Source organism: Crossiella sp. NPDC003009, assembly GCF_053591555.1.
This window is the reverse complement of sequence record NZ_JBSFUA010000023.1, coordinates 54,868-110,344: the sequence shown is the minus strand read 5'-3', so window position 1 is coordinate 110,344 and position 55,477 is coordinate 54,868. Positions and strand designations below refer to the sequence as shown.

Annotated in this window: 54 protein-coding genes (2 of these 54 running past the window's edge); 25 read left to right on the top strand and 29 right to left on the bottom strand. The window is 71.9% G+C overall.

The window, feature by feature from the left end; all coding sequences use genetic code 11:
- The 4 genes from ACWDY5_RS23695 to ACWDY5_RS23680 all read right to left on the bottom strand — a co-directional run.
- On the bottom strand, window positions 1–969 hold the 5' portion of the coding sequence (locus ACWDY5_RS23695) for an aromatic ring-hydroxylating oxygenase subunit alpha (RefSeq protein ID WP_449724350.1). Its footprint begins 189 nt before the window's first position; only the first 969 of its 1,158 coding nucleotides appear in the window; it begins with the start codon at window positions 967–969; its stop codon lies off the left edge, out of view.
- Entirely contained in the window at window positions 966–2,108 is a 1,143-nt protein-coding gene (solA, locus tag ACWDY5_RS23690; protein WP_449724349.1) for an N-methyl-L-tryptophan oxidase, read from the bottom strand. Before solA ends, ACWDY5_RS23695 begins: the two co-directional genes overlap by 4 nt.
- Window positions 2,109–2,122: 14 nt before the next feature.
- Window positions 2,123–4,558, bottom strand: a complete 2,436-nt coding sequence (locus ACWDY5_RS23685) for a GcvT family protein (protein WP_449724348.1) — start codon at window positions 4,556–4,558, stop codon at window positions 2,123–2,125.
- A gap of 176 nt (window positions 4,559–4,734) precedes the next feature.
- Window positions 4,735–5,523: an IclR family transcriptional regulator gene (locus tag ACWDY5_RS23680; RefSeq protein WP_449724347.1), complete on the bottom strand. Its 789-nt coding sequence runs from the start codon at window positions 5,521–5,523 to the stop codon at window positions 4,735–4,737.
- 183 nt (window positions 5,524–5,706) lie between these two features.
- On the opposite strand from ACWDY5_RS23680, the gene ACWDY5_RS23675 reads away from it, so the two are divergent.
- Complete coding sequence (locus ACWDY5_RS23675) at window positions 5,707–6,024, top strand: bifunctional 3-phenylpropionate/cinnamic acid dioxygenase ferredoxin subunit (protein WP_449724346.1); 318 nt, start codon at window positions 5,707–5,709, stop codon at window positions 6,022–6,024.
- A complete protein-coding gene (locus ACWDY5_RS23670; RefSeq protein WP_449724345.1) occupies window positions 6,021–7,166 on the top strand; it encodes an NAD(P)/FAD-dependent oxidoreductase in 1,146 nt (381 codons plus the stop codon). The genes ACWDY5_RS23675 and ACWDY5_RS23670 overlap by 4 nt, the downstream gene beginning before the upstream one ends.
- Window position 7,167: 1 nt before the next feature.
- On the opposite strand, the gene ACWDY5_RS23665 is transcribed toward ACWDY5_RS23670, so the two are convergent.
- From ACWDY5_RS23665 to ACWDY5_RS23655, 3 genes are read right to left on the bottom strand one after another with little or no spacing between them, the layout of a single operon-like run.
- Complete coding sequence (locus ACWDY5_RS23665; protein ID WP_449724344.1) at window positions 7,168–7,926, bottom strand: hypothetical protein; 759 nt, start codon at window positions 7,924–7,926, stop codon at window positions 7,168–7,170.
- Window positions 7,919–9,442: a substrate-binding domain-containing protein gene (locus ACWDY5_RS23660; protein ID WP_449724343.1), complete on the bottom strand. Its 1,524-nt coding sequence runs from the start codon at window positions 9,440–9,442 to the stop codon at window positions 7,919–7,921. The genes ACWDY5_RS23665 and ACWDY5_RS23660 overlap by 8 nt, the downstream gene beginning before the upstream one ends.
- Window positions 9,439–10,644, bottom strand: coding sequence for a hypothetical protein (locus ACWDY5_RS23655; protein WP_449724342.1), 1,206 nt, complete (start codon window positions 10,642–10,644; stop codon window positions 9,439–9,441). Before ACWDY5_RS23655 ends, ACWDY5_RS23660 begins: the two co-directional genes overlap by 4 nt.
- Window positions 10,645–10,764: 120 nt before the next feature.
- Between ACWDY5_RS23655 and ACWDY5_RS23650 the strand changes: the two genes are divergently transcribed.
- The 4 genes from ACWDY5_RS23650 to ACWDY5_RS23635 are packed head-to-tail and all read left to right on the top strand — an operon-like array spanning window position 10,765 to window position 13,521.
- A complete protein-coding gene (locus tag ACWDY5_RS23650) occupies window positions 10,765–11,229 on the top strand; it encodes a GbsR/MarR family transcriptional regulator (RefSeq protein WP_449724341.1) in 465 nt (154 codons plus the stop codon).
- Window positions 11,226–12,083 (top strand): ABC transporter ATP-binding protein, encoded by an 858-nt coding sequence (locus tag ACWDY5_RS23645; RefSeq protein ID WP_449724340.1) that lies wholly within the window; start codon window positions 11,226–11,228, stop codon window positions 12,081–12,083. Before ACWDY5_RS23650 ends, ACWDY5_RS23645 begins: the two co-directional genes overlap by 4 nt.
- On the top strand, window positions 12,080–12,790 hold the full coding sequence (locus ACWDY5_RS23640; RefSeq protein ID WP_449724339.1) for a fluoroquinolone export ABC transporter permease subunit: 711 nt from the start codon (window positions 12,080–12,082) through the stop codon (window positions 12,788–12,790). The genes ACWDY5_RS23645 and ACWDY5_RS23640 overlap by 4 nt, the downstream gene beginning before the upstream one ends.
- Window positions 12,787–13,521 carry an ABC transporter permease gene (locus ACWDY5_RS23635; protein WP_449724338.1) on the top strand — a complete coding sequence of 245 codons (735 nt, stop codon included), beginning with the start codon at window positions 12,787–12,789 and terminating at the stop codon, window positions 13,519–13,521. Before ACWDY5_RS23640 ends, ACWDY5_RS23635 begins: the two co-directional genes overlap by 4 nt.
- Window positions 13,522–13,531: 10 nt before the next feature.
- Here ACWDY5_RS23635 and ACWDY5_RS23630 read toward each other — a convergent pair whose 3' ends face one another.
- The 6 genes from ACWDY5_RS23630 to ACWDY5_RS23605 all read right to left on the bottom strand — a co-directional run bounded on the left by ACWDY5_RS23630 (window position 13,532) and on the right by ACWDY5_RS23605 (window position 18,751).
- The gene (locus ACWDY5_RS23630) at window positions 13,532–13,960 is read right to left on the bottom strand and encodes a nucleoside deaminase (protein WP_449724368.1); all 429 of its coding nucleotides are present in this window, start codon (window positions 13,958–13,960) and stop codon (window positions 13,532–13,534) included.
- Window positions 13,961–13,971: 11 nt separating this feature from the next.
- Complete coding sequence (locus tag ACWDY5_RS23625; protein WP_449724337.1) at window positions 13,972–15,168, bottom strand: oxygenase MpaB family protein; 1,197 nt, start codon at window positions 15,166–15,168, stop codon at window positions 13,972–13,974.
- 223 nt (window positions 15,169–15,391) lie between these two features.
- Window positions 15,392–15,997, bottom strand: coding sequence for a response regulator (locus ACWDY5_RS23620; protein ID WP_449724336.1), 606 nt, complete (start codon window positions 15,995–15,997; stop codon window positions 15,392–15,394).
- Window positions 15,994–17,115 (bottom strand): sensor histidine kinase, encoded by a 1,122-nt coding sequence (locus tag ACWDY5_RS23615; RefSeq protein ID WP_449724335.1) that lies wholly within the window; start codon window positions 17,113–17,115, stop codon window positions 15,994–15,996. The genes ACWDY5_RS23620 and ACWDY5_RS23615 overlap by 4 nt, the downstream gene beginning before the upstream one ends.
- A 14-nt stretch (window positions 17,116–17,129) precedes the next feature.
- A complete protein-coding gene (locus ACWDY5_RS23610; protein WP_449724334.1) occupies window positions 17,130–17,858 on the bottom strand; it encodes an ABC transporter permease in 729 nt (242 codons plus the stop codon).
- Window positions 17,858–18,751: an ABC transporter ATP-binding protein gene (locus tag ACWDY5_RS23605; RefSeq protein WP_449724333.1), complete on the bottom strand. Its 894-nt coding sequence runs from the start codon at window positions 18,749–18,751 to the stop codon at window positions 17,858–17,860. Before ACWDY5_RS23605 ends, ACWDY5_RS23610 begins: the two co-directional genes overlap by 1 nt.
- A 170-nt stretch (window positions 18,752–18,921) precedes the next feature.
- Here ACWDY5_RS23605 and ACWDY5_RS23600 point away from each other — a divergent pair, with 170 nt between their 5' ends.
- The 3 genes from ACWDY5_RS23600 to ACWDY5_RS23590 are packed head-to-tail and all read left to right on the top strand — an operon-like array spanning window position 18,922 to window position 22,974.
- Complete coding sequence (locus tag ACWDY5_RS23600) at window positions 18,922–21,900, top strand: endo-alpha-N-acetylgalactosaminidase family protein (RefSeq protein ID WP_449724332.1); 2,979 nt, start codon at window positions 18,922–18,924, stop codon at window positions 21,898–21,900.
- A 14-nt stretch (window positions 21,901–21,914) separates the two neighbouring features.
- A complete protein-coding gene (locus ACWDY5_RS23595) occupies window positions 21,915–22,559 on the top strand; it encodes a response regulator (RefSeq protein WP_449724331.1) in 645 nt (214 codons plus the stop codon).
- Complete coding sequence (locus tag ACWDY5_RS23590) at window positions 22,552–22,974, top strand: hypothetical protein (RefSeq protein ID WP_449724330.1); 423 nt, start codon at window positions 22,552–22,554, stop codon at window positions 22,972–22,974. Before ACWDY5_RS23595 ends, ACWDY5_RS23590 begins: the two co-directional genes overlap by 8 nt.
- On the opposite strand, the gene ACWDY5_RS23585 is transcribed toward ACWDY5_RS23590, so the two are convergent.
- Both ACWDY5_RS23585 and ACWDY5_RS23580 read right to left on the bottom strand, forming a co-directional pair.
- The gene (locus ACWDY5_RS23585) at window positions 22,964–24,409 is read right to left on the bottom strand and encodes a hypothetical protein (RefSeq protein ID WP_449724329.1); all 1,446 of its coding nucleotides are present in this window, start codon (window positions 24,407–24,409) and stop codon (window positions 22,964–22,966) included. The genes ACWDY5_RS23590 and ACWDY5_RS23585 overlap by 11 nt on opposite strands.
- A gap of 102 nt (window positions 24,410–24,511) precedes the next feature.
- Window positions 24,512–24,970 (bottom strand): NUDIX domain-containing protein, encoded by a 459-nt coding sequence (locus tag ACWDY5_RS23580; RefSeq protein ID WP_449724328.1) that lies wholly within the window; start codon window positions 24,968–24,970, stop codon window positions 24,512–24,514.
- Window positions 24,971–25,086: 116 nt separating this feature from the next.
- Between ACWDY5_RS23580 and ACWDY5_RS23575 the strand changes: the two genes are divergently transcribed.
- Genes ACWDY5_RS23575 through ACWDY5_RS23565 form a run of 3 tightly spaced genes read left to right on the top strand, consistent with a single transcriptional unit; the run spans window position 25,087 to window position 27,571 of the window.
- Window positions 25,087–25,467 (top strand): hypothetical protein, encoded by a 381-nt coding sequence (locus ACWDY5_RS23575; protein WP_449724327.1) that lies wholly within the window; start codon window positions 25,087–25,089, stop codon window positions 25,465–25,467.
- Window positions 25,464–26,324: a tetratricopeptide repeat protein gene (locus tag ACWDY5_RS23570; RefSeq protein WP_449724326.1), complete on the top strand. Its 861-nt coding sequence runs from the start codon at window positions 25,464–25,466 to the stop codon at window positions 26,322–26,324. Before ACWDY5_RS23575 ends, ACWDY5_RS23570 begins: the two co-directional genes overlap by 4 nt.
- Window positions 26,321–27,571 (top strand): AAA family ATPase, encoded by a 1,251-nt coding sequence (locus tag ACWDY5_RS23565; RefSeq protein ID WP_449724325.1) that lies wholly within the window; start codon window positions 26,321–26,323, stop codon window positions 27,569–27,571. Before ACWDY5_RS23570 ends, ACWDY5_RS23565 begins: the two co-directional genes overlap by 4 nt.
- On the opposite strand, the gene ACWDY5_RS23560 is transcribed toward ACWDY5_RS23565, so the two are convergent.
- Window positions 27,561–27,977, bottom strand: coding sequence for a DUF6314 family protein (locus tag ACWDY5_RS23560; protein WP_449724324.1), 417 nt, complete (start codon window positions 27,975–27,977; stop codon window positions 27,561–27,563). The genes ACWDY5_RS23565 and ACWDY5_RS23560 overlap by 11 nt on opposite strands.
- Window positions 27,974–29,413 carry a flavin-containing monooxygenase gene (locus tag ACWDY5_RS23555; protein WP_449724323.1) on the bottom strand — a complete coding sequence of 480 codons (1,440 nt, stop codon included), beginning with the start codon at window positions 29,411–29,413 and terminating at the stop codon, window positions 27,974–27,976. Before ACWDY5_RS23555 ends, ACWDY5_RS23560 begins: the two co-directional genes overlap by 4 nt.
- Before the next feature lie 120 nt (window positions 29,414–29,533).
- Here ACWDY5_RS23555 and ACWDY5_RS23550 point away from each other — a divergent pair, with 120 nt between their 5' ends.
- From ACWDY5_RS23550 to ACWDY5_RS23530, 5 genes are all read left to right on the top strand, one after another.
- Complete coding sequence (locus ACWDY5_RS23550) at window positions 29,534–30,463, top strand: ABC transporter ATP-binding protein (RefSeq protein ID WP_449724322.1); 930 nt, start codon at window positions 29,534–29,536, stop codon at window positions 30,461–30,463.
- Between the two features lie 512 nt (window positions 30,464–30,975).
- Window positions 30,976–31,710, top strand: a complete 735-nt coding sequence (locus tag ACWDY5_RS23545; RefSeq protein WP_449724321.1) for an ABC transporter permease — start codon at window positions 30,976–30,978, stop codon at window positions 31,708–31,710.
- The gene (locus tag ACWDY5_RS23540; RefSeq protein ID WP_449724320.1) at window positions 31,701–32,954 is read left to right on the top strand and encodes a sensor histidine kinase; all 1,254 of its coding nucleotides are present in this window, start codon (window positions 31,701–31,703) and stop codon (window positions 32,952–32,954) included. The genes ACWDY5_RS23545 and ACWDY5_RS23540 overlap by 10 nt, the downstream gene beginning before the upstream one ends.
- Window positions 32,947–33,600, top strand: a complete 654-nt coding sequence (locus ACWDY5_RS23535) for a response regulator (RefSeq protein ID WP_449724319.1) — start codon at window positions 32,947–32,949, stop codon at window positions 33,598–33,600. The genes ACWDY5_RS23540 and ACWDY5_RS23535 overlap by 8 nt, the downstream gene beginning before the upstream one ends.
- Before the next feature lie 264 nt (window positions 33,601–33,864).
- Window positions 33,865–35,337 (top strand): MFS transporter, encoded by a 1,473-nt coding sequence (locus tag ACWDY5_RS23530; protein WP_449724318.1) that lies wholly within the window; start codon window positions 33,865–33,867, stop codon window positions 35,335–35,337.
- Here ACWDY5_RS23530 and ACWDY5_RS23525 read toward each other — a convergent pair whose 3' ends face one another.
- The 7 genes from ACWDY5_RS23525 to ACWDY5_RS23495 all read right to left on the bottom strand — a co-directional run bounded on the left by ACWDY5_RS23525 (window position 35,338) and on the right by ACWDY5_RS23495 (window position 43,300).
- Window positions 35,338–39,321, bottom strand: a complete 3,984-nt coding sequence (locus tag ACWDY5_RS23525) for a hypothetical protein (RefSeq protein WP_449724317.1) — start codon at window positions 39,319–39,321, stop codon at window positions 35,338–35,340. It abuts the gene before it with no gap.
- 149 nt (window positions 39,322–39,470) lie between these two features.
- A complete protein-coding gene (locus ACWDY5_RS23520) occupies window positions 39,471–40,019 on the bottom strand; it encodes a hypothetical protein (RefSeq protein WP_449724316.1) in 549 nt (182 codons plus the stop codon).
- Window positions 40,020–40,029: 10 nt separating this feature from the next.
- Window positions 40,030–41,166, bottom strand: a complete 1,137-nt coding sequence (locus ACWDY5_RS23515; protein WP_252485974.1) for a hypothetical protein — start codon at window positions 41,164–41,166, stop codon at window positions 40,030–40,032.
- Complete coding sequence (locus tag ACWDY5_RS23510; RefSeq protein ID WP_252485975.1) at window positions 41,163–41,510, bottom strand: hypothetical protein; 348 nt, start codon at window positions 41,508–41,510, stop codon at window positions 41,163–41,165. The genes ACWDY5_RS23515 and ACWDY5_RS23510 overlap by 4 nt, the downstream gene beginning before the upstream one ends.
- An 11-nt stretch (window positions 41,511–41,521) precedes the next feature.
- The gene (locus ACWDY5_RS23505; RefSeq protein WP_283659168.1) at window positions 41,522–42,022 is read right to left on the bottom strand and encodes a YbaB/EbfC family nucleoid-associated protein; all 501 of its coding nucleotides are present in this window, start codon (window positions 42,020–42,022) and stop codon (window positions 41,522–41,524) included.
- Window positions 42,023–42,295: 273 nt separating this feature from the next.
- Window positions 42,296–43,003 carry an SDR family NAD(P)-dependent oxidoreductase gene (locus tag ACWDY5_RS23500; RefSeq protein WP_449724315.1) on the bottom strand — a complete coding sequence of 236 codons (708 nt, stop codon included), beginning with the start codon at window positions 43,001–43,003 and terminating at the stop codon, window positions 42,296–42,298.
- A gap of 9 nt (window positions 43,004–43,012) precedes the next feature.
- On the bottom strand, window positions 43,013–43,300 hold the full coding sequence (locus ACWDY5_RS23495; protein WP_449724314.1) for a hypothetical protein: 288 nt from the start codon (window positions 43,298–43,300) through the stop codon (window positions 43,013–43,015).
- On the opposite strand from ACWDY5_RS23495, the gene ACWDY5_RS23490 reads away from it, so the two are divergent.
- Window positions 43,289–43,462, top strand: coding sequence for a hypothetical protein (locus ACWDY5_RS23490; RefSeq protein WP_449724313.1), 174 nt, complete (start codon window positions 43,289–43,291; stop codon window positions 43,460–43,462). The genes ACWDY5_RS23495 and ACWDY5_RS23490 overlap by 12 nt on opposite strands.
- Here the strand turns inward: ACWDY5_RS23490 and ACWDY5_RS23485 are convergent.
- Window positions 43,459–43,941, bottom strand: coding sequence for a PaaI family thioesterase (locus ACWDY5_RS23485; RefSeq protein ID WP_449724312.1), 483 nt, complete (start codon window positions 43,939–43,941; stop codon window positions 43,459–43,461). The genes ACWDY5_RS23490 and ACWDY5_RS23485 overlap by 4 nt on opposite strands.
- A 158-nt stretch (window positions 43,942–44,099) precedes the next feature.
- On the opposite strand from ACWDY5_RS23485, the gene ACWDY5_RS23480 reads away from it, so the two are divergent.
- From ACWDY5_RS23480 to ACWDY5_RS23470, 3 genes are all read left to right on the top strand, one after another.
- Window positions 44,100–46,775 (top strand): hypothetical protein, encoded by a 2,676-nt coding sequence (locus ACWDY5_RS23480; RefSeq protein WP_449724311.1) that lies wholly within the window; start codon window positions 44,100–44,102, stop codon window positions 46,773–46,775.
- Window positions 46,776–46,867: 92 nt separating this feature from the next.
- Window positions 46,868–47,731: an NAD(P)H-binding protein gene (locus ACWDY5_RS23475; RefSeq protein ID WP_449724310.1), complete on the top strand. Its 864-nt coding sequence runs from the start codon at window positions 46,868–46,870 to the stop codon at window positions 47,729–47,731.
- Between the two features lie 65 nt (window positions 47,732–47,796).
- Entirely contained in the window at window positions 47,797–48,675 is an 879-nt protein-coding gene (locus tag ACWDY5_RS23470) for a S1 family peptidase (protein WP_449724309.1), read from the top strand.
- Window positions 48,676–49,041: 366 nt separating this feature from the next.
- Here ACWDY5_RS23470 and ACWDY5_RS23465 read toward each other — a convergent pair whose 3' ends face one another.
- Together ACWDY5_RS23465 and ACWDY5_RS23460 are read right to left on the bottom strand one after the other, a co-directional pair.
- Window positions 49,042–51,120, bottom strand: a complete 2,079-nt coding sequence (locus ACWDY5_RS23465; RefSeq protein ID WP_283659178.1) for a putative bifunctional diguanylate cyclase/phosphodiesterase — start codon at window positions 51,118–51,120, stop codon at window positions 49,042–49,044.
- A gap of 57 nt (window positions 51,121–51,177) precedes the next feature.
- Window positions 51,178–51,534 carry a hypothetical protein gene (locus tag ACWDY5_RS23460; protein ID WP_252485986.1) on the bottom strand — a complete coding sequence of 119 codons (357 nt, stop codon included), beginning with the start codon at window positions 51,532–51,534 and terminating at the stop codon, window positions 51,178–51,180.
- A 69-nt stretch (window positions 51,535–51,603) separates the two neighbouring features.
- Between ACWDY5_RS23460 and ACWDY5_RS23455 the strand changes: the two genes are divergently transcribed.
- The gene (locus ACWDY5_RS23455; RefSeq protein WP_449724308.1) at window positions 51,604–52,389 is read left to right on the top strand and encodes a glycerophosphodiester phosphodiesterase family protein; all 786 of its coding nucleotides are present in this window, start codon (window positions 51,604–51,606) and stop codon (window positions 52,387–52,389) included.
- A 1-nt stretch (window position 52,390) separates the two neighbouring features.
- Here ACWDY5_RS23455 and ACWDY5_RS23450 read toward each other — a convergent pair whose 3' ends face one another.
- The gene (locus ACWDY5_RS23450) at window positions 52,391–53,017 is read right to left on the bottom strand and encodes a transglycosylase family protein (protein ID WP_449724307.1); all 627 of its coding nucleotides are present in this window, start codon (window positions 53,015–53,017) and stop codon (window positions 52,391–52,393) included.
- A gap of 75 nt (window positions 53,018–53,092) precedes the next feature.
- Window positions 53,093–53,491, bottom strand: coding sequence for a hypothetical protein (locus tag ACWDY5_RS23445; RefSeq protein WP_449724306.1), 399 nt, complete (start codon window positions 53,489–53,491; stop codon window positions 53,093–53,095).
- Between the two features lie 143 nt (window positions 53,492–53,634).
- Here ACWDY5_RS23445 and ACWDY5_RS23440 point away from each other — a divergent pair, with 143 nt between their 5' ends.
- From ACWDY5_RS23440 to ACWDY5_RS23430, 3 genes are all read left to right on the top strand, one after another.
- Complete coding sequence (locus tag ACWDY5_RS23440; protein ID WP_449724305.1) at window positions 53,635–54,288, top strand: MBL fold metallo-hydrolase; 654 nt, start codon at window positions 53,635–53,637, stop codon at window positions 54,286–54,288.
- Window positions 54,222–54,395, top strand: a complete 174-nt coding sequence (locus ACWDY5_RS23435) for a hypothetical protein (protein ID WP_449724304.1) — start codon at window positions 54,222–54,224, stop codon at window positions 54,393–54,395. The genes ACWDY5_RS23440 and ACWDY5_RS23435 overlap by 67 nt, the downstream gene beginning before the upstream one ends.
- A gap of 136 nt (window positions 54,396–54,531) precedes the next feature.
- Window positions 54,532–55,477, top strand: the 5' portion of a protein-coding gene (locus ACWDY5_RS23430) for an MFS transporter (protein ID WP_449724303.1). It continues 467 nt past the right edge of the window; the window shows 946 of its 1,413 coding nt (coding positions 1–946); its start codon is at window positions 54,532–54,534; its stop codon lies beyond the right edge, outside the window.

Here is a 55,477-nt window from a genome sequence, read left to right as displayed (position 1 = left end):
CAGCTCGACCGAGCGGGAGACGTCCTTGCCCGCGGCCACCACCTCGTTGGTGTAGAGCCAGTCGCACTCCACCACGGTGCGGCCGGGGGCCAGTGGGAACATGCGGTGGAAGATGATGTGGTCGGGCACCAGGTTGATGAAGACCTGCGGTTTCACCGTGATCGCGTAGTAGCGCCGGTCCTGGTCCTCGCGCAGGCCGGGCAGGGGTTCGAAGCCGGGGCTGCCGTCGACGGTGAAGCCCTGGATGTCCTGTCCGAACTCGGCCCCGTGGCCGACGTAGTACTGGGCGGCGTAGCCGTCGGCGAACTCGGGCAGCACCTCGGTGAGCTCGGGGTGGATCGTGGCGCAGTGGTAGCACTCCATGAAGTTCTCCACGATCAGCTTCCAGTTGGCGCGCACGTCGTAGACGATGCGGCGGCCCACCGTCAACTGGTCGATGGTGTAGGAGTCGATGGCTGCCAGGGAACCGAGGCGTTCGGTGATCGCCTGCTGCACGGTGCCGGCGAAGGACGGCGGTTCCGGCGCGAGACACACCCAGAGGTAGCCCAGCCATTCCTTGACGTGCGCGGTGACCAGGCCGTACTCGACGCGGTCGAGGTCGGGCATCTTGGTCAGGTTGGGCGCGGCGATGAGCTTGCCGTCCAGGTCGTAGGTCCAGGCGTGATAGGAACATTGGAAGTTGCGTTTGACCGTACCGCTGTCCTGGGTACAGATCCGCGCGCCGCGGTGGCGGCAGATGTTGAGGAAGGCGCGTGGCTGTCCGGCCCGGTTGCGGGTGAGGATGACGCTCTCCCGTCCGATCTGGACGGTGCGGTAGGCTCCCGGACCGTCCAGATCGGACAGCCGCGCGGCGCAGAACCACATGGCCTCGAACAGGTGCTGCTGCTCGGCGGTGAAGACCTCGGGGTCGGTGTAGGCGCTGCCGGGCAGGGTGGCCAGCAGGCTCGGGGGCAGACCGGTTGCGGTCACGGGGTCACCTCGGAGAGCCGTTCGGGGCGGAACAGGTCGATGGGGTGCGCGGTCGTGCCGGTGAGCGCGAGGTCGGCCAGGATCTCGCCCACCACGGGCACGAACTTGAAGCCGTGCCCGGAGAACCCGCAGGCCACGGTGACCCGCTCGTGCGCGGGGTGGGTGGCGATCACGAAGTGCTCGTCGGCGGTGTTGGTGTACATGCAGGTGGCCGCGCGCAGGAACGTGCCGGGCAGGCTGGGGATGCGCGGCAACAGCTGGGCGCGCATGGCCTCGACCTCGTGCGGGTGCACGGTGCGGTCGATGGTGTCGGGGGTGCAGGTCTGGCCGCCGCGGAAGAAGGCGACCTTGGCCCCGTCCTCGGGGCCGTCGCTGGCCGGGAAACCATAGGCCTGGACGCCGTCGGCGGCTTCCCAGATGTAGATCGGATGTACCTCGGGTTGGAAGGGGCCGGTGCCGCCGGTGGGGGCGAACCAGTACTGCACCTGGCGTTCGATCACGAACGGGATGCCGAGGTCGGCGAGCAGCTCCGGTGCCCAGGCTCCTGGGCAGATCACCAGTTTCTCCGCGCGGTACTCCCCCGCCCCGGTGCGCACGCGGACGCCGTTGCCGTCGCTGGTCCAGTCCAGCACGGGTTCGTGGTAGCGCAGGTGCGCACCGGCCTTGCCGGCGAGTTCCAGGTGGGCGGTGACGGTGGCTTCCGGGCGGACGAAACCGGCTTTTTGTTCGTAGAGCGCGATCTCGTCCTCGCCCGGGGTCATGGTCGGGAAGCGGCGGCGGATCTCCAGCGCGTCCAGCATCTCGTGCGGCAGGTCCCAGGTTTCCGCGGAGCGCTGGCTGCCCTTGACGGTGAGGCTGTCCGGGCGGCCGATCATCACGCCGCCGGTGACGGTGAGCACCTCGCGGCCGGAGTCGGCGGTGAGCCGGTCGAAGAGCTCGTAGGAGCGCAGCAGCAGCGGCACGTAGGCCGGGTCCTCGAAGTAGGACTGGCGGATGATCCGGGAGCCGCCGTGGCTGGATCCGTTGTGGTGGGCGGGTCCGAAGCGGTCCAGGCCGAGCACCCGGCTGCCGCGGGCGGCCAGGTGGCCGGCGGCGGCGCTGCCCATGCCGCCGAGGCCGATCACGATCACGTCGTACATCGGGCTGGTCTCCTTCAGCGGCGGATGCGGGCCATCTCGGGGTCGAACAGCGGTTCGGCGGCCACGGTGGCGTTGAGCTTGCGGCCGAAGTACTCGATCTGCACTCCGGTGCCGGGAGTGGCGGCCTCAGCGGGTAGCCAGGCATAGGCGATGGGTCTGTCCACTGTGTACCCGTAGGCGGCCGAGGTGACGTAGCCGACCGGTTTTCCTTGGTGGAACACGGGTTCCTTGCCCAGGACGTTGCTGGTGCGGTCGTCCAGGGTGAGGCAGGACAGGCGGCGGGCCGGATTTTCCGGGTCGAGCTTGGCCAGGGCGTCGCGGCCGAGGAACTCGCCCTTGTCCATCCGGACGGCGAAGCCGAGGCCGGACTCGTAGGGATTGTGCTCGTCGGTCATGTCGGTGCCCCAGGCGCGGTAGCCCTTCTCCAGGCGCAGGCTGTTGAATGCGCTGCGCCCGGCGGCGATCACGCCGTGCTGTTGTCCTGCCTGCCAGAGTTCGTCCCACAGGCGGGGGCCGAGCTCGGCGCTGGTGTAGAGCTCCCAGCCCAGTTCGCCCACATAGGACAGTCGCATGGCGGTCACCGGGATCAGGCCGACGTGGATGCGCTTGGCCCGGAAATAGCCGAAAGCCTTGTGCGCCAGGTTCTCCGGGACGAGTGGCTGGAGCAGTTCGCGGGCCAGCGGGCCCCACAGGCCGATGCAGCAGGTGCCGCCGGTGATGTCCCGGATGTGGGTGGCCGGGTCGGTGTTCTGGCGGAGCAGCCAGTCCAGGTCGAGGTTGCCGTTGGCGCCGACCTGGAAGTCCTCCGGGCCGAGGCGGGCCACGGTGAGGTCGCTGCGCACGCCGCCGGTGTGGTCCAGCAGCAGGGTGTAGGTGACCGCGCCGGGTTTCTTGTCCAGCTGGTTGGTGGTCAGGCGCTGCAACAGCGCCAGCGCGCCGGGGCCGCTGACCTCCAGTCGTTTCAACGGGGTCATGTCGTACATGGCCACGCGTTCGCGGGTGTGCCTGGCCTCGGCGGCGGCGATCGGCGACCAGTAGCGGGCGGCCCAGTCATCGCGCTCGGGCAGCTCGATGCCCTCGGCGAGGTGCGCGTTGGACTCGTACCAGTGCGGGCGTTCCCAGGCCGCGGCCTCCAGGAAGAACGCGCCCAGCTCCTGTTGCCTGGGGTAGAACGGGCTGGTGCGCATCGGGCGCGGGTACTCCATGGGCTGCAACGGGTGCAGCACGTCGTAGACCTCGACGAAGTTCTGCGCGCCGCGGGCCTGGACGAACTCCGGGCTGAGCTGGACCTCCTCGAAGCGGTGCAGGTCGCACTCGTGCAGGTCCAGCTCGGACTTGCCCGCCACCAGCCACTGGGCCAGCGCGCGGGCGACTCCGGCGGAGTGGGTCACCCAGACCGCCTCGGCGGTCCAGAAACCCTTGACCTCGCGGTGTTCGCCGATCAGCGGGAAGCCATCCGGGGTGAAGGAGAAGATCCCGTTGAAACCTTCGTCCACTGTGGACTGATCGAGCGCGGGCAGCAGTTCTGTCGCGTCGGCCCAGGCGGGGCCGAAGTCCTCCTTGGTGAAGGCCAGCATGGACGGCATCGCCGACTCCTCGGCGCCTGGCAGCTCGTCCAGGCTCACCGGCATGGGGCGATGGGCGTAGGAGCCGATGCCCAGGTGGTCGGTGTGCTCGCGGAAGTACAGGTCGCGGTCCTGGTGGCGCAGGATCGGGCGGACGGCTTCCAGCGCGGGGTCGATGGCGCCCAGCTCGGGCAGCGTGCTGGTGCGGACGTACTGGTGCGCCAACGGAAGCAGCGGCACAGTGAGGCCCACGAGCGCGCCGATCTTCGGGCCCCAGAACCCGGCGGCGCAGACCACGACATCGGCGGGGAAGTCGCCCTGGTCGGTGCGCACGCCGCTGACCCGGTCGCCGGTGGTGAGGACGTCCAGCACCCGGTGGTGGGCCAGGAAACGGGCGCCGCGGACGATCGCCCGGTTGGCCTGGGCTTCTCCAGCGCGCAGGGCGCTGGCCAGGCCGTCCGCTGGCACGTGCAGGCCGCCGAGCACCAGGTCCGGGTTCAGCATCGGCCAGAGCTTCCGGCATTCGGCGGCGTCCAGCAGCCTGGCTTCCACGCCCCAGGAGGTGGCCCAGCCGTGCTTGCGGTGCAGATCGGTCCAGCGTTGCGGAGTGGTGGCGACCTCGAGGCCGCCGACCTTGCGGAAGCACCAGCCGTCGTTCAGGGTCAGCTGGTCGTACTTGCGCACGGTGTAGGCGGCGAAGGCGGTCATCGTCTTCGACGGGTTGGTCTGGAACACCAGGCCGGGGGCGTGCGAGCTGGAGCCGCCCGCGGCGAACAGCGGTCCCTGCTCCAGCACGGTCACCGAGGTCCAGCCCCGCTCGGTCAGCTCGTCGGCGAGGGCGCAGCCGACGATCCCGGCCCCGATGACGACCACGTTCGGCTGCACGGCTGACTCCTCTCCGCCCGGCGGCGGGGTGGTGGATGGAGTTGCGTATAGCGCACCGGGTTGTGCGATGCGAAACACGGTGCGGCCGTGCGGGCAGCCTTGTCAAGACCGGATCCCGCTGATGGCGCAGCGGTGCCCAGGCAGGTGAACTCGCTGTTACGACAAGGGATCCGGGCTCAGGCCCAGCCCATCCGCCTGGAGACCTCTGCCCCGGCGGCCACCACCTGTTCGGCGACTTCCGGCAGGCGCTCTTCGGTGAGTCGATAGGACGGGCCGGAGATGCTGATCGCGGCGATCACCGCGCCCTCGTAGGACCGGATCGGGGCGGCGAGGGCGTTGAGCCCGATCTCCAGCTCCTCGACACAGGAGGCGAAGCCGCGTTGCGCGACCACGACCAGCTCCTCGCGGAGCTTGCGGGTGGAGGTGATGGTGTGGTCGGTGAAGCCCTCGAGGCGGCGGCCCAGCACCCGGCGCACCTCGTCGGGGCGCATGTGCGCCAGCAGCACCTTGCCGCTGGAGGTGGCGTGCAGCGGGGTGCGCCTGCCGACCCAGTTCTGGCTGCTCACCGCGGCGGTGCCGCGGGCCTGGGTGACGTTGACCGCGGCCGCGGCCTCCAGGTCGGAGATGGCCACGTTGACCGTCTCGCCCACCTCGTGCGCCAGCTCCGCGCACACCTGGCGGCTCTGCTGGGTGATGTCCAGGCGGGCCGCGGTGGCCCCGGCCAGCCGGATGATGCCCAGGCCGAGGTGGTACTTGCCGCGGTCCTCGGTCTGCGCGACCAGCCCCCGGTCCTCCAGCACGCCGAGCAGCCGGAACGCGGTGGACTTGTGCACGCCCAGCTCGGCGGCGATCTCGGTGACCCCGACCTCGCCGTCCCTGGCCAGGATCTCCAGCACGCTCACCGCCCGGTCGACGGACTGCACCGAACCGGCGGCACGGGGTTCGCGGTCGCAATCGCTGGGCATGAACCCCACGGTAACCACTCTGCCGAACGGCCGCCGTCCAAACGCGCAACGCGTTGGCAACACATTTCGCCGGTTTCACCTCTTGACGGGACCGGGCAGCTGGACGGACGCTGTTGCGTATAGCACATCGTGTCGCGCACTACGCAACAACTCCCACTCCGTTACCCCGCCATGGAGGGCGTGATGATCGCCGTCTGCCGCCTCGACGAGCTGCCCCCAGGAGAGGCCGTGCGGCTGCTGGCCGACGTGCCGGTCGCCGTTTTCAACGTCGACGGCGAGCTGTACGCCATCGACGACACCTGCTCCCACCAGGACGCCAGCCTCGCCGAGGGCTACCTGGAGGGCTGCTTCGTGGAATGCCCGCTGCACGCGGCCAGCTTCGACCTGCGCACCGGCCGCCCGACCTGCCTGCCCGCGAAGAAGCCGGTGCGCACGCACCAGGTCAGCGTCGCGGACGGGGTGATCTACCTGCACAGACCGGCCGAGCAGGGCGTCGCATGAGATCCGTGGCGGTCATCGGCGCCGCACTGGCCGGCCTGTCGGCCGCGCGGGCGTTGCGGGACCAGGGTTTCCAGGGGCGGCTCACCGTCATCGGCGCGGAGTCGCACCGGCCCTACGACCGGCCGCCGCTGTCGAAGAACTTCCTGCTCGGCACGATCGGCCCGGCGGACCTCACGTTGGCCGAGGAGTCCGAGCTGGCCGAGCTGGACGCCGAATGGCTGCTCGGCCAGACGGTCAGCCACCTCTCCCCCGGCCTGGGCGCGCTGGAGCTGGCCGATGGCAGGCGGCTGCGCTGCGACGGCGCGGTGATCGCCACCGGCGCGACCCCGCGCAGCCTGCCGGGCGCGGAGTTCCTGGCCGGGGTGCACGTGCTGCGCACCCTGGACGACGCCGTCGCTTTGCGCGCCGACCTGGTCCAGGGTTCGCCGAGGGTGGTGGTGGTCGGCGCGGGCTTCATCGGCGCGGAGGTCGCGGCCAGCTGCGCCGCGCTTGGCCTGCACGTGACCATCGTGGAGGCCGCTCCCTTGCCGCTGGCTCCGGTGCTCGGCCAGGAGATGGCCGCGCACTGCCTCGGCCTGCACGCCGACCACGGCGTCCGGCTGCTCTGCGGGGTCGGGGTGGGCGGGCTGCTCGGGCCGGGCCGGGTCACCGGGGTGGAGCTGGCCGACGGCCGACGTCTGCCCGCCGACGTGGTGGTGGTCGGCATCGGCGTGCGGCCCAGCACCGGCTGGCTGCACGGTTCCGGCCTGCCCCTGGACAACGGCGTCAGCTGCGACGCGGGCGGGGTGACCAGGCTGCCCAACGTGGTCGCGGTCGGCGACGTGGCCAACCTGGCCGGCCGCCGGGTCGAGCACTGGACCAACGCCGCCGAAGCGCCCACCGTCGCGGTGGCGAACCTGTTGGCGGGGCGGACCGTGCACACCGGGCGCAGCGCGCCGTACTTCTGGTCCGACCAGTACGGGGTGCGCATCCAGTTCGCCGGGCACACCCGGCCGGGCGATGAGGTCCGCATCGCCGAGGGCGAACCGGACTCGCGCAGCTTCCTGGCCGTCTACGAACGCGAAGGCCGGACCGTGGCCGCCCTCGCCCTCAACCGCGCCAAGCCGTTCACCCGCATCCGCCGCGCCCTGGCCGCGGTCTGAGCTACTGGAAGATCGCGATCGGGAGGACGACCAGTTCCTGGGTGTCGTGTTGCCAGGACTGGACCTTGCCGAGGCAGCGGGCTTGGAACCACCCGTCGGGGACCTGGCCGTAGCGCAGGTCGTCGGGGTGGCAGTCCAGGCGGATGGTGGCGGTGGTGGCCGGGGACTCCGGAGTGCCGTAGGCGGCCTGGAAGGTCGCGGGCGCGCCGGTGCGGTTGAGCAGGCGGAACTGGCCGCGGATGGAGACGTAGCGGTCCAGGTGGCGCAGGTGGGCGTGTTCGCCGGTGGTGTCGGGGTCGAGGGTGGCCAGGGCCTTGGTCAGGGCGGGGTTGCGGCGGATGGTGCGGCGGCGCAGGTCCACGTGCACCACGCCGTCGGCGGACTCCAGGGCGCGGAGCACGTCGCCGATGACCGCGATGGGCTGGTTCTGCGCGATGTAGCGGACGACCACCTCGCGGCCCGCGGTGTGGCCGGCGCCCGCGCCGCCACGGAAGACCTTGAGGCCGAACCAGCGGGACTTGGCGGTGTCCACCTTCTCCTGCACCTCCCGGCGCAGCGCGTCGCCGTAGCCGCCGGAGAGGTAGAGGTTCATCACCGACTTCTCGTGCAGGTAGAAGGCCAGGTCGGGGAAGACCGCGGGGCGGCGGTTCGCGCGCACCGCCAGCACCAGGGTGACCAGCATGGTGAGCACGGCCAGCGCGGTGACCAGCCAGACCACCGCCCAGAAACCCCAGACCGACCACCAGAGCTCGTTATCCACAGCCACGGATCTCCTTCACCGCCGCGAGCAGCGAGGTCTGGGCGGCCTCGACCAGGCGGCCGCCGGTGGCCCGCGCGGCCCTGGTCAGTTCCGCCGGGTCGGCCGAGCCGAAGCGGATCGCGTACGTGGGCACTGATTTCGTCTCGGCGGGCAGGGTTTCCCGCTCGCGCAGGAACTGGTCAAGACCGAGGCCGGTGTTGTTCTCGCCGTCGGTCATCAGCACGATCGAGGCCGGGCCCTTGACCGTGCGATAGGCCTGGGCCAGCGCGGACCAGATCGCGGTGCCCTTGCCCAGCCCGCCGGTGGCCAGCACGCGGTTGACCGGGTCCAGGTCGCCGGGACCGGACACGGTGACCGTCTTCTCCTCCAGCACCTCTCCGGCGAAGCGGAGCACGGTGATGGTCTCGCCGCGGTGGAAGCGGTCGAACCCGCCCGCGCCACTGAGCTCCCGGAACGCCGCCCGCAGCTCCTCGATCCGGCTGCCGGCCATGGAGGCGGAGAAGTCCAGCACGAACACCACCTGCCTGCCCGCGCCGGAGGTGGCCCGGTCGTAAGCGGCGAGCAGGGTGTCCACCACCTCCTGCCGGTCCGGGAAGTACAGCGAGTTGCCGATCTCCGGGCGCAGCGCCTCGGTGCGCGGCAGCGCGGGGTCGATCGGCCGCCGCGCGGTGCGCTCCATGATCATCCGCTGCGCGCGTGCGGACCGCAGCCATTCGGCCACCCGGTCGTAGGCGGCACGTTTGGCGTTGTCCAGCAACAGCAGCGGGTAGTCCGACAGGACGATGCCGTCTCGCGGGTAGAGGATCTCCAGTGGTTCCCTGAGCTGTCCGCTGGCTTGCAGGGACAGCAGCACCGACTCGTGGTTGACCAGCGCGTCGACCTGGTCCTGGCGTGTGACGTACTCCGCGGCCAGGCCGGTGGTGCTGTTCGCGGTGAAGGCCTGGCCGGTGAAGAAGCCGCGCAGCTTGTCGCAGGCCACGTCCTCCGGCCGCAGCGAGACCCCGGTGCCCGCGGCCGCGGTGGCCACCCCGATCAGCGCGGACAGACCGCTGCCGGTGACGTGCGGATCGGCCATGCCGAAGGTGAACTCACCGGCGGCGGCCTTGGCTGCGAGGTCGGCCCAGGTCGGCTGGCCGCCGGGCACACCGGCCCGCAACTGCTTGGCCTTGCTCGCTTTCACGCCGACCACCAGCGGGGAGAGCATGGTGCGGGTGCTGATCGGGGCCGGTCCGGGCTGACCGGCTTTGCGGGTGCGCAGCTGGAAGTAGCGGTCGGAGGACAGCCAGGCCAGGTCGTGCCGGTACTCGCCGGGGTTGAGCGCCTTGCTGGCCTCGACCGTGCCCCGGTGGTCCATGGCCAGCTCGATCCCGGTGTCCCGCTTCAGCTCCGCCAGCACCGGGGCCAGGTCGGCCAGCTCGGAGCTGGCCAGCACGGACAGCCGCACCGGCTCCGGCGGGCTCCCGGTGCACGCGGCGGCCAGAGCCAGCACAAGCGCGGCGGCGGCCAGGCGTCTCATCGGGGCACCTCGGGGCACTCGCCCACCCTGGTGATCATCTTCTCCAGCAGCGGGACCGAGGGCAGGAAGGTCTCGGTGTCGCCGATCCCGGTCTGCGGCACCGGCAACCCGTTGCGTTGCAACAGCTCCGAGAGCTGCCCGGTGGCCAGGGTGCCGTCGGGTTCGAGCACCCGCAGGCCCAGCGCCAGCGCGCGGGCGCGCAGCTCGGGGTGAGTGGTGATCAGGTCGCCGAGCCGGGCACCGCCCGCGGTGAGCGCGATCAGCTCGGGCACGGTCTGCAGCTGCGCCTCCGGGTAGAGCAGCACCCGCTGGTGGTCCGGCTGACCGGTCTGCTCCTTGACCCGCAGCTGGTGGGCCAGGAACTGGTGCTCGTAGATCACCGCCACCGGGGCCAGGCCCCGGCCCTCCGGGGCGAAGTACAGCCGGGCGACCTCCTCGTTGGCCAGGCCCTGGCTGGTCAGCCAAGGTTTGATCCGGTCGGCCAGCCGCAGCGCCTCGGCCTCGGTCACCGGCACCTGGTTGTTGTTGGCCACGAAGGCGATCAGGCCGAGGTAGACCCCGGCCGAGTTGGACCAGCACACGTCCGAGCTCTGCGCGAGCACCCGGTTGCCGTTGGCCGGTCCGAGCTCCCGCCAGCTCGTGCCGGAGTCCATCAGCCGGACGAACTCCGGCATGACCAGGTTGTAGTAGTAGTCCTGCTTGCCGTCCGCGCTGTCCTGTTTGCTCGCGGCGTTGCGGGAGGCCAGGCCCTCGGCGTAGTTGCGGAAGGTGGCCAGCACCAGCGGGCTGAAGAACGGCTTGTACACCTTGAAGTACTGCCGGTCTCGCTGCCGCTGGTCACGGATGATCTTGGCCGCGGGCTGGCCGGAGGGGAAGACGAAGTCGTAGGCGCTGACGTCGTTGTTGGCGATGTCCCGCGAACCGGCCTTGGTGAGGTGCACCTGGATGCCGTGCCGCATCAGGATCCGCCGGACCTGTTCGTCGGCGAAGAACTCCGACTTGGAGGCGAGCTTGCCCTCCAGCACCACCGTCCGGTTGAACGGCAGCGTGATCGTGCCGGAGACCACCAGCGCGACGGTGCCCGAAAGGGCGATCAGCGCGGCCGCCCAGAAGGGCAGCAGGAAGCGGCGCCGGCGGAAGGCCGAGCGGGGTGGATCGACAATGCGCAGGGCCGGGTCGTCGGTCGTTGTCTGGTTCGCCACCACGAACTCCCCCAGGGATTCGACAGTCCCGGCAGTGCGTCGCGGAACCGGGCCCAGACGTTACGCATTACCTTTCAGAAGTATTTGAAACTTCAGACGGACGGGCGTAGCGTGGGCCGGGTGAAGCGAACGGCGTTGCACGAGTACGCGGACGAGGTCGGCCTGTTCTTCCAGGAGCAGGGCGTGCCGCTGATGCCGGGGCGGGTGCTGGGCTGGCTGCTGGTGTGCGATCCGCCGGAGCAGTCGGCCGAGGACATCGCCGAGGCGCTGCAGGCCAGCCGGGGCGCGATCAGCATGGCCACCCAGATGCTGCAGACCGTGGGCGCGGTGGAGCGGGTCAAGGTGGCCGGGACCCGGCGGATCTTCTACCGGTTGCGGCCCGGGTTCTGGCTGCGCGAGGCCGAGGAGAAGGCCAGGGTGGCCCGCGACTGGCACGCGCTGATGGCGCGCGGGCTCGGTCTGCTGGACGGGCAGGACGAACCGCGGCGGGAGCGGGTGCGGGAGGCGCACGAGATGTATGAGTTCCTGGCCGAGGAGTACGAGCGGATCAAGGACCGGTGGGCGCGGCGGAAGGCGGGGTCGTGAGCGTCATCGAGGTGGCGGACCTGACCTTCCGGTATCCGAGGACGGCCGAGCCGACGGTGCGCGGGATGAGCTTTTCCGTTGCCCAGGGCGAGGTTTTCGGGTTCCTGGGGCCGAGCGGGGCGGGCAAGTCGACCACGCAGAAGATCCTGATCGGGCTGCTCACCGGGTTCGGCGGGCAGGTGTCGGTGTGGGGCCGCGAGCCGGTGGCCTGGGGCGCGGAGTACTACCGGCGGATCGGGGTGTCCTTCGAGCTGCCCAACCACTACCAGAAGCTGACCGCGCTGGAGAACCTGGAGTTCTTCTCCTCGCTCTATAATGGACAGACAATGGACCCGTTGGCGGCGCTGGAGATGGTGGACCTGGTCCCGGCGGCGCACACCAGGGTCGGCCGGTTCTCCAAGGGCATGCAGATGCGGCTGGTGTTCGCCCGCGCGCTGCTGCACCGGCCGGAGCTGCTGTTCCTGGACGAGCCGACCTCCGGGCTGGATCCGGTGAACGCGCGGCGGGTCAAGGACATCGTGCTGCGGCTGCGCGCGGAGGGCACCACGGTGTTCCTCACCACGCACGACATGGCCACCGCGGACGAGCTGTGCGACCGGGTGGCCTTCGTCGACCAGGGCGTGATCGCGGCCCTGGACTCCCCGGCCGAGCACAAGGTCCGGCGCGGCAGCCGCACGGTCAGGGTGACCTACCGGGAACCGGACGGCTCGTTGCGGGACAGGGACTTCCCGCTGCACGGCTTCGCCGACGACGCCGCCTTCCGGGCGCTGGCGGACCGGATCGAGGCGCTGCACAGCCAGGAGGCGAGCCTGGAGGACGTCTTCGCCGAGGTCACCGGCAGGTCGCTGGCATGAGCGCGACCCTCGCGGCGCTGCGCCTGGACCTGCGGTTGCAGCGGCGTTACGGCTTCCTGTACGCGGCGGTGTTCGCGGCCGTGCTGTGGATCGTGGTGCTCAGCCTGCTGCCCGCACGGCTGCTGGGCGTGGCGCTGCCCTACGTGCTCTTCGGCGACCTGGCCATCGTCGGGTTCTTCTTCATCGCCGCGGCGGTGTTCTTCGAGAAGGGCGAGCGCACGCTGTTCGCGCTGCTCAGCACGCCGCTGCGGTTCCGCGAGTACCTGCTGGCCAAGCTCGGCACACTGACCCTGCTCGCGGTCGGGGTGAGCCTGGCGGTGGTGATCACCGTGCGCGGCCTGGACTTCCGGCCTATCCCGTTCCTGGCCGGGGTGGTGCTGACCTCGCTGCTGATGATCCTGCTGGGCTTCGTCACCGCGGCGCCTTACCCGTCGGTGAGCGAGTGGCTGATGCCCGCGCTGGTGCCGCTGCTGCTCGTCAACGTGCCGCTGCTCAACTACGCCGGGGTGTGGCCAGAACCGTTGCTGTACCTCATTCCCACCCAGGGTTCGCTGCTGCTGCTCGGCGCGGCCTTCGACCAGGTCGAGCTGACCTGGCCACAGCTGGCCTACGCCCTCGGCTACCAGGCGCTGTGGATCGCAGCGCTTTTTCTGTTGTCCCGCAAGGTGTTCGAGCGTTTTGTCATCACCAGGGAGGGCGCGGCGTGAACACCCTGATCCGCACGTTCGGCCGCAACGACCTGCGCGCGATCCGCGGCGACACCATGCTGGTCACCGTGCTGCTCGCCCCGGTGATCTACGCCGCCGGCCTGTGGGCGGTCCCGGCGGTGACCCGGTTCGCGGCTGCCTCCTGGGCGCTCGACCTGACCCCCTACCACCCGCTGATCGTCAGCGCCTTGGGCGTGCTCGGTCCGGCCATGGTGCTGGGCAGCCTGTGCGGTCTGCTCCTGCTGGACGACAAGGACCAGCGCACCCTGCTCGCGCTCCGGGTGACGCCCGCGCCGCGCTCGGCGTATCCGGCCTACCGGGCGCTCACCACGGTGCTGCTGGCCACGGTCGCGGTGGAGCTCACGCTGGTGCTGTCGGGCCTGCTCACCGGGGCGGCGCTGGTCAAGGGGATCGGGGTGGCGGCGCTGACCGGGCTGCTGTCCGTCCTCATTGGACTGACCATGGGGGCGTTGGCGGGCAACAAGGTCGAGGGCATCGCGATCATCAAGGGCCTGGGCATGCTGGTGGCCGCGATCCCGCTGATCCCGTTCTTCCTGCTGGACTCGCCGTGGCAGCTGGCCTTCGGGGTGCTGCCCTCGTACTGGCCAGCTCGCGCGCTGTGGGCGGCGATGGACGGTGGGGTGTTCTGGCCGTACCTGCTCGGCGGGCTGGCCTACAACGCGCTGCTCATGGTGGTCCTGCTGCGGATCACCGCGCGCCGAGGGGCCTGAGCGGGTTCGGCTAGTCCACCCCGATGTCCTCGTGCCACAGCTCCGGGTTCGCCGCGATGAACTCCGTCATCAGCGCCACGCACTCCGGATCGTCCAGCAGCGTCACCCGCACCCCGTGCCCGGCCAGCCACTCGTGCTGTCCGGTGAAGGTGCGGGACTCGCCGACCACCAGGTTGCTGATGCCGAACTGGCGGATCAGGCCCGAGCAGTACCAGCACGGGGACAGCGTGGTGACCATGGTCGTGCCGCGGTAGCTGGACTGGCGGCCGGCGTTGCGGAAGGCGGCGGTCTCGCCGTGGGTGGAGGCGTCGCCGTCCTGGACGCGGCGGTTGTGGCCGCGGCCGAGCAGGGTGCCGTCCGCGCCGAAGAGGGCGGCCCCGATCGGGATGCCGCCCTCGGCCAGACCGGCGCGGGCTTCCTCGACCGCGACCGCCAGCATCTCCTGCGGGGTCACGGCTTGCCGCCGCCGGCGCCGTCACCGTGGGCGGCGCGGAGCACCTCGACGTAGGCCTTGCGGGCGGCGTGGCCGTGCACGGCCTGCGCGGTGCGGAAGGCCGGAATGCGCCGGTAGGTCAGCTCGGCCAGAGTGTTCAGCGCGCCGGCCACCCGGACCAGTGCGCGAGCGGTCGGGTCATCGGGCATGCCGAGGGAGTCGGCGCTGGCCGGGCCGATCACGATCCGGCTGATCGCGGTGTGCACGCGTTCGGCCCAGCGGGCGCGCAGGGCGCTCTGGTCGGGGCGGGGGCGCTGGTAGGCGGCGCGCAGGTCGGCGGCCAGGGTGCGGGAGTCCTCGTCCGGGATCAGCTCGGTGGCGGCCTGTTCCCAGAGGTGTTGCCAGGCTTCGGCTTCATCCGCGGGGAGCATGTCCTCCTCGATGCCGACCAGCCAGCCGACGTAGCGCCACAGGTGCAGGATGTCGGCGCGTTCCTGGGCGGTGTAACGGATGCCGAGGACCTGGGTGGCCTCCATGACGCCGAGGGAGAACATCAGGGTGAGCTGGTTGGCCTGGGCGTCGTTGAGCGGCTGGTCCCAGGCGGCCAGGTCCCAGTCACCTCGGCGCAGCAGCACGTCGCGGATGTGCGCGTGCACCAGGCGGACCCGCAGCGCGGCCGCGTAGCCGACGCCGCCGCGGACCAGGCTGCCCGGGGTGCTCACGTCCAGCCACCAGCTGGCGGTGTTGAGCACCCGGCGGCTGGTGGCCTTGCCGGTCTGGCCGGTGGAGGTCAGCGTCTTGCACACCCGTAACGAGTGGAAGCCGACCACCAGGTAGACATCGCACAGGGTGAACGCGGCCAGCTTGCCGCCGCGGCTGATCGCCTCCGCGCCGCGGCGCAGCCGCTGCTGGTCCACCCAGGCGGGGGTGCGTTCCACCGCGCGGAAGAACGCGACCAGCTCCTCCGGCGGGTTCTCGATCGAGTCGATGCCGTCCTGGCAGGCCCGGGTGAACAGCTCGCGGCCCTCGCCTTTGAGCCGGTGCATCATCGCGACCAGGCCGTCGCCGAGGGCGTCGACGGTGGTGGCTCGGTGTCGCAGGTGCGCCAGCCGCTCCGCACCCGGGGTGCGCGCGGAGTGTCCGCGACGGGCGGCGGTGGTCCGGAACGCGCTGTTGGTCAACGCGGCGGTGTGGTCCAGACTGACCGTCGTCATGCCAGGCTCCTCGCAGGGGTCGGGGGCCGATCTTCTCCCCGGATTCTCACTCGCGCCGGGCAGGTTTCGCCAGGGTTTGCCCGGTCTCGGTTAGGAATCTCCCGGCTTTGTCCGGACCCGTTCGCGACGCGAACCGCGGTTCCCGTTGTGGGCCAAGCGAAACCCCTCGGGGACCGTCCAACCCGGACTTCTCGCGTGTCCGGCCAGGCACTCTGCGTATCCTTCACAGCCAGCCGCGGTCGGCCGCGGCGCGCACCGCCTCGATCCGGTTGCGGGTGCCGGTCTTCTGGATCGCCGAGGACAGGTAGTTGCGCACGGTGCTTTCCGACAGGAACAGCTGGGCGGCCAGGTCAGCCACGGTGGCCCCGTCCGCGGCGGCGGCCAGCAGCTCGCGTTCCCGCTCGGTGAGCGGGTTCGGGCCCGAGCGCAGCGCCGCGGCGGCCAGTCCGGGGTCGATGACCTGCTCACCGGCCAGGACCCGGCGGATCGCGACGGCCAGCTGCTCCACCGGGCCGTCCTTGACCAGGAACCCGCTGGCCCCCGCCTCCATGGCCCGGCGCAGGTAGCCGGGGCGGCCGAAGGTGGTGACGATCAAGATCCGGCAGGACGGTAGCTGTTCGCGCAGGTCAGCGGCTGCCTCCAGCCCGCTGCGGCCGGGCATCTCGATGTCCAGCACGGCGATGTCCGGCCGGGTCTCCAGCGCCTTGGGCAGCACCTCGTCACCGGTGGCGGCCTCGGCCACCACCTCGATGTCCTCCTCAAGGCCGAGCAGCAGGGCCAGCGCGCCGCGCATCATGCCCTGGTCCTCGGCCAGCAACACCCTGATCACGACGCCTCCCCGGCAGGCAGGCTCACCCGCAGCGTGAACCCGGCGGCATTGCCCTGGGCGACCAGCTCACCGCCGGCGGCGCGCACCCGTTCGGCCAGGCCGCGCAGCCCGTTGCCCTCGGCGACCGGGCCGTCCGGCTGGTACGGACCGCTGCCTGGGCCGCCTGCCCAGCCGTCCCCGTCGTCGGTGATGCTCAGCTCCACCCGTTCCTCCAGTTCCCGCAGCTCGATCACGCACCGCCGGGCCCGCGCGTGCCGGAGCACGTTGGTGACACCTTCCCGCACCACCCAGCCCAGCAGCGCGCCCACCTCCCCCGGCAGCTCCCCCGGCTCCGGCAGCTGCGCGGCCACCCCCGCCGCGGTGAGCGCCGCCCGCGCCCCGGCCAGCTCCTCGGCCAAGCTCGGCTCGCGGTAGCCGGTGACGGCCTGCCGCACCTCCGAGAGCGCCCGCCGCCCCACCGTCTCGATATCGGCCGCCTGCTCCCCCGCCGCGGCCGGATCGCGCGGGATCAGCCGCCGCACCGCCTCCGCCTTGACCACCACCAGCGAGAGCGTGTGTCCAAGCAGGTCGTGGAGGTCCCTGGCGAAGCGCAGCCGTTCCCTGGTGACCGCGATGTGCGCCAGCTCCTCCCTGGCCGCCTCCAGCTCGCGGAACGCGCCGCCCAGGCGCAGCACCACGAAGGTCAGCATGCCGGCCAGGAAGGTGAGGAAGGCGCCGATCACGATCTGCGCGGCCTCGCTGCCCACCCACACCCCGAGCAGGTGCACCACCACCACACCGGCCACGTTCACCAGCGGCGCGCCGTACTCGACGGTGATCAGCGACCAGACCGCGAAGACGAACGGCATCGGCAGGTACCAGAACTCGCCGAGCTTCACCGCGAACACCAGCGCGATCGCGGTGAGCAGCACGGCCAGCGCGATGGACGGCCAGCGCGGGCCGCGCCTGCCCAGCAGCAGCCACACCGCGGCCGCGTAGGCCAGCGCGAACACCCCGAGCGCGATGGCGCCCAGGGTGTCGGCGCGCAGCGCGGGCAGCAGCAGGGAGGCCAGCCAGGGCAGCATCACCACCGGCGGCAGCTGACCGTGGATCGGATCGGTCACCGGCCTCGTCCGCATCCCCGCACCGTAGATCATGCCCGCCGCCCCCCGCGCTGGTATGCGTAGACCGCGAAGCCCGCGGCCAGCGCCAACCACCCGATCAGGATGCCGATCCCGGCCGCCGACGGGCCCTGCTCGAAGACCACCCGCCAGGACAGGTCGGCGTAGCGGTAGGTCGGGGTGTAGCGGGCCAGCTCGGCCAGCCAGTCCGGGAATGCGGCCAGCGGCATCCACAGGCCGCCCAGCAGCGACAGTCCGATGTAGACGAAGATGCCGGCCAGCTGGGCCACCCGGACCGAGAGCAGGTAGCCGACGGCGATGCCGGCCGCGGCGAAGGGCGCGGTGCCCAGCCACAGCAGGCCCACCACGGCCAGCCAGCGGCCCGCGGACAGCTGCACGTCGTTGACCAGCACCCCGGCCAGGCAGACCGAGAGCACCGGCGGCAGCGCCAGCAGCATCGAGATCAGCACCCTGCCCAGCACGATCCGCAACGGGGACAACGGGGTCAGTCGCAGCTGCCGCAGCCAGCCCATGGCCCGGTCCTCGGCGACGCCGACGCTGCTGTTGAGCACGCCGCTGATCGCACCGAAGGCGGACATGCTGATCATGGTGTAGAGCGCGGCGTGCCTGGGTTCCTGGCCGATGGCCACGTTGAGGTTGTTGAACACCACGTACATGATCAGCGGGGTGAGCACGCTCATGAACAGGAACCCGGTGTCCCGGCCCAGCCGCTTGCACTCGATGAGGATGTAGCCCAGCATCAGACAGCCGTCCGATCTTGTGCGGTGAGGGCCATGAAGGCCTCCTCCAGTCCGGCTCCGGTCACTTCCAGCTCGTGGATCGCGCCCAGTTCGGCCAGCCCGCGCACGGTGGCGTCGGAGTCGGCGCAGCTGAGGTGGGCGCGGCCGCCACGCATGGCCACCGAGAGCACCCCGGGCAGCCGGTGCAGCTGGACCGGGTTGAGCCCGCGCGGGTCGAGGGAGACCGTGGTCCCGCCGACCTGGCGGCGCAGCTCGGCCGGGGTGGCATCGGCCAGCGTGCGGCCCGCCGAGATCACCACCACCCGGTCGGCGTTCTCCTGCACCTCCTCCAGGTAGTGGCTGGAGAACAGCACGGTCCGGCCGCGGGCGGCGAAGGCCCGCAGGTAGGACCAGAACTCGCGGCGGTGCTCGACGTCAAGCGCGGTGGTGGGTTCGTCGAGCACCACCAGCTCCGGGTCACCGGCCATGGCCAGCGCGAACTGCACCCGACGCGCCTGCCCCCCGGACAGGGCGTCGGCCTTGCGCGCGGCCAGGTCGGTGAGCCCGGCGAGTCCCAGCACTTCGGCCAGCGGCAGCGGAGAGGGATAGCTACGCCGGACGAAGTCGACAAGCTCGCCCACGGTGACCCGCGGGATGAGCTTGGCATCCTGAGGCAGCACGCCGACCCGGCCGGCTCTGATCGCCGACTCCGGGGTGCCGCCGAACAACCTGACCTGCCCGGAGTCCGGGACCAGCAGGCCGAGCATCAGGTTGATCGTGGTCGACTTCCCGGCGCCGTTGGGGCCGAGCAGCGCCACCGTCTGCCCCGTGGGCACCGTCAGGTCGACGCCGTTGACCGCGCGGACCGGCCCGTAGGCCTTGGTCACCGCGGTCAGCTGGACTGCCTCGTTCATGGCACCCACCGTATTTTCTGGCGTTTGCGCAGGTAAGAGTGCTTTGTCCAGCGTTGGCCAGTACACATGTCCCGACCCGGCTTTGTTCAGTCCTGATTGATTGAGTGTTGACTAATGATGTTTAGCGCCATAGAACAAGCACATTCGCGCAGTCGATCGTGGAGGTGCCCGTGTCGACCCGCCTGTCCCCCGTGGTGTTAGCCGCCGCCCTGACCCTGCTCGCCCCCGCGCTACCGGCTGCCGCCCAACCCGAGCTGACCCTGCGCTCGGCCGAGCTGAGCGTGGCCGTGGGCGCGGAGTTCCCCCGGGTGGTCAGCTACACCGACCGCCGCTCCGGCGCGGTGCTGCACGGCCGGTCCGCGCCGCTGACCTCGCTGCGGCTCAACGGAACCGAGTACCGGACCAGCGCCGCCGCCCGCCCGGCCGGTGGCGCGGTGCGCTACGCGCTGACCTTCCCCGACCTGCCCGGTGTGCGTCTGGCGGCCAGCCTGGCTCTCCATGGGCGTACCGTGACCTTCCGGATCGACCAGGTGCGCGACACCCAGGCCTTCCGGGTGGGCACCATCGACATCCCCGGCCACGACCTGCTCACCGTGCGCGCCGCCGACCCGGCCGCGCAGGTGGCCGCGGCCAGGGTGGAGCTGAACAAGAACGGCAATGGCGACCGGATCTACCCGGTCAACGCCGCCACCCCGCCGGACGCGCAGCCGCAGGGCTCGGCCTACGGCATGGTCAGCACCGGCAAGCTGGCCGCCGCCATCGAGACCAACTCCACCTACGACCAGGACGGCGGTCCGGGCGCGGATGAGAACGGCCGGATCTGGCGGCAGGCCAGGGCCACCGCGGACGGGCCCGCGGTGAGTGTCTGGAGTGGACGGTGGACGCACCGGGCCAAGGGCGCGCCGGACACCGAGCCCGCGCCCTGGGCCAAGGTCACGCTGACCGGGGAGCGCAACGGCGACGGCGTGCTGGACTGGCAGGACGCGGCGATCGCCTTCCGGGACATCATGTGGCAGCCCCAAGGCTGGCAGCGGACCAAGGACCGGGTGGTGCAGCGGATCCCGTTCAACATCGCCTCCTCGGCCACGCACCCGTTCACCCGCACCCTGGACGACACCAAGCGGGTCAACCTGGCCACCGACGGCCTCGGCCAGTTCGTGCTGCTCAAGGGCTACCAGTCCGAGGGCCACGACGCCGCGCACCCGGACTACGGCGGCCACTACAACGAGCGAGCAGGCGGCCTGCGCGGGCTGAACACCCTGTTGGAAAAGGGAAAGCGCTGGAACGCCGACTTCGGCGTGCACGTCAACGCGACCGAGTCCTACCCGGAGGCGAAGGCCTTCTCCGAGACGCTGGTGGACAAGAACAACAAGCAGTGGGCCTGGATGGACCAGTCCTACCGGATCAACCAGCGCCGCGACCTGACCTCCGGCGACCTCCAGCGCAGGCTGGCCCAGCTCCAGCGGGAGACCAAGGGCGGCTTGGACTTCCTGTACTTCGACGTGTTCCGGGAGACCGGCTGGACCGCGGACCGGTTGCAGCGCGAGGTGCGGCAGCTGGGCTGGGAGATGGCCACCGAGTGGTCGCACCGGCTGGAGCGGGAGACGCTGTGGACGCACTGGGCCACCGACATCGACTACAGCAGTGAGACCCACCGCGGCATCAACTCCACCATCATCCGACTGGCCCGCAACCACCAGAAGGACGTCTTCGTGCACCACCCGCTGCTGATGGGCGCGCGGATCGTGGAGTTCGAGGGCTGGACCGGCGAGACCGACTACCGGGCGTTCCTGGCCAACACCTTCGAGCAGAACCTGCCCACCAAGTACCTCCAGCACTTCCCGGTGCAGCGACTGTCCACTGTGGAGGCTGTGCTGGACGGCGGGCTCAAGGTGACCGCGCCCGGCGGCAAACGCCAGTTCCACCAGGACGGAAGGCTGATCTATGACGACGGCGCCTATCTGCTGCCCTGGTCGCCTGCCGCGCCGGACAAGGCCTACCACTGGAATCCCACTGGTGGCACCAGCACCTGGGCCCTGCCGCCCGCACTCGCCAAGTGGCCCAGCCTCCAGCTGTACCGGCTCACCGACGATGGCCGTGCGCACGTCGGCGCGCTGCCGGTGCGCGACGGGAAGGTGACCATCACCGCCGACGCGCGCACCCCGTACCTGGTCACCGCGCAGACCCCCGCGCCCGCGCCCAAGATGGGCTACGGCGAGGGCACGCCGACCGCGAACCCCGGCTTCGACTCCGGCGACCTCACCGGCTGGCGGCACAGCGGCGCGGTCACGGTCGAGACCAACGACCGCGGGCAGCGGGAAGCCGTGGTGCGCGGCGGATCGGCCGGCCTGAGCCAGCGGGTGCAGCTGCCGCCGGGTCAGTACGCGGCCTCGCTGATGGTGGAGGTCGAGCCCGGCAAGTCCAGGCCGGTCACCGTGTTCGCCGGCGGCAAGGAGACCCGGCTGGACCGCTCCACCGTGACCAACATCGTGGCCTCCGAGGAGAAGAAGGGCACAAAATCACAGCGGGTCCGAGTGTTCTTCACCAGCACCGGCGGCACCGAGGTCGGTGTCCGGGTCGGCGACGGTGACGCGGCGGTCCGGATCGACGACCTGCGCGTCACCCCCGCTCCCGACCCCGGCAGCCGCTGGGACTTCGAGCGGGTCGACCAGGGCTGGGGCCCGTTCGTGCCCGGCGGCGAGATCGCGCCCACCGACGCCCGCACCCACCTGGCCGAGAAGCACGCCCCGTTCACCCAGCGCGGCTGGCACGGCAAGGCGGTCGACGACGTGATCGAGGGCGACTGGAGCCTGAAGTCCTTCGAGTACGCCGCGCACCTGGTCTACCGGACCACCCCGGCCACGGTCCGCTTCGAGCCGGGCCACCGCTACCGGGTGAGCTTCAAGTACGCGGCCGCGGGCGGCGCCTACAGCTGGGTGGTCGGCGAGGACCCAGCCGACGGCAAGCCGAAGGACGTCACGGTGACCCCGCTGCCGGCCCGCGCCGAGCCCGGCACGCACACCGTGGAGTTCACCGCGTCCAGCTCCGGGGACAGCTGGGTCGGGCTGCGCAGGGCGGTCGGCGGCGACGCGGAAGAGCTGTCTTTGGACGAGTTTGCGGTGTTCCATCTCGGCCCGGCGGGGCGGTGATCCAGAATGGCCCCGTGCGTGTCGTCATCGCTGAAGACCTCGTCCTGCTCCGCGACGGCCTGATCAGGCTGCTCCAGGCGCACGACTTCGAGGTGGTCGCCGCCGTGGACAACGGCCGTGACCTGCTGGAAGCCCTCGTCAGGCATCGACCGGACGTGGCGGTCTGCGATGTGCGACTGCCACCGACGTTCACTGACGAGGGCCTCCGCGCCGCCATCGAGGCCCGGCGCAGGCTGCCGGGCCTGCCGGTGCTGATCCTGTCCCAGTACGTCGAGCAGCTCTACGCCCGTGAGCTGCTGTCGGACTCCGCCGGCGGCGTCGGCTACCTGCTCAAGGACCGGGTGGCCGACGTCGGGCAGTTCGTGGACGCGGTCAAGCGGGTCGCCGCCGGCGGCACCGCGATGGACCCGGACGTGATCGCCCAGCTGCTGGCCAGGCACGCCAGGGACAAGCCGGTCACCGCGCTCACCCCGCGCGAGCGCGAGGTGCTCAGCCTGATGGCCGAAGGCCGGTCCAACGCCGCCGTGGCCGCCCGGTTGTTCATCACCGAGAAGGCGGTCTCCAAGCACACCAACAACATCTTCAGCAAACTCGGCCTGCTGCCGGCCGAGGACGACAACCGCAGGGTGCTCGCGGTGCTGGCCTACCTCAATGGCTGACCCCGCGCGGCACATCCCGCTCTACGCCCGCCTCGCCCTGGCCGTGCTGCTCGGCGGCTTCGCGGCCGCACCCCTGGTCACCACGGTGCTGGTGGGGCTGTTCGCGGACACCGTCTGGCTGTGGGTGACCGTGCTCGGCGCGCTGGCCCTGGCCGTGCTGTGGCTGCTGTGCTGGGCGCTGGCCGCCGCCACGCCCACGGTCACCCCGCGCACCGCGACCCCGGCGGGCCGCCGCGGCTGGGCGCTGGTGATCGCCCCGGCCGCGGCGGCGCTGTCGGTGCTGCTGTGGCTGCCGGTCGACCTGCTCGGGCTGGCCCGCGGCCTGGAGACCATCCCGCTCGGCCTGGTCGGCGGCCTCGGGCTCGGGCTGACGGTGCTGGTGGACTGGCTGCTGGCCCGGCGGGTCACTGGTTGATGAACCAGCCGAAGGCGGCGTGCACTTCCTTGTCGGACTCGGTGACGTAGACCTGCGAGGGCGGCGGGCCGTCGGCGAGGAAGGTCCGGTAGTGCAGCACCCTGGGGCAGACCGAGCCGCCGACCTCCACCTTGGCGTCCACCACCCGCTTGCCGGTGCGCAGCTCGTAGGCCCGCACCGGGATGGCGATCTTGTGGAAGGCCACGCTGTGCGGGACTCGGGGCAGCAGCTTGTTCTGGTACAGGCAGCTGCGCACCATCGCGCCGTACTCCTTCTTGCCCGCGCAGACCACCAGCACCGCCTGGGTGGGGTCCTCGGTCTTCCACTCGCCGGGCAGCCTGCCGGTGTACTCGCCCTCACCGGCCATGATCGCCCGGTTGGTGCCCTTGCCGTAGGGCGGGGCCGCGCTGTACTGCGCGGGGCTGGCGCAGTAGGCGGACTTGGAGCCGCGCAGCAGGCGGCGCACGTTGTCCAGCTCGATGGCCAGGGTCGCCTTGCGCACGCCCTCCTCGGCCCGGCCGGTGAGCTCGTGGCCGGGGTACTGGTCGATCAGCTGCTGGTACTGCGCCTTGGCCTGCTCCCACTGCTTGCCGTCCATGATCAGGTCCCCGCACTCGGCCAGCGCGAGCGGCGCGTGCTTGCCGACCACCTCGGCGGCGCGGTCCAGGGTGTTCTTGGTGGCCTGCCGCTGCCGCAGCCAGGTGGTGACCACCACGGTGTGGCAGGGGCTCTTCGCGGGCAGGCCGCCGAGGAAGGCGTTGAGCACGGTGTCGGTCATCTTCTCGTGGCCAGGCAGGTTGGCCAGCACGTTGGCCAGCTCGTCGAACCCGGCCTTGAGCGCCTCGGTGTTCCCGGTCAGCGCCGCGGTGAGCTTGTCAGCGGAACGCCGCAACCGCTGACAGGCATCCGCGGTCTGCTCCCCGCGCACGGTCAACGGCGCGTCCGCCACCCGGTGCCCGAACCCGACCTCCTCCAGCGCGGACAACGCCTGCCCGCAGTCCCCGCGTTCCCTGGCCGCGGTGACCTCCCGCTCGATCCCGGCCGCGTCCAACCGCAGCAACCCGACCACCAGCAGCACCACCAGCGCGGTCGCCAGCGCCCACAGCCGCTGCCCCTTGCGGACCGCCTGCTCGGCGCGGCGGGCCAGGAACCAGCCGTGCCAGATCAGCAACAGCCACCAGCCGAGCAGCGTGAGCTCCAGCCAGGTCTCCCGGACCGTCCAGGTCTGCACCGCGACCAGGGTCAAGGTGACCAGCAGGGTGAGCACGCCGAGCCCGGCCCTGCGCATCAGGAAGTAGCCGACGCTCAACAGGGAGGCGTTGCCCAGCGCCACCGCCAACGGGTCCTGCGGCCGCGGCGGGGGCGGCGGCTCCGGCGCCCAGCCCGGTTCCGGCGCGGGGGCTGGCTCCGGCACCGGGAGTGTCGGGTAGTCCATCGGGCTCCTCCGTCGCGGATCGGGCTGTTGCCGTCACTGATTGTCGGCACCAGCCTGGGGAGCCCTCCCCGTTTTGGCCAACTCGTGACAGCAAGCTGCCGTTCAGCCCAGCAGTTCGGCCAACCGCGCCAGGAACACCCGCTGTCCCTTGACCAGTTTCACCGCCGCGGTCTCCAGGTCGAACCACGCCACCCGGTCCAGCTCCGGGAACTCCGCGAACTTCCCCGACCGCGGCGGCCACTCCATCCGGAAGGTCCCCGGCCCCACCCGCTCCAGGTCGACCGAGCCCTCCACCGCCCACACCGCGACCACCTTCGCCGACTGCCGCGCCTGTCCGAGCGGTAGCAGCTCCCCTTCCGGCGCGGGTAGCCCGAGCTCCTCCAGGAACTCCCGCCGGGCCGCGGCCTCCGGCGCCTCGTCCTCGGTGTGCTCGCCCTTGGGGATGGACCAGGCCGCCTCGTCCTTGCTCGACCAGAACGGGCCGCCCATGTGTCCGAGCAGGACTTCCACCCCGTTCTGGCCCCTGCGGTGGACCAGGATGCCCGCACTTCGCCGCGTCACCGGAACAGGGTAGAGCCGTCGACTACGCTTTCGGCGGAACTGGAGGGGGCAGGGTGTCCGACGATCTTCTCCGGCCGACGATTCGCACGTCAGCCGGGACCGCACGGCCGTGGCGGGTGAGCAGCCAGGCCTATGTCGCGTTCTTCGGCGGCGTGCTGGCGGTCACCACCATCGCCTTTCTCAACTCCGGCAAGCTGGGCATGGCCGCCCGCGAGCGGCGGCTGGTGCTGCTGATCGGTGGGGTGGCGCTGGCCGCGGAGCTGGTGCTGGCGCACCTGATCGCGGACCTGGTGGCGCTCAACGCGCTGCGGCTGATCATCCGCGCGGTGGCGCTGCTCGGCTACTTCGCCCAGGCCCGCTTGCAGCACACCGCGGAGCGGGTGTTCCAGCTGCGCGGCGGCGAGCACGCCCGGCTGTGGGGGCCCGGCTTCGGCGCGGTGCTCGGCTGCGGCATCCCGGAGGCGCTGCTGGTGGCCGTGGTGGTGTGGACGGCATGAGCGAGGAGACCTTCGCGCTGGTGCGGCACTGGATGTCGGTGCGCCAGCCCGAGCGCGCGCTCGACGCGCTGGCCCAGCTGCCCGGTGAGGACGCGGTCGGCTACCCGGCCACGGTGTTCCGGGCCAGCGCGCTGTGGATGCTGGACCGCAACGAGGAGGCGGCCCGGGTCGCCGCGGACGGCATCAGCCGGTTCGGGCCGGACCTGCCGCTGCTGCAGGTGCTCGGCAACACCCGGCACGAGCTGGGTCGCTGGCCGGAGGCCGAGGAGGCGCTGCTGGCCGCGCTGCACCAGGACCCGGAACAGCCGCAGCTGCTCTGCGACTACGCGCGGCTGTGCCTGTCCGCAGGCCAGGTGGACAAGGCGGAGCGGCTGGTCGCGCGGGCCGCACACCATGATCCGCACCTGGAGGCGGTCGGCCAGGTCCGGGCGATGATCGCGCTGGCCCGCGGCCAGGACGCCGAGGCGGTGCGGCACAGCGCGGACACCCTGGCGCAGGACCCGGACTCCACCGCGGCGCGGGCCATGCACGGCAACGCCGCGGCCCAGACCGGGGACGTCGACCAGGCGTACCAGTCCTTCCGGGCGGCCGCGGCCGCCGAACCCGGCAACGCCGCCTACGTCGCGGCCGCCCGCGAGGCCAGGGTGGCCGCGCACCCGGCGCTGCGGCCACTGCGGCTGATGTACCGGATCGGGCCGATGAAGCTGTGGCTGGGCTTCGTCCTGGTGCTGCTGGGCCTGCGCGCGGCCGGGTTGCTGCCGCTGGCCCTCGGGCTGACCGTGATCTGGGTCCTGTACTGCGTCTACTCGTGGGTGGCGCCGCCGCTGGTGCGCCGCTGGCTGGAGCGAAACCGATGAGCGAGCACCGGATCGAGTCGCTGCGCCGCGCGGTCGCGGCCAGCCCGGATGACCCCATGCTGCGGCTGATGCTGGCCGAGGAACTGGCCGGCGCCGGTCAGACCGCGGCGGCGCTGGATGAGTACGACTGGCTGCTGCACCACGACGCCGACCTCACCGAGTCGCTGGTGCACATCGGCGAGCTGGCCGCCAGCGAGCAGCGGCTGCCGCTGCTGCGCGCCTGCCTGGAACACGCCAGGCAGGCCGGGATCGTGGAGGGCGTCGGCAAGCTCCAGCGGCTGGTCGACGAGCTGCTCACCGCGCGCGGCGCGATCAGGGTCACCGCCGAGGGGCGGGCCGGCGAGCGGCCGGAGGGTCCGGCGGCGCGGGCGGAAACGCTGACCTTCGACCAGATCGGCGGCATGACCGAGGTCAAGCAGCTGATCCACCGCATGATCATCCTGCCGCTGTCCCGGCCGGAGCTCTACGCCAAGTACGGCCGCCGCACCGGTGGCGGCGTGCTGCTGTACGGGCCGCCCGGCTGCGGCAAGACCATGATGGCCCGCGCCACCGCCGGGGAGTGCGGGCTGCCGTTCGTCAACGTCCGGATCGAGGACGTGATGGACCCCTACCTCGGGGTGTCCGAGCAGAACCTGCACGCCGCCTTCGAGACCGCCCGCGCCCAGGCGCCCTGCGTGCTGTTCCTGGACGAGCTGGACGCGCTGGCCTTCGCCCGGCACAAGCATCACGGCTCGGACGCCCGCCGCCTGGTGGACGTGCTGTTGCAGGAGCTGGACGCGATCGGCTCGGACAACGACGGGGTGCTGGTGCTGGCCGCCACCAACGCGCCGTGGGACGTGGACGAGGCGATGCTGCGGCCGGGCCGGTTCGACCGGGTGGTGTTCGTGCCGCCGCCAGATGCCCCGGCCCGTGCGGAGATCCTGCGCGTGCTGCTGGCCGCCGCGCCCACCGAAGGCGTGGACCCCGGCAGGCTGGCCGAGCCGACCGCGCTGTTCAGCGGCGCGGACCTGCGCGCGGTCACCGAGCGTGCGATCGACGCGGTGATCGACGAGGCGCTGCGCACCGGCGCGGAGCCGCCGCTGCGGATGGCGCACCTGGAACAGGCCCTTGCCCAGGTTCGTCCGTCCACAGTGGACTGGCTGGTGCGGGCCAAGGCCTACGTGGAGTTCGCCAACCAGTCCGAGCGCTACTCCGATGTGGCCGAGTACCTGGCGGCCAAGGAGGTGCGGCGCAGGCTCAGCCGGTGACCCGGCGGAACACGGTGGCGATGGTGAAGTCCTTGTGCGGCCCGGCCACCTCGTAGGAGATGTGGAAGGTGTCCGGGTCGGCCAGCCGGTAGTGGCCGGTGTAGACGTCCGCGCCGCACAGGTGGGTGGCCGCCTCGGCGTCCGGGCGCAGGGTGTGCATGATCCGGCCGTCCGGGAAGCAGACCTGGAGCGCCTCGCCGTCCAGCCGGTAGCGGTACTCGCGGTAGGCGGGCCCGGTGTAGCCGGTGTCCAGGGTTAGGGTGCCGTCCTCGCGGTAGTGCAGCTCCCCTGACCCGGCGGGCCGGAATCGGGCGAGGCCGCTCGCGGTGCCCTGCCCGGTGATCACCCGGCTGAACCGCCATTCGCCGGGCAGCGCGGCGAACAGCTGCTGCGCGCTGACGTTCACCCCGGCCTCCTCCCGATCCGTTCCCACGCTGATCGTAACTGCCGCGCCGCCAGCTCCGGGTTCGCGCCAGGGCCACTGAGCCGGTAGTGCCCGGCGACCACCGGCCCGTGCCAGAGCTGCTCGTACCACTCCCCCGCCGGATCCAGCGAGGGCAGCACGCCGAACTCCTCGGCCAGCCGATCAGCGAAGCCCACGTAGTCGCCGTGCGGGAACTGCGGTCGCGGCCGGGCCTGCCGGATGTCCAGCTCCGCCTGGATCCCGGCCCGCATCACCGCCTGCGCGGGCGGCGGCATCGCGCCGGAGAGCACCTCGACCGCCCAGCGGGCCTGGAGCTCGATCACCGCGAAGAACGGTCCGCGGTACACTCCGACGAAGGCCAGTCCGGGCAGCGCGGGGTGGAAGGTGCAGCCGTGCAACAGGATCGGCTGCAACCAGTCATCGGCGAAGGAGATCTCCGCCAGCAGCGGCGCGGGCAACGGCAGCTCGGGCCGGTACCCGGTGCACCAGACCACCGCGTCACAGTCCACAGTGGACCCATCGACGAGCACCAAACCATTGGGCGACAACGCGGTCACCTGGCCGACCGCGATCCGCAGCGCGCCGTCGGTGAGCAGGCCGGGCAGCCGGTCGGAGGTGACCAGGTGCGGCGGCTCGGCCGAGGACGGGTCCAGGGCGAGCCGGGAGTCGAACCGGCCCGGGTTGCCGCCCAGGGCGTCGTAGCGGGTGTTCGCCGCCCGGTTGGCCGCCGCCCTCGGCAACCGGGTCCGCTCCTGCTGACGGTGGCGGGTCATGCCACGCAGGTCGCGCGGCACGCCGTCCTCGTAGCGCGGCAGGATCCAGAACGGCCTGCCGGTCACCGCCGTGGTCGCCACCCCCGCCCCGGCCAGCTCAGCCGCGATCTCGGTGCCGCTGAAGGACATCCCGACCACCGCGACCCGCTTGCCCGCGAACCGTTCCGCGCCGCGGTACCGGCTGCTGTGCAGTGACTCCCCGCCAAATCTCCCCGGCAGATCGGGCGTCCAGGGCCGGGAGAACACCCCGGCGGCGAGCACCGCCGCGGCGAAGACCTCGCGGTGCTCCCGCCCCGCCTCGGTCCAGGTCACCGCCCAGCCGTCACCCGAGGGCGCGACCTCGGTGACCGCGCAGCCATAGCGCGGACCGAGCCCACTCGCGTAGGCGGACAGGTACCCGTGCACCTCGCCCTGGAACGGGAAGTCCCGGGTCCGCTCCGGCCAGACCTGCTCGGAGAACGAGCACAGCTGGTGCGAGAGGTTGGTCGTCATACCGGCCCAGGCCGCGCCGTCGCCCGGCCGCCACACCCCGCCCAGCTCGGTCGCCCGCTCGAACAGCACCGGCTCCAGCCCGGCCGCCCGCGCCGCCCGTGCCGTGGCCAGTCCCGCCGGACCCGCGCCGATGATCGCCAGTCTCGCCCCCACCCCACCGACTGTACGGCCTGGCGCATCAACCGATCAGCTGATTTCCGGTCAACCAGCCGCCCTCCCGGTCCACCGATCCGAGTGATGCCGTGCCGCACTGGCACAGGACAAGCTCATCCCATGCCAGTCATCGAGGTCGACTCCCTGCACAAGCGCTACCGGAACCACGTGGCCGTGGCCGAGGTGTCCTTCACCGTCGAGCGCGGCGAGATCTTCGGCATCGTCGGCCGCAACGGCGCGGGCAAGACCACCACGGTGGAGTGCGTGGAGGGCCTGCGCCGCCCCGACCGCGGCCGGATCTCCGTACTGGGCCTGGATCCCCAGCACGACGGCCCCGCCCTGCGCGCCAAGGTCGGCGCCCAGCTCCAGCAGTGCCGCCTGCCCGACCGGATCACCGTCCGGGAGGCGCTCCAGCTCTACGCCACCTTCTACCCCGATCCCGTCCCCTGGCGGCCATTGCTCGCCGAACTGAGCCTGACCAAGCAGGCGAACACCCGCTTCGAGAAGCTCTCCGGCGGCCAGCAACAACGCCTGTCCATCGCCCTGGCCCTGATCGGCAACCCGGAGATCGCCATCCTGGACGAGCTCACCACCGGCCTGGACCCCCAGGCGCGCAAGGACACCTGGGCGCTGATCGAAGGCATCCGGGACCGGGGCGTCACGGTGCTGCTGGTCACCCACTTCATGACCGAGGCGGAACGGCTCTGCGACCGGATCGCGGTGCTGGACGCCGGCCGGGTCGCCGCGATCGACACTCCGGCCGGACTAATGTCCACAGTGGACAGTGAGCAGACCGTGCGGTTCCGCCCCTCCGCGCCACTGGACCCACACCCGCTGACCACCCTGCCGGAGGTGCGCGCGGTACGCCAGGACGGCCCGGAGGTCACCGTCACCGGCCGCGGCAACCTGTTGCACGCCTTGACCGCCGCCCTGGCCGCCCAACAGGTGATCCCGATCGACCTCCGCCTGGAACGCGCCACCCTGGACGACGCCTTCCTCACCCTCACCGGCCACCGCCTCACCGATCCCGAGCCCGAGGCCGCCGCATGACCAGCCCCGCCAGCCCCGCCAAGACCATCGGCACCCGCGCCGCCACCCGTCCGGCCAGCCCCGCCCCCACCAGCGCCATCCCAGGAACGCCCACCGCCACACCAACCGCGCCTACCCCTGCCTCGCCAGCCGCCCCGGCCACGCCCGCTCCCGCCACGCCAGCCACCCCCACCACCTCCGCGCCACCCTCGCCCACCCCCGCCGTGCCAGCCACCCCGGCCCCGCCCACCTCGCCCGCCGCGCCTACCTCCGCCACTTCCACCCCCGCTGCCCCCGCCGCGCCAGCCTCGCCGATCCCTGCCACGCCAGTCCCAGCCGCCCGTGCCTCCGCCGCACCAACCCCGACCGCCGCGCTCGCCGCTTCTGCCCCCGCCGCGCCACCCTCGCCCACCTCCGCCGTGCCAGCCGCCCACCCTCGCCCACCTCCGCCGTGCCAGCCGCCCACCCTCGTCCACCTCGCCCGCCACCTCTCGCACCCCCACCCCCGCCACTTCCCCCGCCCTGGAGCCCCGATGAGCCCCATCCGCGCCTTCGCCGCCACCGAGCTGCGCCTCTTCCTGCGCGACCCGGCCGGCGTCTTCGTCGTCGCCGCCCTCCCGGTCGGCCTGATGCTCGTCTTCGGCCTCTCCGGCGGCGCACTCCCGCCCGACGGTGGCCTGCGCGCCCAACAGACCTTCCTGCCCGCCCTTGCCGTCAGCATCGCGCTGGGCATGCTCGGCCTGTTCACCCTGCCCTCGGTGCTCGCCGCCTACCGGGAACGCGGTGTGCTGCGCCGCCTCGCCACCACCCCGGTCAGCCCGGCCACCCTGCTCAGCGCGCAGTTGCTGGTGCAGGCCGGGATCGCGGTGCTGGCCACGGGGCTGGTCGCGGTGGCCGGGGTGCTCGCGCTTGACCTGCCCGCGCCGCGGAACCCGCTCGGGCTGGCGTTGTCCCTGGCGCTGGGCATCGCCGCGTTGTTCTCCATCGGGCTGCTGGTCGCCGCGCTGGCGCCCAACGCCAAGGCCGCGGGCGGGCTGGGGCCGCTGTCCTTCTTCCCGCAGATGTTCCTGGCCGGGTTCTGGATGCCCTGGGAGAAGATGCCCGACTGGCTGGCCGCGATCGGCCGTCACTCCCCGCTGGGCGCCACCATCCAGACCGTGGCCACCACCTGGGCCGGTGGCGCGCCGGGCGTGGGTCAGCTGCTCGCGATGGGGGTGTTCGCGCTGATCGCGGGGGTGTTGGCGGCTAGGTTGTTCCGGTGGGTCTGAGTCATCGGGAGCTGGATGCGTGGGAGCGGCGGGTGCTGCGCCGCACCCAGGCCGTGCCCTACCTCCTGCTCCTGGTGGCCACCGCGCTCAGCGCGCTGCGCGCCGACCCGGCCGAGCTGCCCGTCACCCTCGCGCTGGCCGTGCTGACCGCGGCCTGGATCGCCTGGTGGGTCACCCTGCACCCGGCCTGGGCCGAGCGTTCCGGCCTGATGGCGGTCTACTTCGCCGGGCTGCTGGTGCTGATGGCGCTGCTGGGTTCGCGCGGGGAGTGGTACGGCGGCCTGTTCGCCTTCACCTGCTACGTGCACGCCTGGCACCTGCTGCCCGGCCGGTGGAAGTACGCCGGGGTGGCCGCGGCCGCGTTCCTGGCCATGGGCTCGCTGAGCCGGGGCCTGCCGGACTCGCCGTCGGCCTGGCTGGTGTTCGTGCTGCTGTGGACCGCGATCGTGCTGATGGTGGTGCTGTTCAGCACTTTTGGCGATGTGATCAACGCGCGCAGCGCCCAGCGGCTGACCATGGTGGAGGAGCTCGCCGAGGCGAACCGGCGGCTGGAACGCAGCATGGCCGACAACGCCGAGCTCCAGGCCCGGCTGCTGGAGCAGGCGCACGAGGCCGGGGTGCGGGCGGAGCGGCAGCGGCTGGCCAGGGAGATCCACGACACCCTGGCCCAGGGCCTGACCGGCATCATCACCCAGCTCCAGGCCGCCGAACAGGCCGCGACCGAACCCGGCGCCGCGCCCCGCTGGTCGCGCCACCTCAGCACCGCCGCCGAGCTCGCCAGGGAGAACCTGGCCGAGGCCCGCCGCTCCGTGGCCGCCCTCAACCCGCACCCCCTGGCCGAAGCCGGGCTCGGCACCGCGCTGACCGAGGTCACCGAACGCTGGTCCGCCGTCACCGGCATCCCGGCCCACTTCACCGCCACCGGCCCGGTGCGGCCGCTGCACCCGGAGATCGAGGGCAGTCTGCTGCGCATCGCCCAGGAAGCCCTGGCCAACGTCGGCAAGCACGCCGGGGCCGGCAGGGCGGGCGTGACACTGTCCTATATGGAGGATGTGGTGAGCCTGGACGTGCGCGACGACGGCCGCGGCTTCAACCAGTCCACAGTGGACGAGTCTGGCTACGGCCTGCGCGGGATGCGGCAGCGGGTGGACCGGCTGGCCGGCACGCTGGTGATCGAGTCGGAACCGGGCGCGGGCACCGCGGTCAGCGCCACCGTCCCGGCGGTGGGGGTGCGGGATGTCTGAGCCGATCACTCTGCTGATCGTGGACGACCACCCGGTGGTCCGGGACGGGCTGCGCGGCATGTTCGCCGGGGACGCCCGGTTCACCGTGCTCGGCGAGGCCGCCGACGGCGCGGAGGCGGTCACCCTGGCCCAAGCCTTGCTGCCCCGAGTGATCCTGATGGACCTGCGCATGCCCGGCATGGGCGGGGTGGCCGCGATCCGGGCCCTGCGCGAGTGCGGCAGCACCGCGCACGTGCTGGTGCTGACCACCTACGACGCCGACCACGACGTGCTGCCCGCGATCGAGGCCGGCGCCACCGGCTACCTGCTCAAGGACACCCCGCGCGCGGACCTCTTCCGCGCGGTGGAGGCCGCCGCCCGCGGCGAGTCGGTGCTCTCCCCCGCGGTGGCCGCCCTGGTGCTGGGCCGCCTGCGCGCGCCCAAGCCCGAGGAGGAGCCGCTGAGTCCCCGTGAGGTGGAGGTGCTGGAGCTGGTCGCCGCGGGAGTCAACAACCGGGAGGCGGCGCGGCGGCTGTTCCTCAGCGAGGCCACGGTCAAGACCCACCTCCAGCACATCTACGCCAAGCTCGGTGTCCGGGACCGGGCCGCCGCGGTCGCCGAGGGCTTCCGGCGTGGACTGCTCAGTCCAGCTTCACCACCACGCTGACCCGGTCGCCGCCCACCCGCCTGACCACCGCGTGCCCGCCCCTCGCGGTCCCGTCCAGCTTCAGCCGCAGCTGGCCGCGCTGCAAGGCGCGCTGGCCTACCTGCGCGGGTTCGCCGCGGGGTGAAAGGAATCGCTTCCGGCGGCGGCGGAGAAAATGCCCTGGCCGGCACGCGGAAATTCTGACCCCAACAAAGTGCGCGACCTCAGGCGCACCAGCTGTTTCCCGAACGTGCCGACCGGTCGCATTCGCGCGAGGATGTCCGGGTGACCTCATCCGCGCAGCAGAACAGCCCCCCGGATCCGCGCCGCTGGAAGGCGCTTGCCGTCACGCTGACCGCCGGGTTCATGGTGTTGCTGGACGTGAGCATCGTGAACGTGGCCCTGCCCTCCATCCAGCGTGACCTGGGCGCCTCCGCGGGCGGCGTGCAGTGGGTGATCTCCGGCTACGCGCTCACCTTCGGCCTGGTGCTGGTCTTCGGCGGCAGGCTGGGTGACGCGCTGGGGCGGCGGCGGATGTTCCTGATCGCGCTCACCGGCTTCGTGCTGACCAGCGCGCTGGCCGGGGCCGCGCCAGGACCGGAGCTGCTGATCGTGGCCCGGCTGTTGCAGGGCATGACCGGCGGGCTGCTCACCCCGCAGAACACCGGCCTGATCCAGGAGCTGTTCAGCGGCCCGGAACGCGGCAAGGCGTTCGGCATGTTCGGCGCGGTGGTCGGCATCTCCACCGCTGTCGGGCCGATCCTGGGCGGGGTCATCCTGGCCGTGTTCGGCGATCCGGAGGGCTGGCGCTGGGTGTTCTACGTCAACGTCCCGATCGGCGTGCTGGCACTGGGCCTGGCCGCGCGCCTGCTGCCCAAGTCGCGGGCGAGCCTGCGCGGGATCGGCCGGGAGCTGGACTTCACCGGCGCGCTGCTGCTCGGGCTGGCCGTGGTGTGCGTGCTGTTCCCGATCCTGGAAGCCGAGCAGGGCGGGCTGGGCACGGTGTGGTGGCTGTTCCTGCTCGCGGTCGCCCTGGGCGCGGGGTTCGTCTGGTGGGAGCGCCGCCTGGTGCGCCTGGACCGGGCGCCGCTGCTGGACCTGCGGCTGTTCACCAGCACCCCCGGCTTCGCCAGCGGCGCCACCCTGGGCGCGGTGTACTTCTGCGCGTTCACCGGCATCTGGCTGGTCTTCGCCATGTTCTTCCAGCAGGGCCTGGGTTTCACGCCGCTGGCCTCGGGGCTGGCGGTCACCCCGTTCGCGGTCGGCTCAGCGGCCTCGGCGGTGGTGGCCGGGCGGCTGGTGGCCCGCTGGGGCCGCCGGCTGACCGTGATCGGGCTGAGCCTGGTGCTGGGCTGCATGCTCGCGGTGGCCGCGCTCGCCCTGCTGGCGCCCGCGGAGTCGGTCGGCTGGGCGGTGGCGCTGCCGCTGCTCATCGGCGGGATCGGCGGCGGCATGGTCATCTCGCCGAACACCACGCTCACCCTGGAGCGGGTGCCCACCTCGATGGCCGGGGTCGCCGGGGGCGCGCTGCAGACCGGGCAGCGCCTGGGCACCGCGGTGGGCACCGCCCTGCTGGCCGCGGTCTTCCACACCGCGATCAGCCTCAGCACCGGCGACTACCCGTTGGCGCTGACCATCTCCATGCTGTGCGCGGCCCTGCTCACGCTGGTCGCGCTGATCCTGGGGGTGGCCGAGCTGCGCCGCCGCCGGGAGGTGGTCAACCCCGATCCGACGGCGGCGCACTGCTCGCAGGGCTGATCAGCCGCCCAGCTCGGTCACCCGCCGTTTCGCCGCGGCCAGCTTCGGCCCGTAGGTGGCCGGATCGGTGGCGTTGAGCGCGGTGAAGTGGGTGACCGACTCCTTCGCCGCGGCCAGTGCCTCCGGCCGTCTGCCACCGGCGTCGAGGTAGTGGCTGGCCGGGTTGAGCAGCCACTCGGCCAGCACCGGACGGTAGACCTCGTCCCCGGTGGCCAGTTTCCGTGCCAGGTCAACGCCTTCCAGCACCGCGGCCAGTCCGGCTGGCCGGTCGCCGGTCTCCCAGAGCCGGGTGCCGAGGTTGACCAGCACCGAGGTCTCCCGGTGCCGCAGGTCCTTGTCGGCAGTCTGTTCCGCGACCAGTCGCCGGTAGAGCTCCCTGGCCTCGCGCAGCACCGCCACAGCCTCCTGGCCCTGCCCGGTGGCCGCCAGGTAGGCGCTCACCGGCCAGTTCGCCCACTGTCCCTGGGCAGGGGCGTACTTCTTGTCCTCGGCGGCGAGCTGGCGGACCTGATCCAGCGCGACCCTGGCGTGCGCGGTCCCCTGGCCCTTCTCCCCCGTGTTGTACAGCCGAATGCCCAAGTCAAGCTCCAAGGTCGCCTCGTACGCCCGGTGCTCCCGCGAGTCCGGCTCCCGCAGCCGGAGCATCCGGTGCCCGGAGACGGCCTCCCGCAGCACCGAGATCGCCTCGGCGTCACCCAGGTAGCTCGCGATCGGCGAGCGCGCCCACTGCGCGAAGCTGACCGCCGCGCGCGGGTCGTCCCGGCTGATCTGGCGCAGCAGGGCCAGCGCCTCCTGGCCCTTGGCCGCGGCCTCGGCCTTCTTGCCCTGCTGCCACCGGCCCTCCGCCGCCCGCAGCGCGGCCTCGGCCTGGGCCGGACCGCAGGTGCCGTGGCTGGCCCGGACCACTGGCTTCAGCTCAGCCCGGAAATCCAGCTCGGTCCGGCTGCCACAGGCCTTGTCGGACAACACGATCAGGCCGTCATGACCCGGCGAGGTGAGCAGCTCGCCCTGCGCCAGCGGGGTGGTCGACCAGTTCGGCACCGGCTTGCCGTCCACGGAGGACACCTGAGGGGCGTGGTAGCTGTTGTCCGGCGTGCGCAGGAAGAAGGTCAGCTTCTTGCCGTCGGGCTGGACGAAGGTGTGCTCCTTGCCCGTTTCCAGCACCTCGGGCAACCCGGCGTTGGCCGCATGGGTCTTGCTCACGAAGTCGGTGAACGACCTGGCCGAGGACTCGGCCGCGTAGAAGAACCCGCCGGTGCCCGACAACAGCTTCCCCGCCATCTCACTGTCCACTGTGGACCTGATGGCGACCATGATGCCGAGCTTGCCGCAGGCCTCGGTGTCGAGGTTGAGGAACTGCCAGTTGGTCTTGCTGGTGTCCGGGGTCCCGCACTGCTCCCAGACCTTGGGCACCTGCAGGTTCAGCCCGCAGGCGAACCCGCCCTGCACGCAGGTGTTGACGATGCCACGCTGCGCGGAGACGTACCAGCCGCCGGCGCCGTTCGGCTCCAGCTCACCCCTGCCGTTGAAGCGGATGAGGTTCTCCCACACCAACGGCGCACTCGGGTGGTTGCGCACCGGCATCAGCGTGGTGGCCTGGGCGAAGGCGTAGTTCTCGTTGCCCTGGAACCGCTGGTACCACTCGTCAAGGCCGTAACCGCTGGGCAGCCACATGCCGCCCGCGGAGATGGTGAAGGACTTGGACTGGGAGTAGATCTCGGTGCCGCCCGCGGCGTTCTCGTTGGCGAAGCTCAGCCGCGGCCGCTCCCCGTGGTAGTAGGCCACCTGGTAGGGCTGCTCCGGCCGGGCAGCCGCGGTGCGCAGTGCGGCGTTCGGCGGCAGGTACCAGGTCAGCGAGGCGATCGCCGCCTCGTGCGCGAGCCACTCCGGGATCACGTCCCTCCCCCGCCAGCCCGCGCCCTCGCCCTCCGGCGCAATGAACCACATGTCCTGCTCGAAGGAGGGGTCCGTCGGCCGGAAACCGGTCCACAGCATGAAGAACGGGGTCTGCGCATCGGAGCCGCGGGCGAAGTAGACCTTGTTGCCGGCGTCCATGTTCGGGGTTGTCCGGCGGTACGGCCCGGCCCGGCGCATCCCGTTGCTGCTCAAGGAGAACTTGGTGGTCAGGTAGTCCAGCACGATCCGCGCCCCGGTGCGCGTCTCGGCGTCCTCGGCGAAGTCGTGCAGGATGAACAGGCCCTGCATGGTGTAGCGGGTGTAGGGGCGGGAGTTGAACTCCAGCAGGTCGAACTTGGCGAAGTTGTGCAGTGTCTTCAGCAGGTACTCGCGCATCCCGTTGGTGGCGTTGTTGAACTCGGCCTTGCCGGTCTGGCGCAGCAGCACCTGGTTGGACAGGTACTTCGAGGCCTCGATCAGCAGCCGGTGGTTCTCCGACTCCGGGATGTCCACCAGTCCGCACAGCCGGACCTTCTCGTCGTCCTCGGAGTGCGCGCCGGTCTCGGTCATCAGCTGGCCGGTGATGTGCGCCTTGGTCTCCGCGCGCAGCAGGTCCCAGTGCCGGTAGACCATGATCATCAGGGACTTGAGGAAGGTGTCGTAGTCCCCGGTCCGCGCCGGGCAGGACACCGGCCCGGCCGAGAAGCCGGGGTGGTCGGTCCCGGTGCCGTGCGGCCGCAGGTTGCGCAGCGCCTCGTTGACCAGGTCGACCGCCGGGCGCTGGCCGGGACAGGCGAAGTCCTGGCCGAAGAGCCGGACGCTTTCCAGCATCGCGGCCAGGTGCACGCCCTGGTCGTCCCCTGGCCGGTCCGGGTAGTAGACCGAGAAGTCGGGGCCGTTGGCATCGGCCACCCGGTAGCAGGCGTAGTAGCGCACGGTCCCGGCCTGCCTGGCGCCGAGCTTGGCGAAGGCCGTGGCCGGGTCCGCGGTGGTCAGGCCGGGCAGGTCGAGCGAGCGCGGCGGGTCGGGCGCCACGTTGACCTGCATCACCTGGTGGGAGCAGTCCACCCCGCCGCCGAGGGGGCTGGTGCGACAGCCCCGGATGCTGACCTCGGAGGGGCCGAAGGCCCGGAAGGACACCGCGCCGTCAGCTCGCCGCGCGTTGATGAAGCCACCGTCGAAGTCGGGCACCCGGTTGTAGTAGGTGCCTGGCCGCTTGCCCTTGACCTCGATGACGAACCGGTCGTAGAACTCCGGCGAGTGCCAGCGCAGGTGCACCCAGTCCAGGTGGTTGGCGGCCGAGGCGCTGGCCAGCCACGGTTTGCCGCCCACCTGCCGGAACCAGGTGGTGACCGAGCCGTGCTCGAACGGCTGGCGCAGGCCCTCGTTCTCACCGAAGACCTCGGTGGGCACCGCGGTGTTCTTCGGGCAGGCCAGGATGCCGTCCTTGCCGCCGAGCTCCTGCCAGCGCTGCGCGTGCGTGCCGTTGACCACGTACACCGCGCCGCAGTCGGTCTGCCCGGTGTGGTCGGCGATGGTGACCCCGACCGGCACGGTGCGGCCCCGATCGGAGTGTGTCTCCTCGTCCATGCCCTCCACGGCGAACTCGTACCGCCCCGCGCCCTGGCCGACCACGGTGCTGAACGTGCCCGAGCGCGGGTCGCGGAAGATGAGCCCGTCGTTGCCGGCGTAGGCCCCGTTGTGCGTCCAGTGGATCCGCCAGGTGCGGTGCTCGGGGCCGTCCATCACGCCCCAGTCCACGACCACCTCGGCGCCGCGGGCGTAGGCCGCGACAACCATGTCCGGGCCGTGGTCGGGCGAGGTGGCGATCTCGCCGCGCTCGAAGGCCTGCCTGCGCCCGTTGCGGCCGGGGACGGCCTGCTCAGCACCGGTGGCGCAACCCAGGCTGCCGTGCTCGCCGCGCAGCGCGGCCCAGCGTTGCGCGATCTTCCCGGCGACCGGGACGGTGCACCGGCTCGGCGGCGCGACGACAGCTGGTGCGGCGGCCGCGGCCGGCCCGTGCAACCCGGTCGCGGTGGCCGCCACCACCAGCGCCAGGCACCCGGCCACTCGCAGGAATCTGGACATCCCGGTCTCCCCTCGCCGCTGGGCAAGCCGCCCGGGGTGGACGAGCGCGGCGAGCAGAGTGTTGGCGAGGCGGAAGGTCCAGGACGAGGGGTGCGCGGTATCCCGTTGCGCACCAGATTCGGGATACCGCTGTTGATCAGGGAAAACGGTCAGCCCTGCTTGAGGATGGCCCGTTCCTCCGAGGTGACGTGGAAGCGGAACTCCGACCCGTCCGGCCACACCAGCTCCTGCTGGTACGGCTTGACCCGGGGCCCGTGCGGGGCCGCCTCGTGCCAGCGCAGGGTGGGCGGACCGTTGTCAGCCGGGGTGCCGAAGCTGGGGCCGGTGTCGACCACGCCGACGTGCGAGGGCGAGAACACCAGCCACGCGTTCTCCGCCGCCATCGCCGCCTCCACCAGCCCGAGCGCGCGGGCGTTCGCCGGTCCGCGCACCGAACCCGACCGCTCGAACATGTTGGCCACCCCGCCGCCGAGCACGGACAGGAACAGGCTCACCACGCCGCCGACCGGGACCCGGATGAGGTTCCAGAAGAACCGGCGGATCAGGCGCTTGCCCTTGACCGTGCCGTCCTTGCGCCTGCCGGGCACCTCGAAGCCGGGCTCGACGTCGCCGAGGTGGACCACGACCACCGGTTCGCGCCACTGGCCTTCGACCAGGGCGCGAACCAGCTGCCGGAACTCAGGATTCGGTGCGACCACGCCGACGAAGTTACATGTCCAGGTTGCCGCGGGTGTCCTCGACGCTGTGATCGCCGCCGATGCCGCTCTTGTTGAACATCGGGCCGTCTTCCTTGTACTCGGCGGCGCCTTCCTTGCCGATGCCCTTGCCTGCGCCGATACCGGACTTGACGCCGATGCCCTTGGCCAGCGGGCCGACCCCGGCGTGGGTGCCGAAGGTCGTGCTGATCACCCGGTTGCTGGGCACGAAGTGGCTGCGCTCGGCCACCTTGCCGACCAGCGGGATGCCCCGGCTGCCCTTCTCCACCACCTTGCCCACGCGGAGCTTGTCGGCGAACTGCACGGCCTTGGTGGCGAACTTGGCCAGGAACTCGATGAACTTCGACAGCAGCTTGCCGAACTTGCCGAGGTAGCTCAGCACCTTCTGCAGCACGCTGGCGGCCTTGGCGATGGAGGCGGTCATGGCCGCGGCCACCGAGCCGCCGAAGGAGATGATCGAGGTGGCCAGCGCGGGCAGCCAGATGGTGATCAGCCAGGAGATCAGCTCGGAGATGATCGCCTTGATCACCTCCTCGATGACCACCATGACCATCGACCACATCTGCAGCACCTCGGCCACCGAGCCCGCGGCCGAGCCGACGCCGCGGATGCCGGTGGAGAACTCGCCGAGGGCCTTGCGGGCCTCATCGCCTGCCTCGTCCAGCCAGTCCTTCAGCGCGGTGTCGCCGGTCTTCTCGAAGTCCTCGGCCAGCGCGACGAAGCCCTGGGCCATGGTGACGAAGTTGTCCGAGGCGTGCCCGATGGCCGGGCCGTCGCCGCTGACCTGGTGCAGCGCGTCCTGCAGCGGCTGCACCAGTTCGAGCAGGATGTTCAGCCCGTTGCTGACCAGCCAGCCGATCGGGTCCATCACGAAGGTGGTCACGTCCATCGCGGCGCCGCTGACGAACTTCGCCCCGTCCGCGGCCAGGTCCTTGGCGCCGGAGGCCAGTTCGCCGACGTTGTCGGCCTGGCCCATCTCCTGGGCGTGCGCGGCGATGGACTTGCCCGCCTTGTAGGCGTCGCCGAGGACCGGGACCTTGGTCGCGGCGCGGTCGGCGTTGGCGGCGAAGCTCTCGTCGTACTGGGAGACGTTGAGCGCGTCGGCGATGCTCTCCTTGGGCCCGGTCACTTGGTCTTCCCCCCACGCGGTCCGTCGATGTTCGCCTTGTGCCTGCCGAACTCGATGACCGCGTCGTTCTCGGCGCCCTCGTAGATGGCGGCGGTGTCCAGGATCTTGCCGGAGAGCGTCTCCACGCCCTCCTTCATCGCGGCCATCAGCTCACGCAGGTCGCCGAGCCGCTCGGTGTAGGCGCTCTTGGCGAAGGCGCCCATCACGCCCCACGCCTCGTTGGTCACGTCGGCGGCGTCCACCAGCCTGCCGAACTTGTCCGCCTCGGACTGGTAGTAGTCCAGCTGTTTCGCGTAGGACTTCAGCGCCGGAATGTTGACGGCGACCTTGTCGGAGCTGGTCATTTCTCCCGCCCTCAGTGTCGTGGTTCGTCGCCGTAGACGCTGTAGCCGTCGAAGTAGTCGTCATCGTCGCGCTTGACGGGACGCTTCGGCGCGGGCGCCTGCTGGCTGTGGTGGGACGTGAGTTCCTGCGTCGCGGTTCCCAGCGCTTCGGCCTGGGCCGCCTTGACCTGGTCGGTGGTGTTGAGCCCGAAGGCCTCGCCGACCGTCTCGTCCACGATGCCGGCCTGCATCCGCACGGCCTCGGCCACCGCCTGGCGCAGCGTGGCCATGATGGTGGCGGCCAGCTGCGGCGCGGGCTGGCGCACCGCGTCCGGGGTGAGCTGGAGGTCCAGCACGGTGCCACCGGCGCCGGCGACCACGCGCACGGTGCGGTCCGGGGAGACCGCGGCGGCCTCCAGCTGCCCCAGCCGCTCCTGCATGTCGCCGACGCCGCTGAACTTCACCTCGGCCTGCTTGATCTTGGCCTGGAACTTCTCGAACTCGGCGGCAAGCCGTTCCAAGTCGGCAGACACTGCGCTCTCCTGGGGGTGCGGTCCAACGGGACGTTCACCGTACCCGCCCGCCCAGGGAAGCACCGCCAACACGGGCGAACTGACCTGGTGCTCTCCCTGTGGGGGTCAGTACCCCCCGATGCTGAAGAACCACATCTGGGAGGTGCCCTTCTCCCCAAGGAAAGGCTCAGAGTCCTCGACCACCGGCAGCCTGAACAGCTGAAACAGCCTCCCAAAGCCCTTTCAACTATCCCTTAACGACACTTTCCGCCCTGCCGGAGCCACGATTCCCGGCTAGTCCAGGACCGGGCTGGGCACCCCGGGCACCTCGCCCGCGACCCGCTGTCCGGCCTGCCGCACCACCGCGCCGTGCCACTCCGGCGGGGTCACCGCGAACCGGCCCTCATCCATGGCGCGCAACGCCTCCTCCGCCACCGCCGACGGCGGCACGCCCTCGGCGGAGATGCCGGTGGCCACCAGCGCCGGGCAGAGCATGGTCACCCGAACCGGGGTGTCGGCCAGCGCCATGGCCGCGTGGGTGGCCAGCGCGGTGACCGCGTGCTTGGCCGGGCCGTAGGCGCCGCCGCCGGGGAAGACGGCCAGTCCGGCCAGCGAGGCGGTGATCAGCACCCGAGCGGGTTCACCGGCGGTGAGCAGCCTGGGCACGAACGCGCGCAGGCCGTTGACCACCCCGGCCACGTTGACCGCGAACACCCGGTCCCAGTCCTCGGCGGGCACCTCCCACGGCGCGCCAAGGGACTGGCCGAGGATCCCGGCGTTGAGGCAGACCGTCCGCGCGTGCGGCGCCCGTTCGGCCAGTGCGGCCATGGCTTCGGGGTCGGCGACGTCAGCGGGGACGGCGGTGGCGCCCAGCCGGGTGGCGACCTCAGTCAGCACGGCGGCTTTGATGTCGGTGAGGACCAGCTGCTCGCCGCGGGCGTGCAGGGCTTCGGCCAGGGCGAGGCCGATGCCGCCCGCGGCTCCGGTGATGACGGCGGTCATCGGGCCAACCTAGCGGGACCCCCAGGCCATCTGCTCGACCAGGCCGTGCGCGGCGTCGGCGGGGAAGCACAGCTCCAGGCCCGCCGGCGTCTCGGGTTCGGCGTTCTGGATCGCCGTGGACAACGCAGCCCAGTCGGCCAGGACGCCGCCCTCGGCGAGCAGCACGCGCACCGCGACGGCGGTGATCGAGGCTCTGGTCAGCGCCGGCTTGGCCGGGCGTTCCCGGCGGCTGCGGGGCCCACCGACGACTGCACCAAGTCCTGGCCGGAGGACCGCGCCGAGATCGTGGCCGGGCACCTGGAGATCACCGCGAAGTCGGCCGACCAGGAGCACTGGGACCGGCAGGTGTTCGACCCGGCCAGGCTCACCCCCGGCATCGACCTGTCCGACGACCCGGTGCTGGCCTTCCGGTCCCGCGCCTACGCGGAGTCCTTCGCCCGCCGCGGCCGGGGGAACTAGCTCGAGGGCTGGCCGTTGCCGTCGAAGCTCAGGTTCGGGGTGAAGCTGCCGCTGGCGCGGGCCACCCGGCGGCCCTGGGCGTCGGTGATCTCGGCGTCGGCCAGCATCCGGCGCTGGCCGGGGTGCACCACCACACCGGTGGCCACGTACTCCGCCCCGGCCAGCACCGGCCGCAGGTAGTCGATGTGCAGGCTCATGGTCAGCATCGGCTGGTACCGGTCGGCCAGCGTCACGCAGGCCATCGCGCCCGCGTCGTCCAGCACCATCGCCAGGTAGCCGCCGTGCACCTGACCAGCGGAGTTGCACGCCTGTTCGGACGGCTTCCAGCGCAGCGAGACCCGGCCGCGCACCACCTCGCGCAGGCTCAGCCCGATCGGCTCCGCGTGCCGGGGCATCCGCGCCCGCCCGTCGGCCATCGCCACCAGCATCTGCTCGCCGGTCAGCTGCGCCCACAGCGTGCCGAACTCGTTGTCCCCCATCGGGCCACCCCTCCACTTCACACGATCATGACACGGTAAGCCCTGCGTCACGGCGGGTGACGGCCGGGTGCCCCCTGGTCTGCCCGCTTGGTCCTTGTTCACACCCGGCAACCGCGACAAGGTGCACGCGGGGAGGACTGACGAGGGGGATCGTCTGCATGGACACGTTCCAGAACTGGACCCAGAACATCGAGGCGCCGGTGGCCGAGTTCGCCACGCCCAAGACCCTGGGCGAGCTGTGCCAGGTGGTGCGGGAGGCGGAGGCGGCCGGGCTGCCGGTGCACGCGGTCGGCTCGGCCTGGGCTTACTCCGCGCCCGCGCACTGCGAGGGGGTGGTGGTGCGCACCGAGGCGCTGTCCGGGTTCCCGGCGGCGCTGCAAGCCGCGATCAGCGAGGCCGACACCGGGGGCAGGCTGCGGCTGGCGGTCGGCGGCGGCATCACCATCCGCAACCTGTCGCTGGCCCTGGACGGCAAACCCAGGCCGGACGGCCGGTCGGGACCACCGGCTGAGCTGCTGCGCGAGCGGCGCTGGACGCTGCCCACGCTGGGCGGTTCGGGCGGGCAGAGCCTGGCCGGGGCGGTGGGCACCGGCACGCACGGCGGTGACGCGGCCCGCCCGGCCATCGGCGACTACCTGCACGCGCTGCTGCTGGTCGGCTCCGGCGGGCAGGTCACGCTGGTGCAGCGGGCCGCCGTGGTGGAGGTCAACCTGTTGCGGGACAAGCTGATCGCCGGGGGTGAGCTGCCCGAGGGCACGGCGGTGCGGGAGCTGCGCGGGGACGCGGCGCTGGACGCGGCGGTGCTGTCGCTGGGCCGGTTCGGGGTGGTGCACAGCGCGGTGCTGGAGGTGCACGACGAGACCGAGGTGGCGCTGGTGGAGCACCGGCGGGCCGGCACCTGGCGGGCCTTGGCACCCCAACTGGCCGCCGAGATCGACCGGGCGGTGGCCGGGGACGAGTACCTGGAGGTGCTGATCAACCCGGTCACCCAGGCCGACGGCGACCGGAAATGCTTGCTGAGCACCAGAAAAACCCTGCCGCGCGCCGAGCTCCCGGTGGCCGGGCGGGCTTTTGGGCTCGGCGACCAGGCCAGCACGCCGGTCTCGGCGGAGCGGGCCAAGGCGAGTCTGCCGCCGGAGCTGGGGCAGGCGTTGTGCGCCAAGGAACTCCCAAGGCCGCTGGCCGAGGTGGCCAAAGCGCTGGGGCTGTCCATGGAGCGCAGGCTTGGTGACGTGCTCGCCGACCTGCTGAACCTGACCACCACGCTCGGGGTGCCGCAGCTGGTGGAGCTGGCCACCTCGGCGGTGACCGACTCGGTCAAGCCGGCCAGGCGGCCCTCGGACAACCAGCCCTGGCTGGTGCACGGCACCCGCTGGGAGGTCGGCGACTTCTTCGACTACAACGCCGACTGCTACCGGATGGACTTCGCCGAGCTGTTCTTCCCCGCCGACGCCGACCTCACCGCGAGGGTGGACGGGGTGCTCGGCGTGTTCGAAACCCTGCGCGCGCAAGGGATCGCGCTCGGCGGCTACGTCTCGCTGCGGTTCCTGCGCGGCAGCCGCGCGCTGCTGGCCCCCGCCCCGTTCCCGCGCTCCTGCGCGATCGAGGTGGCCATGCTGCGCGGCCTGGTCGGCAACCGCAAGGCGCTGACCCTGCTGCACGAGCTGGCCGTGCGGCACGGCGGCCGCCTGCACTGGGGCCAGCTCAACGAGCTCGACTCCGCGGGAACGACCCAGCACTTCGGCACCGCGCTCACCGACTGGCGACGGGAACTCGCCGCCGCCGAAGGAGAGTCCTCCACCTTCAGCACCGCCTTCACCCGGCTGCGCGGCCTGGAGACCAACCGGCCGGTCGACTGGACACTGTGGACAGACGGCGGCATCCGCGCCGGCGGTCCGCCTGCCCTGGCCGGGAACCAGGTGTTCGTGGCCGACTCGGCGCGGGTCGTGCACACCAGCACCGCCATCGGCGGCGACTGGCGGCCGGTCCGGCCCGAACCGGTGGGCGCCGGGGCCAGGGTGGTGGTGCTGCCCTCGGCGCGGCGGCTGGAGCTGCTGGTCGCGGACGCCACCGGCCGGGTGCTGCGCAGCCGCCAGCAGGACGATGGCGGCTTCCCGCGCTGGGAAAGCCTTGCCGGGGAAGGAATCGACGGCGATCCGGCGGGCGCGGCGCACGCCGATGGCAGGCTGGAGCTGTTCGCCCGCGGCGACTTCCCGCGCCAGCGCAAGCTGATGCAGGCCTGGGCGCACTGGCCGGCCGGGCCGTGGTCCGGGCTGATGGGGGTGGACTCCGGCAGGCTGGGCGGCCCGCCGAGCGTGTGCGGGCGCAGCTTCAACGGCAGCGACCAGCTGGTGGTGGTCGCCGCCGGGTCCACCGGCTACGTGCGGTGGAGCGCGCAGACCGGTCCCGGCGGCGCCAGCGGCTGGACCCGCTGGCAGGACCTGGGCAACCAGCCCGGCAGCCACCCGCTGGCCTTCCGCGGCCCGGACGGCGTGGTGCGAGTGGTGGTGGCCGACCCGGCCGGCCGGGTGTTCGAGGCGATCGAGCTGACCGGCGAGCTGGCGGTGCGCTGGCAGCCCTGGCGCGCGCTGCCCGCCGGCCCGCGCCTGGACCCGGTCACCGGCCTGACCGGGGCGGGTTCCTGGCTGCTCGGCCTGGGCCGGGACGGCCGCCTGCTCGGCACTCACCTCGACCAGGGCAGCTGGTCGGCCTGGCAGGACCTGGGCGGCGCGCTGACCGGCCCGCTCGCGGCGAGTGCGGGCACCGACGGCGTGCTGGTGAGCGGGGTCCGCCGCGGCGACGGCCGGCTGGTCTACCGCAGGCTGAATCCCTGACGGGGCGGGCACATCAATGTGCCTACTTACCGGTTGAGCGCGCGGCTGGTTCGCTCTCGGTGATCGTTCACCACACCGAGAGGGAACCAGCCATGCACGTCGTCACCGGCGCGTCCGGCCAGCTGGGCCGCCGCATCGTCACCCACCTCCGCGAGCACGTGGACGCGGCCAAGATCATCGCGTTGTCCCGCACCCCGGAACAGCTCGACGGCCTCGGCGTGCGCGCCTGCCACGGCGACCTGGACCAGCCGGAGTCGCTGCTGCCGCACTTCGACGGCGCCGAGCGGGTGCTGGTGGTGGCCACCTCCGCGGTCGGCCGCCGCACCGCCCAGCACGCCAACGCGATCAAGGCCGCCCAGCAGGCAGGCGTGGGCGGCTTCCTCTACACCTCGATGATCCGCGCGGGCGATCCCGGCAACACCAGCCCGATCCTGTTCGAGCACCGCGAGACCGAGCAGCTGCTGCTCGACTCGGGCCTGCCGTTCACCTTGCTGCGCAACGGGATCTACATGGACATGCTCCAGCTCATGCTGCCGCTGCGGGAAGCCGTGGACACCGGCGTGCTGCCCGGCAAGTTCGGCTCCGGCCGCGTCGCCTACGTCACCCGCGACGACCTGGCCGCCGCCAGCGCCGCCGTGCTGGCCACCGGCGGCCACGACGGCCAGATCCTGGACCTCACCGGCCCGCAGGCCCTGGACCACGCGGGCATCGCCGCCGCACTCGCCGAGGCCAGTGGCCGCCCGGTCCGGCACGACCCGGCGGCCGAGGAGCCGGTGGAGTCCTTCCTGGCCCGGCTGCCCGCGGCGGCGCGGGCGAACCCGGAGGCGATGCGGTCCGGGGAGATGTTCTGGCACAGCGCGGAAGCGGGCTGGCTGGACGTGCTCACCTACCACGTCCCCCGTCTCACCGGCCGCCCCGGCACGACGCTCGCGGAGTTCTTGCGGGGCGTGCTCTGACCCGGAGTTCTGCCACTTGGCCCATTGACCGGGCGACCCCGCGCGTGAGTCGATAGCCTCCGCCGATGTCCGAAAAGAAGCCTCGCCGACGCCGTTGGTGGATCTTGGGCCCGGTCATCGTCCTACTGGCCCCGATCGTGCTCTACGCCCCGTTCCTGGTCTGGGAGTACACCCGCCCGCAGCCCGATCCGGTGCCCGGCAGCGGCCAGGTGTCCACCGCCGCCGTGCCCTGGGTGGTGGTCATCGGCAACCCGAAGACCTACGCCGACTCCCCCAGCAACAAGCTGTGCGTCGGCACCCTGGTCGCACCCAAGGCAGTGGTCACCGCCGCCCACTGCCTCGGCTCCGAACCGGCCGACCTGACCATCACCGTCGGCCGGGACGACCTGCGCGGCAGCACCGGCCGGGTGGTGCGGGTGGCCGCGACCTGGCGCGACCCCGGCTACGCCAAGGGCATCGCCGAGGAGTCCTTCTTCGGCGGCATGTTCGGCCAGGTACGGCTTGCCTCGGCCGACATCGGCCTGATCACCCTGGCCGAACCCGTGGACACCCCGGCCCTCCCGCTCGCTGACGGCCCGGCAGCCGGGTCGGCCGCCACCGTCTACGGCTGGCGCATGTCCCCTGAGGACCAGCCGCTGCTCTGGCAAGCGCCTACCACGGTGGCCGCGGACACCGAGTGCGTGCGCCGGGCCGCCGACAGCGTCCGCTTCATCCCGCCCCGCTGGCACGGCGTCAGCTACGAGCAGGCCGCCTACCTGTGCGTGGGCGCGGACCGCGCGATCCGCCTGCGCGCCACCGACAGCGGCTCCCCCGTGGTGGTCGGCGGCAAGCTCGCGGGCGTGGCCTCCTGGTCGGGCAGCGTCGACCCCGCGGCCCCGGACTACTACACCCGGGTGGCCCACTACCAGGGGCAGCTGCGCACGCTCATCGACGCGATCCGCTGAGACGGGACCCGTCAGACGCGGCTGGCACTGGTGGTGCTTCCGCAGGTGGTGGCGGCCGGACTGCCCGCACTGCTGGTCGCGGTCCACCGGACCGGCTGCCGGAGCGGGCCTGGGTGCAGGGCTGGGCCCGGATCTGGCCGGAGCACGCGCAGCTGCCGCCCGGCTGGGGCCGGTGGGCGGCGGGTGAGCTGGTCCGGCCGGCTGGACAACCCCCGCGGCTGGGGTTTCCTCACCCGAGGCCGGACCGGGCCGGGCCCAGCTGGTCGAGCAGGTCCGTGCCCTGGTCGCGGACAGCCGCGCGCAGGGACTCAGCGACCAGGAGACCTTGGAGCTCATCCGCTCGGTCCAGGCTTCCGACTCAGGACACTAGGGCTGCACCGCGGGCTGTTCCGGCGTCTCGGCCGGCATCGGCAGCGCGCGGCGGATGCCGTTCTGCTGCTCCTTGCGCTCGGCCAGCACCACCGGCAGCGGTCGCGGCCGCCCCAGGTGGAAGCCCTGCGCGACCCGCACGCCGAGCCGGGTCAGCGCCTCGACCTGGGTCGGGCGCTCCACCCACTCGGCCACCGCGGACAGGCCAAGGCCGCGGGCGATCTCCATGATGCCGGTGACCAGCACGCCGTCCCTGCTGCCGGTGTCGATGCCGCGGACGAACTCGCCGTCGATCTTCAACCCGGTGATCGGCAGGTGCTTGAGGTGCACGAACGAGCCGAAGCCGGAACCGAAGTCGTCCAGGGTGATCCGGCAGCCGATGGCGCGCAGCTGCTCGGCCAGGTGCCGGGCCGCGTCCAGGTTGGTCACCGCGGCGGTCTCGGTGATCTCCAGCCCGAGCCTGCCGGGGGCCACGCCCGCGCTGGCCAGGCGGTCCAGCACGAAGGCGGCGAAGTCCTCGTCCTCAAGGGTGCGGCCGGAGACGTTGACGTTGAACCGCAGCATCGGGTCCGGGTTGCGCACCAGCTGGTCGATGGCCTCGCCCAGCACCCAGCGGTCGATGTCGTGCACCAGGTTGCTGCGCTCGGCCGCGGGCAGGAACTCCGCCGGACCGGGCGTGGGCTGGTGCCCGTCCTCCAGGCGCAGCAGCAGCTCGTAGCCGACCGTGCGGGAGGTGCGCAGGTTGACCATCGGCATGGCGTGCAGCGCGAAACCGCCGCGCTCCAGCGCCCTGCGCAGCCGGTCCAGCACCGAGACCCGCTTGGCGGTGTCGGCGTAGTGCGCGGGGTCGTAGACGGTGACCCGGTTGCGGCCGTTGCCCTTGGAGGCGTAGAGCGCCAGGTCGGCGTTGGCCAGCACCGCCTCCCAGCCACCGGCCGGGTCGAACTTGGCCACGCCGGTGCTGGCGGTCATCCTGGTCGCCGCGCCACCGGCCACAACGGACAGTGCGGCCACCGCGGCGCCCAGCCGCTCGGCAATCTCCACCGCCTCCTCGGTGGCCACTCCCGGCAGCACCACGGCGAACTCGTCGCCGCCGAGCCGCCCGAGCAGCTGACCGGGCCGCAGCTTCTCCCGCAGCGCCGCGCCCAGGGTGCGCATCACGCGGTCGCCGACGGCGTGCCCGCGCAGGTCGTTCACATCCTTGAAGTTGTCCAGGTCCAGCAACAGCAGCGTGCCGTCCGCGCCGGAGGCCAGCTGGCGCTCCAGCTCGCGGGTCAGCGCGCGCCGGTTGGGCAGGCCGGTCAACGGGTCCTCATCGGCCATCCGCAGCAGCTCGCTGTGCAGCTGCCGGGACTGGGTGACATCCCGCGCGGTGCCCAGCATCCGCTCCGGCGCGCCGGCGGCGTCGCAGATGACCTCGCCGAAGCACTCGAAGATCCGCTCGTCACCGTTGTCGGCGCGGCAGATCCGGTGCGTGTAGGAGAACTTCTCGCCGGTGGTCAGCGACTGCTGGATGGCCCGGTCGACCAGCGGCCGGTCCTCCGGCGGCACCAGGGCCAGGTACCCGGCGTAGGTCAGCGCGGCGCCCGGCTCGTAGCCGAGCATCTCCAGCAGCGCCTCCGACCACAGCACCCGGTCGTCGTTGACGAACCACTCCCAGTTGCCCATCTGCCCGAGCACCTGGGCCCGGTGCAGCGCCTGGGCCTGGTGCACGGCCTGCAGCTCGCGGTCGCGCCACTGGGTGATGTCGGCGGCCCGGTAGAGCAGCTCGCGGCCGGACTCCAGCATGGTGCAGGTGATCTCCAGCCAGGTCGGCGGCTCACCGGTGGAGTTGGGGGCCAGCACGGGCTCGCCGCCGGAGGGGCCGTCGGGCACGCCGGGCAGCAGCGCGGGCAGCGACCGGCCCAGCGCCTGCGCCTCCGGCACCCGCAGCAGGGTCGCGAAGGCCGGGTTCAGCCACCGCAGCCTGCCTGCGAGGTCGGTGACGGCCACGCCGAAGTCGACGGTGCGCAACACCGCCTCCGCGCCGACCTCGTCCGTCACCTGCGCCTCCTTGCCGCCGGGCGCCATCGTCATCTCCCTGTGCACGTGCGGGCAAGAGCCCTCTTTTGGGCTCCGAGCTCTGGTTGACGACTATCGCAGTCGTTCCAGACCTCGGGCAGAGTCAACCAGACCCGCCGCCATCCGTCGCAACTCGCCGAGCTCCGCGCCGTCCTCGGCCGCGGTCATGACGTCCTCGGCCGCGCAGCGTAGCTGGAAAAGCCGGTCCTGGAGATCGGCGAGCTCGGCCGCGGACAACACCACGGCGTCCTCCGGCAGCCCGCCCCGCTGCACCTGGGCCCGCCGCTCGTAGGCGCGCTGCCGGCAGGGCTGGGCGCAGTAGCGGCGAGGTCTGCCGATCCGGCCGGAGTCGGGTAACGGGCGCCCGCACCACGCGCAATGCCGCACCTCGTGCCTGCGCGTCAGCGGCACCCCGGAGACCACCTCCATGGGTGCTGACGCTAGCCGGACCCGGGCTGCTCTCCCACCCGCCACGCCGCCGGTGCACACTCACACACTGTGCAGGCACATCCTCACCCCTACCTCGACGGCCCGTTCCCGCGCGCGTTCGCCCACCGGGGCTGGCACCTGGACGAGCTGGCGGACATGGAGAACTCGCTGAGCGGCTTCCGGCGGGCCGCGAAAGAAGGGTTCAGTTACCTGGAGACCGACGTGCACGCGACCAGCGACGGCGTGGTTGTGGTGCACCACGACGACCTGCTGGACCGCACCACTGACGGCGTCGGCGCGGTCGCCGACCAGCTCTGGGCGCAGGTGAAGCTGGCCAAGGTCGCCGGGATCGAGCCGATCGCCCGGCTGGAGGACCTCCTGGAGGAGCTGCCGGAGGCGTTCCTGAACATCGACGTCAAGTCCGACTCCGCGGTCGGCCCGGTGCTGCGCCTCCTGCAGCGCACCGGCGCTTGGGACCGGGTCTGCCTGGCCTCCTTCTCCGAGCGGCGGCTGGCCCGGCTGCGCAGGCTGGCCGGGCCACGCCTGATGACCGCGCTGGGCCCGCGCTCGGTGGGCGCGCTGTGGGCAGGCGGCCGGTTCCGCCCGCTGGCCCTGCGCGGGGCGGTCCGGGGCCACCTGGCGCAGGTCCCGTCCAGGGCCGGGCGGCTGACCGTGGTGGACCGCCGGTTCGTCGCCGCGGCGCACCGGATGGGCATCGAGGTGCACGTGTGGACCATCGACACCGCCGAGGAGATGACCGCACTGCTGGACGCGGGCGTGGACGGCATCGTCACCGACCGCCCCGACCTGCTCCGCGAGGTCCTGCGCGCCCGCGCGCTGTGGCCGGCCGGCTGAGCTATCTCGGCGGCTTGCCGGTCCAGGCCGCGGTCCAGGTCTTCGGCCCGAGCAGGCCGGAGTCCCTGATGCCGTTGGCCCGTTGCAGCTCGAGCACGGCCGTGCGGGTCTTGTCGTGGTAGCAGCCGGTGCCGGTGAACCCGTAGCCGTAGGCGTTCATCCGCAGCTGCCAGGTCCGCAGCGCCGGGTGGCAGTCCCCCGGCCCGAACACCTGCCCGGGCCAGCCCGGGATCTTGGCCCCGCTGATGTAGGCGGCCTCGCCGTAGTCGGGCACCCGCCTGCTGCGCGCGTCCCGGTCATCGCGCAGCCCGAGCTTGCCCGCACACTCCCACGGCTGCCAGCCCCGCATCCGGTACAGGTAGAGCGCCCGGAAGTCCTGCTCGGCCGCACTGGCCTGGTGCGGCAGCCCGGCGCCGCCGACGCTGCGCCAGGTGGGCAGGTCGAACTGGTAGGCGCCGTAGTAGCCGTTGCCGGTGTTGGCGTGGTAGCGGTCGGTGGACTCGCACATCCGTAACCGCTGCCAGTCCACTGTGGACGGATCAGCCGCCGCGACCCCGCCAAAGGCGACCACGGCAGCGCCCGCGGCGAACAGCACGGCCACCGCCCGAACGAGACGCGCTCTGTCCATAGTGGACACCGTAGGTCCCGGCCCCACCCGTCACAACCGCACCACGCGTCACAGTCCGGACATTGCCCCAGCCCATCAGCCTCCGACGAGGTCCCGAATCCGATCCAGCTTTTGCTCCGGACTCAGCCCTGTCGTGGCGTTGACGAGCAGACCGTCGAGCACAGCGCGAACGTCGTGTTCCTCTGGATCGAGGACCGCATCCAGGACCCTGGCACGCAGGTCGCCGTCCCGGTCGTAAACCCACACCGTTTGTTCCTGCCGCGGCTTGGTGTTGCAGTTCTTGTCGAGCACTCCCAACGGGAAGTGCCCGATTCCCGCAGCCTCCAAGTTGGCGGCAATCTTCCCCAGCACCAGCGACCCGAGTTTCTGGTGGCCGAGGTCCTTTCGGAGATCCCCGAGCGAGACCCTGATCAGGCCTCCACCGGCCCGACACCGGGCGGCGACGTCCTCGGCGTTGTTGTCTGGACCGCTCATACGAACCTCACTTGATAGAAGTCAGCGATCGTGAACAAAACATCGCGAAGGCGGGTCACGCGTTAGCCAATCGAAGGTCACAAAGTTGTGCGATCGAGCAACGACAAAGTTACGACGACCCCAACTGCACCTACGCTCCGCCGATGAGCCGGCTCCAGCTGACCGTCCTGGGCAACGCCACGCCCTACCCCACCGCCGAGAACCCCTGCTCCGGCTACCTGGTCACCAGCGGCGACACCCGGATCTGGCTGGACGCCGGCACCGGCACCCTCGGCCCGCTGCAACGGCACGCCCGCCTGGACGAGCTCACCGCTATCTGGATCTCGCACGCCCACGCCGACCACTCCGCCGACCTGCTCACCGCGTTCTACGCCCTGCGCTACGCCGACCTCGACCGCCCGGCCCCGCTCCCCCTGCACGGCCCGCCCGGCCTGGCCGACCGCCTGGCCGCCTTCCTCACCAACGGACCGGCGCGCAGCCCGGTGGAGGAGGCCTTCGCCTGCCACGAGCTGCGCGACGGCCAGCAGCTCCGCCTCGGCGAGCTGACCCTGACCACCCGCGCGGTCGAGCACGGCATCCCGGCCTTCGCGGTCCGCGTCGACTCCGGCACCCGCTCGCTGGTCTTCTCCGGCGACACCGCGGCCTGCCCCGCGCTGACCGAGCTGGCCCGCGACTGCGACCTGCTGCTGTGCGAGGCCGAGAGCGACCGGCACCCCGAGGGCAGACCCCGGTGCACCACACCCCGGAGGACGCCGGGGACACCGCGCGGGCGGCGGGCGCGCGCGGGCTGGCGCTGACCCACCTCGGCCGGTTCCTCTCCCCCGCCGATGCGGTGGCCCGCGCCGCGACCCGGTACGACGGGCCGGTGGCCTACGCCGAGCCGGGGTCGCGGATCACGGTCTGAGGTGATCCACAGTGACGATCTGGGTGGAAATACCTGACTTCGTCACGACTCGCTCGCGGGCGCGCCGGAACGTTGTCCACGGCCAGTACAGTCCCCCCACTGCGCGGGTCCAGCACCCCGCGCCGGGAGGTCGGGGATGAGTGGAGCAGACACTGTGCACACCGCGGTCGGCACGCCGGAGGACCGGCGGCGGATACAGCGCGGATGGTGTTGGTACGACTGGGCGAACTCGGTCTTCCCGACCTCCGTGGTCACCGTCTTCCTCTCGCTTTACCTGACCTCGATCGCGCGCGCCGCGGCCGAGGCGGACACCGCGCTCAACGGGCCCGCGCCGTGTGCCGGCGACAACACGCTGGTGCAGTGCGACGTGACCTTCCTCGGCCTGCAGTTCCCGGCCGGATCGCTGTGGGGCTACCTGCTCTCCTTCGCCACCGTGATCCAGGTGCTGGTGCTGCCGGTGGCCGGGGCGATCGCCGACCGGAGCGCGAACAAGCGGCGGATGCTGGCCGGGTTCGCCTTCACCGGCGCGGTGGCCACCTGCCTGCTCGCGCTGGTGGAGGGGCAGAACTGGCAGATCGGGGTGTTGCTGTTCACCATCGGCAACATCTGCTGGGGCACCTCGGTGGTGATCTACTACGCGTTCATCCCGGAGATCTCCACCGCCGACGAGCGGGACGCGCTGTCCTCGCGGGGCTGGGCCTTCGGCTACCTGGGCGGCGGGGTGTGCCTGGCGTTGCAGCTGGCGCTGTTCCTCGGGCACGAGTCGCTGGGGCTGGCGCAGAGCGAGGCGGTGCGGGCCTGCTTCATCCTGACCGGGATCTGGTGGGCTGTGTTCACCCTGGTGCCGCTGCGAGTGCTGCGGGACCGGCCGCGGCAGGAGCGGATCGACCTGGGCGGCGGCAAGATCACCGGCGGTTTCCGCGAACTGGGCGACACCATGCGCTACGCGCGGAAGTTCCCGCTCACGCTGGCCTTCCTCGGCTCCTACCTGATCTTCACCGACGGCATCTCCACGGTGGCCAACGTGGCAGGCCAGTACGGCAGCCTCGAGCTGAAGCTGCCGCAGTCCACGCTGATCACCG

What these genes read in the sequence shown, in the direction of transcription:
- solA (WP_449724349.1), bottom strand. Translation starts at nt 2,108, where the DNA reads ATGTACGACGTGATCGTGATCGGCCTCGGCGGCATGGGCAGCGCCGCC.
- ACWDY5_RS23680 (WP_449724347.1), bottom strand. Translation starts at nt 5,523, where the DNA reads ATGCCCAGCGATTGCGACCGCGAACCCCGTGCCGCCGGTTCGGTGCAG.
- ACWDY5_RS23675 (WP_449724346.1), top strand. Translation starts at nt 5,707, where the DNA reads ATGATCGCCGTCTGCCGCCTCGACGAGCTGCCCCCAGGAGAGGCCGTG.
- ACWDY5_RS23670 (WP_449724345.1), top strand. Translation starts at nt 6,021, where the DNA reads ATGAGATCCGTGGCGGTCATCGGCGCCGCACTGGCCGGCCTGTCGGCC.
- ACWDY5_RS23660 (WP_449724343.1), bottom strand. Translation starts at nt 9,442, where the DNA reads ATGAGACGCCTGGCCGCCGCCGCGCTTGTGCTGGCTCTGGCCGCCGCG.
- ACWDY5_RS23640 (WP_449724339.1), top strand. Translation starts at nt 12,080, where the DNA reads ATGAGCGCGACCCTCGCGGCGCTGCGCCTGGACCTGCGGTTGCAGCGG.
- ACWDY5_RS23630 (WP_449724368.1), bottom strand. Translation starts at nt 13,960, where the DNA reads ATGCTGGCGGTCGCGGTCGAGGAAGCCCGCGCCGGTCTGGCCGAGGGC.
- ACWDY5_RS23625 (WP_449724337.1), bottom strand. Translation starts at nt 15,168, where the DNA reads ATGACGACGGTCAGTCTGGACCACACCGCCGCGTTGACCAACAGCGCG.
- ACWDY5_RS23615 (WP_449724335.1), bottom strand. Translation starts at nt 17,115, where the DNA reads ATGCGGACGAGGCCGGTGACCGATCCGATCCACGGTCAGCTGCCGCCG.
- ACWDY5_RS23610 (WP_449724334.1), bottom strand. Translation starts at nt 17,858, where the DNA reads ATGCTGGGCTACATCCTCATCGAGTGCAAGCGGCTGGGCCGGGACACC.
- ACWDY5_RS23605 (WP_449724333.1), bottom strand. Translation starts at nt 18,751, where the DNA reads ATGAACGAGGCAGTCCAGCTGACCGCGGTGACCAAGGCCTACGGGCCG.
- ACWDY5_RS23590 (WP_449724330.1), top strand. Translation starts at nt 22,552, where the DNA reads ATGGCTGACCCCGCGCGGCACATCCCGCTCTACGCCCGCCTCGCCCTG.
- ACWDY5_RS23585 (WP_449724329.1), bottom strand. Translation starts at nt 24,409, where the DNA reads ATGGACTACCCGACACTCCCGGTGCCGGAGCCAGCCCCCGCGCCGGAA.
- ACWDY5_RS23570 (WP_449724326.1), top strand. Translation starts at nt 25,464, where the DNA reads ATGAGCGAGGAGACCTTCGCGCTGGTGCGGCACTGGATGTCGGTGCGC.
- ACWDY5_RS23565 (WP_449724325.1), top strand. Translation starts at nt 26,321, where the DNA reads ATGAGCGAGCACCGGATCGAGTCGCTGCGCCGCGCGGTCGCGGCCAGC.
- ACWDY5_RS23550 (WP_449724322.1), top strand. Translation starts at nt 29,534, where the DNA reads ATGCCAGTCATCGAGGTCGACTCCCTGCACAAGCGCTACCGGAACCAC.
- ACWDY5_RS23545 (WP_449724321.1), top strand. Translation starts at nt 30,976, where the DNA reads ATGAGCCCCATCCGCGCCTTCGCCGCCACCGAGCTGCGCCTCTTCCTG.
- ACWDY5_RS23535 (WP_449724319.1), top strand. Translation starts at nt 32,947, where the DNA reads ATGTCTGAGCCGATCACTCTGCTGATCGTGGACGACCACCCGGTGGTC.
- ACWDY5_RS23525 (WP_449724317.1), bottom strand. Translation starts at nt 39,321, where the DNA reads ATGTCCAGATTCCTGCGAGTGGCCGGGTGCCTGGCGCTGGTGGTGGCG.
- ACWDY5_RS23510 (WP_252485975.1), bottom strand. Translation starts at nt 41,510, where the DNA reads ATGACCAGCTCCGACAAGGTCGCCGTCAACATTCCGGCGCTGAAGTCC.
- ACWDY5_RS23500 (WP_449724315.1), bottom strand. Translation starts at nt 43,003, where the DNA reads ATGACCGCCGTCATCACCGGAGCCGCGGGCGGCATCGGCCTCGCCCTG.
- ACWDY5_RS23485 (WP_449724312.1), bottom strand. Translation starts at nt 43,941, where the DNA reads ATGGGGGACAACGAGTTCGGCACGCTGTGGGCGCAGCTGACCGGCGAG.
- ACWDY5_RS23480 (WP_449724311.1), top strand. Translation starts at nt 44,100, where the DNA reads ATGGACACGTTCCAGAACTGGACCCAGAACATCGAGGCGCCGGTGGCC.
- ACWDY5_RS23475 (WP_449724310.1), top strand. Translation starts at nt 46,868, where the DNA reads ATGCACGTCGTCACCGGCGCGTCCGGCCAGCTGGGCCGCCGCATCGTC.
- ACWDY5_RS23470 (WP_449724309.1), top strand. Translation starts at nt 47,797, where the DNA reads ATGTCCGAAAAGAAGCCTCGCCGACGCCGTTGGTGGATCTTGGGCCCG.
- ACWDY5_RS23465 (WP_283659178.1), bottom strand. Translation starts at nt 51,120, where the DNA reads ATGACGATGGCGCCCGGCGGCAAGGAGGCGCAGGTGACGGACGAGGTC.
- ACWDY5_RS23460 (WP_252485986.1), bottom strand. Translation starts at nt 51,534, where the DNA reads ATGGAGGTGGTCTCCGGGGTGCCGCTGACGCGCAGGCACGAGGTGCGG.
- ACWDY5_RS23450 (WP_449724307.1), bottom strand. Translation starts at nt 53,017, where the DNA reads ATGGACAGAGCGCGTCTCGTTCGGGCGGTGGCCGTGCTGTTCGCCGCG.
- ACWDY5_RS23445 (WP_449724306.1), bottom strand. Translation starts at nt 53,491, where the DNA reads ATGAGCGGTCCAGACAACAACGCCGAGGACGTCGCCGCCCGGTGTCGG.
- ACWDY5_RS23440 (WP_449724305.1), top strand. Translation starts at nt 53,635, where the DNA reads ATGAGCCGGCTCCAGCTGACCGTCCTGGGCAACGCCACGCCCTACCCC.